Annotated in this window: 60 protein-coding genes and 3 tRNA genes (2 of these 63 running past the window's edge); 15 read left to right on the top strand and 48 right to left on the bottom strand. The window is 54.1% G+C overall.

The window, feature by feature from the left end; all coding sequences use genetic code 11:
- The 6 genes from recO to ruvC form a co-directional block, all read right to left on the bottom strand.
- Positions 1-596: the 5' portion of a DNA repair protein RecO gene (recO, locus tag HPY71_00870; GenBank protein NPV52059.1), read on the bottom strand. 172 nt of this gene lie to the left of the window's left edge; 596 of the gene's 768 nt are visible here — the first part of the coding sequence; the start codon lies at positions 594-596; its stop codon lies off the left edge, out of view.
- A gap of 22 nt (positions 597-618) precedes the next feature.
- Positions 619-774, bottom strand: a complete 156-nt coding sequence (locus tag HPY71_00865) for a hypothetical protein (protein NPV52058.1) — start codon at positions 772-774, stop codon at positions 619-621.
- Complete coding sequence (locus HPY71_00860) at positions 771-995, bottom strand: DUF2905 domain-containing protein (GenBank protein NPV52057.1); 225 nt, start codon at positions 993-995, stop codon at positions 771-773. The genes HPY71_00865 and HPY71_00860 overlap by 4 nt, the downstream gene beginning before the upstream one ends.
- 67 nt (positions 996-1,062) lie before the next feature.
- Complete coding sequence (gene ruvB, locus HPY71_00855) at positions 1,063-2,157, bottom strand: Holliday junction branch migration DNA helicase RuvB (GenBank protein NPV52056.1); 1,095 nt, start codon at positions 2,155-2,157, stop codon at positions 1,063-1,065.
- A 34-nt stretch (positions 2,158-2,191) separates the two neighbouring features.
- Positions 2,192-2,851 carry a Holliday junction branch migration protein RuvA gene (gene ruvA, locus HPY71_00850; GenBank protein NPV52055.1) on the bottom strand — a complete coding sequence of 220 codons (660 nt, stop codon included), beginning with the start codon at positions 2,849-2,851 and terminating at the stop codon, positions 2,192-2,194.
- Entirely contained in the window at positions 2,848-3,414 is a 567-nt protein-coding gene (gene ruvC / locus HPY71_00845) for a crossover junction endodeoxyribonuclease RuvC (protein ID NPV52054.1), read from the bottom strand. Before ruvC ends, ruvA begins: the two co-directional genes overlap by 4 nt.
- Before the next feature lie 254 nt (positions 3,415-3,668).
- Between ruvC and HPY71_00840 the strand changes: the two genes are divergently transcribed.
- The 5 genes from HPY71_00840 (at position 3,669) to groL (ending at position 8,324) form a co-directional block, all read left to right on the top strand.
- Positions 3,669-4,358, top strand: coding sequence for a PrsW family intramembrane metalloprotease (locus HPY71_00840; GenBank protein NPV52053.1), 690 nt, complete (start codon positions 3,669-3,671; stop codon positions 4,356-4,358).
- Positions 4,359-4,460: 102 nt separating this feature from the next.
- On the top strand, positions 4,461-5,222 hold the full coding sequence (locus tag HPY71_00835; protein ID NPV52052.1) for a YebC/PmpR family DNA-binding transcriptional regulator: 762 nt from the start codon (positions 4,461-4,463) through the stop codon (positions 5,220-5,222).
- 341 nt (positions 5,223-5,563) lie between these two features.
- Positions 5,564-6,169 carry a hypothetical protein gene (locus HPY71_00830; GenBank protein ID NPV52051.1) on the top strand — a complete coding sequence of 202 codons (606 nt, stop codon included), beginning with the start codon at positions 5,564-5,566 and terminating at the stop codon, positions 6,167-6,169.
- Positions 6,170-6,302: 133 nt separating this feature from the next.
- Positions 6,303-6,584 carry a co-chaperone GroES gene (gene groES / locus HPY71_00825; GenBank protein NPV52050.1) on the top strand — a complete coding sequence of 94 codons (282 nt, stop codon included), beginning with the start codon at positions 6,303-6,305 and terminating at the stop codon, positions 6,582-6,584.
- Between the two features lie 114 nt (positions 6,585-6,698).
- Entirely contained in the window at positions 6,699-8,324 is a 1,626-nt protein-coding gene (gene groL, locus HPY71_00820) for a chaperonin GroEL (protein NPV52049.1), read from the top strand.
- Positions 8,325-8,469: 145 nt separating this feature from the next.
- Here the strand turns inward: groL and yunB are convergent, their stop codons facing one another.
- On the bottom strand, positions 8,470-9,138 hold the full coding sequence (yunB, locus tag HPY71_00815) for a sporulation protein YunB (protein ID NPV52048.1): 669 nt from the start codon (positions 9,136-9,138) through the stop codon (positions 8,470-8,472).
- A 203-nt stretch (positions 9,139-9,341) separates the two neighbouring features.
- Positions 9,342-10,562, bottom strand: a complete 1,221-nt coding sequence (locus tag HPY71_00810) for a tyrosine--tRNA ligase (protein ID NPV52047.1) — start codon at positions 10,560-10,562, stop codon at positions 9,342-9,344.
- Positions 10,563-10,826: 264 nt separating this feature from the next.
- On the opposite strand from HPY71_00810, the gene HPY71_00805 reads away from it, so the two are divergent.
- The gene (locus HPY71_00805) at positions 10,827-13,142 is read left to right on the top strand and encodes a penicillin-binding protein 1A (protein NPV52046.1); all 2,316 of its coding nucleotides are present in this window, start codon (positions 10,827-10,829) and stop codon (positions 13,140-13,142) included.
- On the opposite strand, the gene HPY71_00800 is transcribed toward HPY71_00805, so the two are convergent.
- From HPY71_00800 to ytxC, 15 genes are all read right to left on the bottom strand, one after another.
- On the bottom strand, positions 13,052-15,601 hold the full coding sequence (locus HPY71_00800; protein ID NPV52045.1) for an endonuclease MutS2: 2,550 nt from the start codon (positions 15,599-15,601) through the stop codon (positions 13,052-13,054). The two genes, HPY71_00805 and HPY71_00800, sit on opposite strands and share 91 nt — an antisense overlap.
- A 79-nt stretch (positions 15,602-15,680) precedes the next feature.
- Positions 15,681-16,382 (bottom strand): DUF421 domain-containing protein, encoded by a 702-nt coding sequence (locus HPY71_00795; GenBank protein NPV52044.1) that lies wholly within the window; start codon positions 16,380-16,382, stop codon positions 15,681-15,683.
- A 104-nt stretch (positions 16,383-16,486) separates the two neighbouring features.
- Positions 16,487-18,199, bottom strand: coding sequence for a DNA polymerase/3'-5' exonuclease PolX (polX, locus tag HPY71_00790; GenBank protein NPV52043.1), 1,713 nt, complete (start codon positions 18,197-18,199; stop codon positions 16,487-16,489).
- Positions 18,200-18,296: 97 nt separating this feature from the next.
- Complete coding sequence (locus HPY71_00785; GenBank protein ID NPV52042.1) at positions 18,297-18,467, bottom strand: hypothetical protein; 171 nt, start codon at positions 18,465-18,467, stop codon at positions 18,297-18,299.
- Positions 18,468-18,515: 48 nt separating this feature from the next.
- Positions 18,516-19,085 carry a CvpA family protein gene (locus HPY71_00780; GenBank protein NPV52041.1) on the bottom strand — a complete coding sequence of 190 codons (570 nt, stop codon included), beginning with the start codon at positions 19,083-19,085 and terminating at the stop codon, positions 18,516-18,518.
- 5 nt (positions 19,086-19,090) lie between these two features.
- Positions 19,091-19,366: a cell division protein ZapA gene (gene zapA / locus HPY71_00775; protein ID NPV52040.1), complete on the bottom strand. Its 276-nt coding sequence runs from the start codon at positions 19,364-19,366 to the stop codon at positions 19,091-19,093.
- Positions 19,367-19,564: 198 nt separating this feature from the next.
- Positions 19,565-21,670, bottom strand: coding sequence for a phenylalanine--tRNA ligase subunit beta (locus HPY71_00770; GenBank protein ID NPV52039.1), 2,106 nt, complete (start codon positions 21,668-21,670; stop codon positions 19,565-19,567).
- A gap of 116 nt (positions 21,671-21,786) precedes the next feature.
- The gene (pheS, locus tag HPY71_00765; protein ID NPV52038.1) at positions 21,787-22,806 is read right to left on the bottom strand and encodes a phenylalanine--tRNA ligase subunit alpha; all 1,020 of its coding nucleotides are present in this window, start codon (positions 22,804-22,806) and stop codon (positions 21,787-21,789) included.
- 455 nt (positions 22,807-23,261) lie between these two features.
- Positions 23,262-23,354 (bottom strand): YqzL family protein, encoded by a 93-nt coding sequence (locus HPY71_00760; protein ID NPV52037.1) that lies wholly within the window; start codon positions 23,352-23,354, stop codon positions 23,262-23,264.
- Between the two features lie 53 nt (positions 23,355-23,407).
- A complete protein-coding gene (locus HPY71_00755) occupies positions 23,408-24,241 on the bottom strand; it encodes an RNA methyltransferase (protein NPV52036.1) in 834 nt (277 codons plus the stop codon).
- A gap of 8 nt (positions 24,242-24,249) precedes the next feature.
- On the bottom strand, positions 24,250-24,609 hold the full coding sequence (gene rplT / locus HPY71_00750) for a 50S ribosomal protein L20 (protein NPV52035.1): 360 nt from the start codon (positions 24,607-24,609) through the stop codon (positions 24,250-24,252).
- A gap of 133 nt (positions 24,610-24,742) precedes the next feature.
- A complete protein-coding gene (rpmI, locus tag HPY71_00745) occupies positions 24,743-24,940 on the bottom strand; it encodes a 50S ribosomal protein L35 (protein ID NPV52034.1) in 198 nt (65 codons plus the stop codon).
- 83 nt (positions 24,941-25,023) lie between these two features.
- Positions 25,024-25,518, bottom strand: coding sequence for a translation initiation factor IF-3 (locus HPY71_00740; GenBank protein ID NPV52033.1), 495 nt, complete (start codon positions 25,516-25,518; stop codon positions 25,024-25,026).
- Between the two features lie 352 nt (positions 25,519-25,870).
- A complete protein-coding gene (thrS, locus tag HPY71_00735) occupies positions 25,871-27,757 on the bottom strand; it encodes a threonine--tRNA ligase (GenBank protein NPV52032.1) in 1,887 nt (628 codons plus the stop codon).
- Positions 27,758-27,814: 57 nt separating this feature from the next.
- Positions 27,815-28,741: a putative sporulation protein YtxC gene (ytxC, locus tag HPY71_00730; protein ID NPV52031.1), complete on the bottom strand. Its 927-nt coding sequence runs from the start codon at positions 28,739-28,741 to the stop codon at positions 27,815-27,817.
- A gap of 170 nt (positions 28,742-28,911) precedes the next feature.
- On the opposite strand from ytxC, the gene miaB reads away from it, so the two are divergent.
- Both miaB and HPY71_00720 read left to right on the top strand, forming a co-directional pair.
- A complete protein-coding gene (miaB, locus tag HPY71_00725) occupies positions 28,912-30,255 on the top strand; it encodes a tRNA (N6-isopentenyl adenosine(37)-C2)-methylthiotransferase MiaB (GenBank protein ID NPV52030.1) in 1,344 nt (447 codons plus the stop codon).
- Positions 30,252-30,995 (top strand): YigZ family protein, encoded by a 744-nt coding sequence (locus tag HPY71_00720; GenBank protein NPV52029.1) that lies wholly within the window; start codon positions 30,252-30,254, stop codon positions 30,993-30,995. Before miaB ends, HPY71_00720 begins: the two co-directional genes overlap by 4 nt.
- Here HPY71_00720 and HPY71_00715 read toward each other — a convergent pair.
- From HPY71_00715 to HPY71_00675, 9 genes are all read right to left on the bottom strand, one after another.
- The gene (locus tag HPY71_00715) at positions 30,970-31,401 is read right to left on the bottom strand and encodes a hypothetical protein (protein NPV52028.1); all 432 of its coding nucleotides are present in this window, start codon (positions 31,399-31,401) and stop codon (positions 30,970-30,972) included. The two genes, HPY71_00720 and HPY71_00715, sit on opposite strands and share 26 nt — an antisense overlap.
- A 51-nt stretch (positions 31,402-31,452) precedes the next feature.
- Positions 31,453-31,529 (bottom strand) — tRNA-Val (locus HPY71_00710).
- A gap of 7 nt (positions 31,530-31,536) precedes the next feature.
- A tRNA-Cys gene (locus tag HPY71_00705) sits at positions 31,537-31,611 on the bottom strand.
- Between the two features lie 8 nt (positions 31,612-31,619).
- Positions 31,620-31,694, bottom strand: a tRNA-Gly gene (locus HPY71_00700).
- Between the two features lie 162 nt (positions 31,695-31,856).
- Positions 31,857-32,771 (bottom strand): dihydrodipicolinate synthase family protein, encoded by a 915-nt coding sequence (locus HPY71_00695; GenBank protein NPV52027.1) that lies wholly within the window; start codon positions 32,769-32,771, stop codon positions 31,857-31,859.
- 61 nt (positions 32,772-32,832) lie between these two features.
- A complete protein-coding gene (locus HPY71_00690) occupies positions 32,833-33,090 on the bottom strand; it encodes an NAD(P)/FAD-dependent oxidoreductase (protein NPV52026.1) in 258 nt (85 codons plus the stop codon).
- A gap of 73 nt (positions 33,091-33,163) precedes the next feature.
- Entirely contained in the window at positions 33,164-33,304 is a 141-nt protein-coding gene (locus HPY71_00685; protein ID NPV52025.1) for a hypothetical protein, read from the bottom strand.
- Between the two features lie 54 nt (positions 33,305-33,358).
- Complete coding sequence (locus HPY71_00680; protein ID NPV52024.1) at positions 33,359-33,694, bottom strand: rubredoxin; 336 nt, start codon at positions 33,692-33,694, stop codon at positions 33,359-33,361.
- Positions 33,695-33,800: 106 nt separating this feature from the next.
- The gene (locus HPY71_00675) at positions 33,801-34,718 is read right to left on the bottom strand and encodes a hypothetical protein (protein ID NPV52023.1); all 918 of its coding nucleotides are present in this window, start codon (positions 34,716-34,718) and stop codon (positions 33,801-33,803) included.
- Positions 34,719-35,279: 561 nt separating this feature from the next.
- On the opposite strand from HPY71_00675, the gene asnB reads away from it, so the two are divergent.
- On the top strand, positions 35,280-37,124 hold the full coding sequence (gene asnB, locus HPY71_00670; GenBank protein ID NPV52022.1) for an asparagine synthase (glutamine-hydrolyzing): 1,845 nt from the start codon (positions 35,280-35,282) through the stop codon (positions 37,122-37,124).
- Between the two features lie 43 nt (positions 37,125-37,167).
- On the opposite strand, the gene HPY71_00665 is transcribed toward asnB, so the two are convergent.
- The 13 genes from HPY71_00665 to HPY71_00605 all read right to left on the bottom strand — a co-directional run bounded on the left by HPY71_00665 (position 37,168) and on the right by HPY71_00605 (position 49,506).
- Positions 37,168-37,605: a HEPN domain-containing protein gene (locus HPY71_00665; GenBank protein NPV52021.1), complete on the bottom strand. Its 438-nt coding sequence runs from the start codon at positions 37,603-37,605 to the stop codon at positions 37,168-37,170.
- The gene (locus HPY71_00660; GenBank protein ID NPV52020.1) at positions 37,602-38,117 is read right to left on the bottom strand and encodes a nucleotidyltransferase domain-containing protein; all 516 of its coding nucleotides are present in this window, start codon (positions 38,115-38,117) and stop codon (positions 37,602-37,604) included. The genes HPY71_00665 and HPY71_00660 overlap by 4 nt, the downstream gene beginning before the upstream one ends.
- Before the next feature lie 491 nt (positions 38,118-38,608).
- Positions 38,609-39,259, bottom strand: a complete 651-nt coding sequence (dhaL, locus tag HPY71_00655; protein ID NPV52019.1) for a dihydroxyacetone kinase subunit L — start codon at positions 39,257-39,259, stop codon at positions 38,609-38,611.
- Between the two features lie 55 nt (positions 39,260-39,314).
- Entirely contained in the window at positions 39,315-40,319 is a 1,005-nt protein-coding gene (gene dhaK / locus HPY71_00650; protein ID NPV52018.1) for a dihydroxyacetone kinase subunit DhaK, read from the bottom strand.
- Between the two features lie 158 nt (positions 40,320-40,477).
- Positions 40,478-40,939 (bottom strand): ribose 5-phosphate isomerase B, encoded by a 462-nt coding sequence (gene rpiB / locus HPY71_00645; GenBank protein ID NPV52017.1) that lies wholly within the window; start codon positions 40,937-40,939, stop codon positions 40,478-40,480.
- Between the two features lie 235 nt (positions 40,940-41,174).
- The gene (locus HPY71_00640) at positions 41,175-41,945 is read right to left on the bottom strand and encodes a D-threitol dehydrogenase (GenBank protein NPV52016.1); all 771 of its coding nucleotides are present in this window, start codon (positions 41,943-41,945) and stop codon (positions 41,175-41,177) included.
- A gap of 182 nt (positions 41,946-42,127) precedes the next feature.
- Entirely contained in the window at positions 42,128-43,156 is a 1,029-nt protein-coding gene (locus tag HPY71_00635) for a substrate-binding domain-containing protein (protein ID NPV52015.1), read from the bottom strand.
- Positions 43,157-43,334: 178 nt separating this feature from the next.
- Positions 43,335-44,378, bottom strand: a complete 1,044-nt coding sequence (locus HPY71_00630) for an ABC transporter permease (GenBank protein NPV52014.1) — start codon at positions 44,376-44,378, stop codon at positions 43,335-43,337.
- Positions 44,379-44,415: 37 nt separating this feature from the next.
- Positions 44,416-45,900, bottom strand: a complete 1,485-nt coding sequence (locus tag HPY71_00625; GenBank protein ID NPV52013.1) for a sugar ABC transporter ATP-binding protein — start codon at positions 45,898-45,900, stop codon at positions 44,416-44,418.
- Positions 45,901-46,279: 379 nt separating this feature from the next.
- On the bottom strand, positions 46,280-46,837 hold the full coding sequence (locus HPY71_00620) for a response regulator (protein NPV52012.1): 558 nt from the start codon (positions 46,835-46,837) through the stop codon (positions 46,280-46,282).
- Between the two features lie 26 nt (positions 46,838-46,863).
- On the bottom strand, positions 46,864-48,906 hold the full coding sequence (locus tag HPY71_00615) for an ATP-binding cassette domain-containing protein (protein NPV52011.1): 2,043 nt from the start codon (positions 48,904-48,906) through the stop codon (positions 46,864-46,866).
- Complete coding sequence (gene arsC / locus HPY71_00610) at positions 48,869-49,345, bottom strand: arsenate reductase (thioredoxin) (GenBank protein NPV52010.1); 477 nt, start codon at positions 49,343-49,345, stop codon at positions 48,869-48,871. Before arsC ends, HPY71_00615 begins: the two co-directional genes overlap by 38 nt.
- Positions 49,342-49,506 carry a hypothetical protein gene (locus HPY71_00605; protein ID NPV52009.1) on the bottom strand — a complete coding sequence of 55 codons (165 nt, stop codon included), beginning with the start codon at positions 49,504-49,506 and terminating at the stop codon, positions 49,342-49,344. Before HPY71_00605 ends, arsC begins: the two co-directional genes overlap by 4 nt.
- A gap of 504 nt (positions 49,507-50,010) precedes the next feature.
- Here HPY71_00605 and HPY71_00600 point away from each other — a divergent pair.
- From HPY71_00600 to HPY71_00575, 6 genes are all read left to right on the top strand, one after another.
- Entirely contained in the window at positions 50,011-50,646 is a 636-nt protein-coding gene (locus HPY71_00600) for a hypothetical protein (GenBank protein ID NPV52008.1), read from the top strand.
- Between the two features lie 72 nt (positions 50,647-50,718).
- Positions 50,719-51,480: an AzlC family ABC transporter permease gene (locus HPY71_00595; protein NPV52007.1), complete on the top strand. Its 762-nt coding sequence runs from the start codon at positions 50,719-50,721 to the stop codon at positions 51,478-51,480.
- Positions 51,459-51,782 carry an AzlD domain-containing protein gene (locus HPY71_00590; protein NPV52006.1) on the top strand — a complete coding sequence of 108 codons (324 nt, stop codon included), beginning with the start codon at positions 51,459-51,461 and terminating at the stop codon, positions 51,780-51,782. Before HPY71_00595 ends, HPY71_00590 begins: the two co-directional genes overlap by 22 nt.
- 247 nt (positions 51,783-52,029) lie before the next feature.
- Positions 52,030-52,509, top strand: a complete 480-nt coding sequence (locus HPY71_00585) for an Rrf2 family transcriptional regulator (protein ID NPV52005.1) — start codon at positions 52,030-52,032, stop codon at positions 52,507-52,509.
- Positions 52,510-52,651: 142 nt separating this feature from the next.
- A complete protein-coding gene (locus HPY71_00580) occupies positions 52,652-53,407 on the top strand; it encodes an ATP-binding cassette domain-containing protein (GenBank protein NPV52004.1) in 756 nt (251 codons plus the stop codon).
- On the top strand, positions 53,385-54,350 hold the full coding sequence (locus HPY71_00575; GenBank protein NPV52003.1) for a SufD family Fe-S cluster assembly protein: 966 nt from the start codon (positions 53,385-53,387) through the stop codon (positions 54,348-54,350). The genes HPY71_00580 and HPY71_00575 overlap by 23 nt, the downstream gene beginning before the upstream one ends.
- 47 nt (positions 54,351-54,397) lie before the next feature.
- On the opposite strand, the gene HPY71_00570 is transcribed toward HPY71_00575, so the two are convergent.
- From HPY71_00570 to HPY71_00560, 3 genes are all read right to left on the bottom strand, one after another.
- Positions 54,398-55,573 (bottom strand): aminotransferase class I/II-fold pyridoxal phosphate-dependent enzyme, encoded by a 1,176-nt coding sequence (locus HPY71_00570; protein ID NPV52002.1) that lies wholly within the window; start codon positions 55,571-55,573, stop codon positions 54,398-54,400.
- A gap of 110 nt (positions 55,574-55,683) precedes the next feature.
- A complete protein-coding gene (locus tag HPY71_00565) occupies positions 55,684-56,169 on the bottom strand; it encodes an Lrp/AsnC family transcriptional regulator (GenBank protein ID NPV52001.1) in 486 nt (161 codons plus the stop codon).
- Positions 56,170-56,539: 370 nt separating this feature from the next.
- Positions 56,540-57,671: the 3' portion of a transposase family protein gene (locus HPY71_00560; GenBank protein ID NPV52000.1), read on the bottom strand. 104 nt of this gene lie beyond the right edge of the window; 1,132 of the gene's 1,236 nt are visible here — the last part of the coding sequence; its start codon lies off the right edge, out of view; it ends in the stop codon at positions 56,540-56,542.

The following is a 57,671-nucleotide window of genomic DNA, read 5'->3' as shown; positions in this document are numbered from 1 at the left end:
TTTAAGAGCTCCACCGCCCCCCTGGACACCCTGACTGCTCCGCCACCCGGCGCCCCGGCACATTCGAGGCACAGGGCACCGCCGGCCGCAGCCCCAAAAGCAAGCTCCGCCGCCTCCAGGACCCCACCGCACCTGGCGCACCGGTCCAGGACCGGTTTATACCCCAGGCAGGTCATGAGCCGCATCTCAAACGCGAAACGCAACATTTCAGGGTCCGGGAGCTCAGGGAGGACCCGAAAAGCCGTCAGGAGCAGGGGAAAAATGTCATCGTTCTTTTCTTCCTCCTCTGTGGAGATGTCAACGAGCTCCGCCATGTAACTGGCATACGCCATAAGCGCAAGGTCGGAGCGAAGCCGCGAGAAGGGTTCGATAATGGCCACCTGGCTGATATTGTCAAGGCCCCTGCCCTTGAATATGAGGAAATCAGCGTAAGTAAAAACGAGCGTGGACCCGACGAACCTGCTCCTGGGGCGCCTGGCGCCTTTCGCGACGCCCCTCACCTTTCCGCGCTCCCGGGTATAGATGGTCACAATCCTGTCGGCCTCGCCCAGATCCCTGTTTCTTAAGACGATCCCTTCCGTCTTGTATAAGGACATTCAGGTATTGCCCCTTAGACTATCATAATTTATCCTTCCCCGGGGTTGAGAGAATATTCGACCCCTTCTTCCCCCGCGCGCCCGTGTCGCGCACACGCACATATGCGCGCATTCCGCATATGTGCACATCGATGAGCGTCACCCGCGCACCAACCCGAGCAGCAGCGATGCGCATCACCTGCGCAGCAGCACCCCAAGGATGATGGATAATATGATGCTTACTAAAATACTGGTCATGAGGGGGAAGTAGAAAGTGAAATTACCCCTTCTAATATATATGTCACCCGGGAGGCGGCCGATCCCCGGCAGCTTGCCTGCAAGCAAGAAAAGCGCGCCCACCCCGGCGAGGATGATGCCCATGATTATAAGCATCCTCCCAAGTGGACCGAGTTCGCCCATGATACTCATCGCCTCCTGATCCTATCTGGCTGACCCTATCTGATATCTGGCTGGACTCCTGCCAATCCTATCTGGTATCCTGCCCGTCCTCCCCTGGCCCGGCTGCAGCCGCAGCCGCGCCCGCTCCAAGCTCACCCGGATATTCCAGGCCGAAATGATTATATGCGAGCCTGGTCGCAGCCCTGCCGCGGGGGGTCCTATCGATGTATCCCAACTGGAGGAGATAGGGCTCGTAGAGATCCTCGATAGTATCCCTTTCCTCTCCGATGGCGGCCGCTATGGTATCAATCCCGACGGGCCCTCCCCCAAACTTCTCTATCACAGTCAGGAGCAAGGTCCTGTCGATCTTGTCAAGGCCAAGCTCATCAATTTCGAACATATCCAGGGCGGCGCAGGCAACCTCGCGAGTTATGACGCCCCCGGCCTTGATCTGGGCATAGTCCCGTACCCGCTTGAGGAGGCGTATGGCCACCCTGGGCGTGCCCCTGGACCTTCGCGCAATCTCCTCCGACGCCTGCGGTTCCATCTCTATATTCAAAATATGCGCCGAGCGCTCGACGATCTTCCGGAGGTCCCTCGCCTTGTAGAATTCCAGCCTGTGTATAACCCCGAATCTGTCACGCAGCGGCGACGTGAGGAGCCCGGCCCGGGTCGTGGCTCCGACAAGCGTAAACCTGGGGAGGTCGATACGAATGGAGCGTGCGCTCGGTCCCTTGCCTATCATGATATCCAGCGAAAAATCCTCCATCGCGGGATAGAGAACCTCCTCAACAGTCCTGTTGAGGCGGTGTATCTCGTCAATGAAGAGCACATCTCCGGGGGCCAGGTTGGTCAGTATGGCCGCGATATCGCCTGGCCGCTCGATCGCCGGCCCTGATGTCGTCTTTATATCAACCCCAAGCTCGTTAGCGATGATATAAGCAAGCGTTGTCTTGCCAAGCCCGGGCGGCCCATAGAGAAGGACGTGGTCCAGCGCTTCCTTTCGCTCCCTCGCCGCCCGTATAAATATACTAAGATTTTCCCTCACTTTTTCCTGCCCTATATAGTCGGTGAGCCGCCTCGGGCGAAGGCCCACATCCAACGCAAGGTCGTCCTCCTGCGCCTCATTCGAGACGAGCCTGTCGCGTGGCTGGCTCCTGGAAACGATTCTGTCCTGCGACATAGAATAACCCTCCGGTTGATCCTCAAGTTTCGGCTTACTTCTTCCTGGCAATAGCCTTCAACGCCTCCTTTATCAAGACCTCGGCGCTCAAGGCCCCAGTGCCCGGCCCGCCGCCTGCCTCGACTGTCTCGATTGCCTCTCCACCGCCTGCGAGCCCCGATTTCGCCTCGGAAACAGCCCTGGCCGCCTCTGCGGAGGTATACCCAAGGCCCATCAGGGCGCGGATGGCATCCCCCTCCGGCCCGCTGTCACCCGCATCGAGAATGGCCGCCTCTCTATCAGCACCGGCTCCCCGGCTCAACTTATCCTTCAATTCAACGACGAGCCTGCGCGCAAGCTTATTCCCAACGCCGGAGATCCTGGTAAGAGCCTGGATATCCTCGCTCAAAACGGCAGCTCGAAACGCCGGGAAAGCCATCGCGGAAATGACGGCCAGCGCAACCTTGGGACCCACCCCGCTCACTGACAAGAGCCGCAGGAAGAATTCCCTCTCCTCGGGGCTGCGGAATCCGTAAAGGCTTATGTCATCCTCACGCACAAGCATGTGGGTGCACAGGGAGATATCCTCCCCTACCGCCGGGAGGGACTGGCGCACCCGAAGCGGCAGGTTGACATGAAAGCCTATGCCGCCAACATCTACAACAGCGAAGTCCGTCCCGGCATACGCCAGTTTCCCCTTGATGGACGCTATCATGTGCTTATCTCCTCGCTATGCTCGATCGGCCTGATCGTTGTGGCCCCACCACTCGACCTTGTCGTCCCGCTTGCCGTCCTGACTGTGGCCGCAAATCTCACCGAGTGGAGGTGGCATACGGCAATGGCCAGCGCGTCGGCCGCATCATCCGGCGACGGTATCTCAGTCAAACCCAGCAGGAGCTTGATCATCCGCTGCATCTGGGTCTTATCAGCCCGGCCGTAGCCCGCTATGGCCTGTTTTACCTGGAGGGGCGTATACTCAAAGAGCTCGACACGCGAGCGGGCGACCGCGAGCAAGATGACCCCCCTCGCCTGCCCAACGGCGAGGGCCGTCTTGGTGTTCCTGTTGAAGAAAAGCTCCTCCACGGCAACTGCATCAGGCCTGTACCGGTCGATGAGCGCCCGGACCCCAAGGTACACCTCCTCGAGCCGGGCCCCCGGCTTCTCCCGGGCCGGGGTCTTTATGTACCCATAATCAACAGCTATGAGCCTGTCTGCGCTATTGCGGACGACTCCATAGCCCGTCGTAGCGGTGCCAGGATCTATACCGATAACAAGCATTCCTGCATCATCTCCACATCCCCGTATCCACATCCCCGCAGGTATCCCCGCAGGTCCTTCACAGATCCCCGCGGCCCGGTCCGGCCAGTATCACATCCATGGGCTTACGGTCTTATTGTATCATTTACGGGCCGGAAATCAAATATCCTGGTGCTGTTTCGGGTATACTTCTGCTTGGCGGGCCATCATCTATGCCCCGGCATATGCGCCCGGCTATACGCCCGGCCGGCCCGGCGGAAAGGGGGTACAGAATCATGATTGAAACGAAGGTTGGTCTGATCCCGCTCCTAATCGTCTCATTCCTGCCCGGCCTTTTCTGGGTCGGCTTCTTTTACAGGAAAGATAGGTTCGAGCCCGAACCCAAGAATCTCGTAATACGGACGTTCCTCTACGGCGCCCTCGCCGTCTTCCCCGCGGCCATGATCGAAACACCATTCCGGCCCCTACTCCGTATCGGCCAGCTCAACCTCATCCTGCTCCTGCCGGTGACCATTCTCGTGGTCGGGCTTGTAGAGGAAGGGCTGAAGCTCCTCGCAACCTGGGTCTCGATCTACGACTCACCGGATTTCAATGAGGTCATGGATGGTATAATCTACTCTGTCTCCAGCGGGCTGGGGTTCGCCGCCCTGGAGAATCTCCTCTACGCCGGGGCGTTTGGCATGGCTGTCGGCCTCGTAAGAGCGGTCATAACCTGCCTTGCCCACGCGTCCTTTTCCGGCATAGCCGGTTATTATCTCGGGAGGGCCAGGTTCGATCCTGACAGGGCACAGCGTTTTATCCTGAAGGGCCTCGGCCTCGCTGTGGTTTTTCACGGCGTCTATGATTTCCTCATTCTAGGTGGCATCCTCCCCCCATCCTTCGCAGTGGTGATGGTAGCCGGCGTATATCTCTATCTCTCCAGGAAGCTTGCTCTGGCAGAGAATCTCTCGCCATTCAAGAAATAGGGATTCAAGAAATACGGCCATTTCATCCCCCTATTCCAAATAAGCAGGCCATATGATAAAATAAATTTGTGAGGCCAAAAAGAAAGGGGGAATGCGGCAAATATGTCTGGCCATTCCAAATGGGCGAACATCAAACATAAAAAAGCCAAGGCCGATGCGATGAGGGGAAGGGTTTTCACCCGAGTTGCGCGGGAAATCATTGTGGCAGCCCGGCAGGGTGGCGGGGACCCCGAGGCAAATTTCCGCCTGCGCATGGCTATTCAAAAAGCCCGGGATGTCAATATGCCCAACGAAAGCATAGTCCGGGCCATCAAGCGGGGCACTGGCGAGGGTGGCGAGGGCTCCAATTATGAAGAACTGACTTACGAGGGCTACGGCCCTGGCGGCGTTGCCGTGCTTCTCGATGTCATGACGGATAACAAGAACAGGACTGCCTCGGATATCCGGTATATTTTCTCAAAGCATGGTGGCAACCTGGGAGAGGCTGGGTGCGTTGCTTGGATGTTCGAAAAACGCGGACTTATAACCATGAATCGGAGCGATACTAGTCTCAGCGAGGATGACCTGATGAACTATGCCGTCGAGGCCGGCGCCGAGGATTTCAAGGCCGATGAGGAGACCGTGGAGATAATCACGAATTATGAGGATCTCGAGAGCGTCAGGGAATTCCTGGCCTCCAAGGGCCTCAAGCTGGCCACAGCCGAGGTGACGATGGTCCCCAAGACCACCATCCCCGTTTCAGGCAAGGAGGCCCGCCAGGTCCTCGAGCTTGTCGAGTCACTCGAGGATCATGATGACGTCCAGCAGGTTTACGCGAATTTTGATATTCCCGAGGAGCTCATGGAGCAGCTGGCTGAGGCCTGAAGCTTAGGCATGTAAGGCCTGCTGAGCCTGCCTGTGGGCGGCCTAGTGACCAGTTGGTGAGGTCTACCCGAATAGTAGCTATGCAGGTAGTAGATAGTAGATATGCGGGTAGATACCCGGGTAGACGCCCATGCCGCCTTCAGCGGCACCAGCAGGGAATGAAAATGGCCTTAGCTGGGGTAATGTCTATTTTCTAGGTAGGACATAGGACATGGTAGGAGATGCCATGTCCTATGTCTTTTTGGCATATTCCTCTGAATCCTGCGCAAGATAGATAAGGACGTGATACGCGGAATACACCCCGCGTGCGCCAACTCGAGTTTCAAGGCAGGAGCTCAGAAATGAGGTTGAAGATGTTGAAGATATTGTCCGGGGGGCGAGGCAGGCTCATTCTCTACGCGGGGCTGGTGCTCTTCGCCGCCAGCTTCATCTACGCATTTGCAAGGCCGGGTCACATCGGAAAAGGGCCTATTCCGGGACGCGAGCCGGTCTCCCTGTTCCGTTTGCCTGGAAAATATGGGGCTACGGTTTCCAGGATAGATTCCCGCACAAGAATCACGACAAAGGTCCTCTATGAATGCGGGCACGAGGAGATATCCGTCCGTGAGGCTCCGCCGGAGATGATCGGCCTGACAAGGGATGAGCTGGCGAAGGAGTGCAGTGACTGGGAAATCACCTCATTTGGCCCGGATAGCGTGGTCTTGTTCCAGCGGAGGCCGGGGATGGCGCCGCAGTGTCTGAGATCAATGTTTGTGGGCGTGAAGGATGGTTTTGTGACCGTCTTTTACGGCACACCCGAAAGGCCGTGCCGGGTGAAAAGCATCACCAGGATCCTCGCGCGGAGACTCCCGGCGAAGGAAGTGAAAGACCTCATGGCAGGCATCCCCGTTGACTCGGAAGCCGGGCTCCTCGGGATACTCGAAGGTCTGTCCGACCTCCAGAATTAAGACTTACCATCAGTATTAAAAATTTGGATCACCCTACTTGACAACTCAAAAAGCCTTCATGTAATATGTGATTAGATTGTTAGCACTCTCCTCTAGTGAGTGCTAAACCCGGGTGTAAAGGAGGTACGATCTAATGATAAAGCCGTTAGAGGACAGGGTCGTGGTAAAGGCAAGCATGCAAGAGGAAAGAACCAAGGGCGGTATCGTGTTGCCTGACACAGCCAAGGAGCGTCCCCAGGAGGGTGAGGTGATAGCCGTCGGGCCGGGTAAACTTCTTGAAAACGGCCAGAGGGCTCCTATGGATGTGAAACCTGGAGATAAGGTGATCTACGCCAAATACGGCGGCACCGAGGTCAAGATCGATGGGGAGGAGTACCTGATCCTCAGACAAAGCGACATCCTCGCCCTAAAGTAAAAAACTAGCTTTCGACCAAAGCAGGCTTTCAATTTGCTACAGGTTGGTCTACAGTAAATCCATAATCGATAACGGGCTTTAATCAATAACGTAGCGTGAGGAGGTACATAATCAATGGCTGCTAAACAGTTAGCCTTTTCGGAGGAAGCTCGCCGCTCCCTTGAAAGAGGCGTGAATATCGTTGCGTCAGCGGTTAAGGTTACCCTGGGCCCCAAAGGGCGCAACGTGGTCCTCGAGAGAAAGTTCGGTTCCCCTGTCATAACCAAGGATGGTGTGACGGTGGCGAAGGAAGTTGAGCTGGAAGACCCCTATGAGAATATGGGCGCCCAGCTCTGCAAGGAGGTTGCATCCAAGACAAACGATGTCGCTGGCGACGGCACAACAACGGCCACCGTCCTGGCCCAGGCGATCATGACCGAGGGGCTTAAGAACGTTGCCGCCGGGGCAAATCCGATGTTCGTCAAGAAAGGAATCGATAAGGCGGTCGCGGTGGCTGTCGATGAGATAAAGAAGCTCAGCATCCCGGTCGAGGGCAAAGAGGACATCGCCCATGTGGCGTCGATAGCTGGCAATGATCCCGAGATCGGCGATAAGATCGCTGAGGCTATGGACATGGTTGGCAAGGACGGTGTTATAACCGTTGAGGAGTCCAAGGGCATTGAAATCACCGTCGAAAAGGTCGAGGGCATGGAGTTCGACAAGGGTTATATATCTCCCTACTTCGTCACCAATGCCGAGGCCATGGAGGCCGTCCTGGAGGACCCCTACATCCTGATTCATGAGAAGAAGATCACCGCTGTGGCGGACCTGCTCCCGCTCCTTGAGAAAATCGCCAGGACCGGCAAGCCCCTCGTGATCATCTGCGAGGATATGGAGGGCGAGGCCCTGGCTACGCTCGTCGTTAACAAGATCCGCGGCGTCCTCAACTGCGCTGCAGTGAAGGCACCCGGCTTTGGCGACAGGAGAAAGGCCATGATGGAGGATATCGCCATACTCACCGGTGGCACCTTCATCTCGGAGGACCTCGGCGTCAAGCTCGAGAACGCCGACCTTGGAATGCTTGGACAGGCCAAGACGGTTAAGATCACCCGCGAAAAGACCACTATCGTTGAGGGCAAGGGTGACAAGGAAAAGATCAAGGGCCGTATCAACCAGATCAAGAAGCAGATTGAGGAGACCGACTCCGACTATGACCGCGAAAAGCTCCAGGAGCGCCTTGCCAAGCTTGCCGGCGGCGTAGCCATCATCAAGGTCGGCGCCTCGACCGAGACAGAGCTCAAGGAGAAGAAACACCGCATCGAAGATGCCCTGGCTGCAACGCGCGCGGCAGTTGAGGAGGGCATCGTCGCAGGCGGTGGCACCACCCTGATCAATATCCTGTCGGCCCTAGACAACATCAAGGTCGAGGGCGATGAGAGAGTCGGCGTGCATATCGTCCGCAAGGCTCTCGAAGAGCCTTTGAAACAGATTGCAAACAATGCAGGGCTCGAGGGCTCCGTGGTTGTCGAGCGCGTAAAGAATGAGGCCAGGAAGGGCTTCGGCCTCGATGCCGTAACCGAGGAATATGTCGATCTAGTCAAGGCCGGCATCGTCGACCCGGTCAAGGTCACAAGGAGCGCGCTGCAAAACGCCGCGAGCATAGCCTCAATGCTCCTGACGACAGAGGCCCTGATAGCCGACGTGCCCAAGAAGGAGCCTGCCACACCGCCATACCCGCCAGGTGGAGGCATGGATTATTAAAACGCTTGAGGCGGGCGGAAAAAGGCGCGGAGGGGACGACTCCGCGCCTTTTCTTTGCCCGGTCACGCATAATGCGATAACTACTCAATTGCTATCTGGAAAAACCAAGTGAACTCCTGCGTATTGACTTAGCTGCTGCTAGCTGCTATCTGCCTAGGACCGTGCCGTTATTGTTATTCTGTGAACCATCCAGGCCGAAGTAGACCTGGGGCACCTCGCCCATTATCATTACCTCTGTTATGGGGACCTGGCTCCTCACCTCTATATCGGAGCTTACGAGCGGGACCACGATCTTGATGCGGGCGATTACGTCAAGGTATATCCGGTGCCTGATCTGGTTGATCCCGGCCTGCTCAAACTTGCTGCTTATCTCCGTCCGCACCGTTCCCATCGGCACCACGCTGATGCGAATCCTGGGCCCCACGTTTGCCAATATCTGGCTGCCGAACGCCTGGCCGAGAGGAATCCAGACCTCCGTCTCCGTAATCTTCTTGAGCGTATCCTGCACTGCTATTGCTACATCCGATGTGAGACGGCTTATCTCTCCCGTATTGGGCTGCACCAGCACAACGCGGCCGCGGCTGTCTGGTCGCAGGGCATAGAGGTCCTCCCATTTGATGGTGCCTGCCACTTTCCGGCTGACGGCCTCGTTTATGGCCTCAGTGGCTATAACCCGGGCCTTGGCCTCGGCTATCTGCTGCAGGGTCGGCTTCAGGCGCCGGTCAATGACGACAAATATCAAAAACCCCAGTAAAAGCGCAAGGAAGGCTCCGGCAATCAGCCTTCGCCTCCTTATCCATGTTCTCCTTATCAATCTGAAGGTCCTCGTATAACCCCAGTAGGGTACCGGGGCCCGCCGCCTCCGTCGCCCAAACCACGCCACGCCAAACACCCCCGGCCACGAGACCGCTAGAGGCAAAGCCGGGAATTGACCCACGGATGGCGTCCGATTCCCGTGCATTAAATTCTATGCGAAAGGCCCGGGAATTTATACGCTTGCACGGTGCCCTTCCCGCCTTAGGCCAGGCGGATGACGGCAAACCTCCTCTTCCCGACCCTCACGAGCATGTCGTCCCTCAGCTCCACCGTCGCCGCCGGGTCCAGGATCCTCTCGCTCCCTATCCGCACCGCGCCCTGCTCAATGAGCCTCTTACCTTCGCTGCTGCTCTTCGCGAGCCCCGCCAGGGCCAGGAGCTTCGGCGCCCATATCCTGCCCTCCGAAAGCTCACCCCTGTCGATCGAGACCTCGGGCACGTCGTCAGGCACGTCGCCGCTCTTGAATATGAGGTCAAACTCCTCCTCAGCCTCCTGCGCCGCCCCGGGCCCGTGGTAGAGTGCTACGATCTCCCGCGCAAGCCTCCGCTTGGCATCCCTCGGGTGGAGCCTGCCGGCCTGGAGACCGTCCTCAATCCTCCGGACCTCATCCTCTGTGAGGTCCGTTGCGAGGTCATAATACATGATCATGAGCTCATCCGGTATGGACATCGTCTTCCCGTACATCTCGGCAGGCGGGTCGTTCACCCCGATATAGTTGCCCAGGCTCTTGCTCATCTTCTTTTCACCGTCGATGCCCGTCAATATGGGCATGAGCACCGCGACCTGAGAATCCTGCCCATACTCCCGCTGGAGCATCCTCCCCATCAGGATGTTGAACTTTTGATCCGTCCCGCCGAGCTCGACGTCGGAATGGAGGGCAACGGAATCGTAGCCCTGCATAAACGGGTAAAAAAATTCATGAATATATATGGGCCTTCCCTCATCAAACCTCTGGGCGAATTCCTCGCGCTCCAGCATCCTTGCCACAGTATATTTCGATGCTAGGACGATGACATCTTCGAACTTCAAAGGGGCAAGCCAGGAGCTGTTGAAGACCACCCTGGTCTTACCGGGGTCGAGGATCTTGAACGCCTGCTCCTGGTAGGTCCTGGCGTTGGCGAGGACCTCGGCCTCGGAGAGCTGTTTCCGGGTTTCCGATTTCCCTGTCGGGTCGCCGATCCTTCCGGTAAAATCCCCAACCACGAGCGTAACCTCGTGTCCCAGGTCCTGGAATTCCTTCAGCTTGCGCAATGCGACGGCGTGGCCGAGGTGGATGTCGGGCGCCGAGGGATCCAGCCCCAGCTTTATGCGAAGCGGCCGGTTCTCCTCTTGCGCCTTCTCGAATTTATCCAGCAGGTCCTCCTCCGAGACGATCTCCGCGGTCTTCCTCTTGATTATCTCCAGCTGTTTCTCGGGCTCCATAGATAACCCCATGCTCCTTCCGCTAACATATCCTTCGCTATCATATCCTTCGTGATCCTTCGCCCTACCCCGCAAAGCCCTCGCCTGTTTCATAATACCTTTCCATGGAAGTATCGTATCAGACACAGGGACAAGTGTCAACGTTTGAGGCTATATGATATAATAGGCCTTGGGTAGGCCCTCGAGAAGTGAGCTAATGCACGTTTATACATCGCGAGCCCATCAACTCGAAGTGAAGAGTCAAGACGAAAGGGGCATTGAACCATGAAAAGGATGCGGACCGGGAACCAGGGCCATGGTGGGGGCATCCTCGTAGGCCTGGCTATCCTCATTGTGCTCCTCATGTGCATCGCCGCCGGCGGGGTAATGGGGATCATGGCGGGCGCCCTGAAGAGCATGCCGAGCCCTGACGACATAGAATACAGACCGAGTCAGACGACAAAGGTCTTTGATATAAACGGCAAGCTCATAACCCAATTCTATGTGGAAAACAGGGTGTGGGCGCCTCTGTCCCAGATACCAAAGGACCTTCAACACGCAGTCATAGCCGTGGAGGATGCTCATTTTTACGAACATCATGGGATCGACGTGACGGCCATAGTCCGGGCGCTCCTCGCCGATCTGAGAAGCGGTCGAAAAGTCCAGGGAGGCAGCACCATAACCCAGCAGCTCGCCAAGAACGCCTTTCTCACGCATGAAAAGACTCTGACCCGGAAGATTCAGGAGGTATTATATGCAATACAGCTCGAGCGGCGCTACACCAAGGACCAGATCCTCGAGCTCTACCTGAATGAGATATACTTCGGACACGGGGCGTATGGAGTCCAAGCTGCCGCTCAGATATATTTCGGGAAGGATGTCAAAGACCTCACCCTCGCCGAATCGGCCATGCTCGCGGGCATACCCAGGGGGCCATCATATTATTCCCCATATGAAGACATGAAGGCCGCAAGGGATCGCAGGGCCACAGTGCTAGCGAGGATGGCGCTCCTCGGGTATATAACAAAGGATCAAGAGAAACATGCTAACGAGGCGCCCATATTCCTCGCGGGGCTCAAGCCCAAGAGGCACATCGGGCGGTATTTTGCGGATTACGTGCTCCAGCAGCTCCTCGCGCGCTACGGTCAGGATACGGTCTACAAGGGGGGGCTCAGGGTTTACACCACCCTCGATCTGAGGCTCCAACGTATCGCCGAGAAAGCGCTGGTCCAAAACCTGCCTAAAGGCAAGGTGGATTCCAAGGGTCTGACGCAACCCCAGGGGGCGCTTGTGGCCCTGGACCCGCAAACAGGTTACATAAAGGCGATGGCCGGCGGGCGCGGCGAGGATGAATTCAACCGTGCGGTTCAATCATACCGCCAACCAGGCTCGGCGTTCAAGCCATTCGTCTACACGGCTGCGATCGATAATGGCTACACGCCGGCTACCACCATCAACGATTCACCAACCGAATTCGTCATGACTGGAAATAAACGCTGGGTCCCGCGGAATTACGATAATAAATTTCATGGTCTGGTTACCATACGCCAGGCTCTGGAGGAGTCCATCAACGTGGCATCGGTTAAGCTCCTCGATGAGATCGGCATCGATACAGCAGTCCGGTACGCCAAGCTCATGGGGATAACCTCCCTCGTCGAGACGGGCCGCGTAAACGATCGCAACCTCTCGCTGGTCCTTGGTGGGCTCACGAGGGGCGTAACGCCGCTGGAGATGGCCGCCGCATATGCTGTGCTGGCCAACCAGGGGATAAAGGTTAGCCCCATGGCGATCATCCGTGTTGAGGACGCAAATGGCGCCGTGCTCGAGCGCAACATCCCCCAAAAGGAGATCGTCCTGGGCGAGACAACATGTTATGTAATGACAGATATGCTGAGGGGCGTCATCGAGCGAGGGACGGGAAAAGCGGCCAATGTTGGGGTGCCAGCCGCCGGCAAGACAGGCACGACAAGCGACAACACGAATGCGTGGTTCGTGGGCTTTACCCCTGATCTTGTGGCCTCGGTGTGGATCGGCAACGATGTGCAGGCCCGGCCCCTCGTATATGGCGGGGTCAGGATAGGCAGCGCAAAAGCCGCCCAAATATGGGGCGTCTTTGTCAGGGAGGCGCTCCAGAATGGCATAATCCAACCCCGCGAGTTCCCCGTCCCCAGCGGGGTTGTGCTCGGCGTGAAGATATGCAAGGAATCAGGTCTCCTGGCGACGCCCGCCTGCCCTGAGACCCGGACGGAGGTATTCGTCAAAGGCACGGAGCCAACCGACTATTGCAACCTCCACGGCAACTTCATACACGCCAGGGTCTGCCTGGATTCAGGGAAGCTCGCGACCCCGGATTGTCCGCCGGACAGGGTCGAGACGAGGACGTATCTCAAGGATTCCAAGCTCGAGGTCGCCCCTGATGGCACAGTATTATTTGGCAGCAGACTCCCGGAGGAATACTGCGATGTGCATAAACCATCTGCTGAGTCCTCAGCTCAGGCGCCATCCTCCGCTCAGGCGCCGTCCACGCAGAGCGATACTACGGTGACTCCGTCGCCGCCCTCCCCCGCCTCTCCAAATCTGAATCCGGCGACGCCGGAGTGATTCTTTAGATACTCGCGCACAGCCTGCCTGAGGGCGCCCGTGCCTTTCCCGTGTATTATCCGCGCCCTCGGAAGGCCCGCGAGGATCGCATCATCCAGGTACTTATCCACCCTTTCGAGGGCATCCTCGACCCTGAGCCCCCTGAGGTCAAGCTCTGTTGCTATCTCCCGCGCCTTCTCGCGCGAAATCTGATCAACCCCGGCCCGGACCTGGATCTGATCCTGAGCTTGAGCCTGAGCCTGGCTCTGTCTCTGGGCGTGAGGGCCGCGTGTGGCGGGTGTAAGCAATCCCGCGGGTGCCGTTGCCGCGTGCCCGGTATCGGCAACCTTCAGGAGCTCCCCCATGGGAAGCATGACCTTGACGACTCCTATCTGGACCTGCACCTCACCCCTGGCGTTGGGGCCAGCGACTATGCAGCCCTGTTGCTTGAATCTAGGCACAAACACCACGACCCCGGCCCTGGCGTCATCCGGATCATCCGGGGACAGTGGCAGGCCCATATCGCCTGCGCCATCGCCCTGGGCCGCGCCCTGCTGCCAATCTCCGTCTGCAGGCGCGAGATACGCCTCCTCGCCATCGAGCAGCTCACCGCTGGCATTTTCGAGGCCCTCGCGTATCTCCCTGATGGCATCCTCCAGCTCCGTCCTGGCCTTGCCAGCGAGGCTCGCCTTCCTTTCAAGCTCCCGCACCGCCCTTATCGTTTCTTCTGCCTGAAGCCTGGCCTTTCTCAGGATCTGCCTCGCCTCTTCTCTAGCCTTTTCGATGATCTCAGCACGCTTTTCCCTGACACGCCTGGCTTCCTCCTCATGCTCGCGCTTGAGCTGCTCCGCCCGCACCCTGAGCGCCTCAGCATCGCGGCGTTGAAGCTCCGAGCTTCGCATGTTCTCGGCTATGTCAGCTATCATATCTTCTACGCGAGTCGCGTCCGGGGCCATCATGGACCTGGCGCGCGCGATAACCTCATCAGGCAGGCCAAGCCGCGATGCGATCGCGAAGGCATTGCTCCGCCCCGGGAGACCTATCAAGAGCCGGTAGGTAGGGCGCAGGGTGATATCGTCGAACTCCACAGACGCGTTCCGGACGCCATCTCTGCGGTATGCGAATGTCTTCAATTCACTGTAGTGCGTCGTGGCGACCGTCCGGGCATTCCTGTCATGGAGGTACTCGAGGATCGCCATGGCCAGGGCTGCCCCCTCCTGGGGATCGGTCCCGGCGCCCAGTTCATCCAGCAGGACAAGGGAATTATCTCCGGCTTCGCGCAGGATGCGCACAATATGCGTCATGTGCGACGAAAAGGTGCTCAGGCTCTGTTCTATGCTCTGCTCATCCCCAATATCGGCGAAGACTTGACTGAATACGGCAAGCGTAGTTCCATAATCGGCGGGGACATGCAGGCCGGCCTGGGCCATCAACGTTAGGAGTCCTATCGTCTTCAGGGTCACAGTCTTGCCGCCGGTGTTGGGCCCGGTTATGACCATTGTGCTAAACTCACGCCCCAGGGATGGGTCTATGGGGACGACATCGCCCTTAAGCAGCGGGTGCCTCCCCTTCCGGATATTGATATGCCCCTCGCCATTGAGCTCTGGCTCGACGGCATCAAGCTCTTCGCTCATGCGCGCCTTTGCAAAGGCGAAATCGATCCGCCCGAGGGTTTCAAGCGTCTCATCCAACGCGCCAGCGGCGCTCGCCACCTTTGCGCTAAGCTTCCCAAGGATCCTGGCGATCTCCTCGCGTTCCTCCGCGCAGAGCTCGCGCAGCCTGTTGTTCATATCCACTACCGGCATCGGCTCGATGAACAGCGTCTGACCGCTCGCCGACTGATCATGCACTATGCCCGGCAGGTAGGACCTGAACTCCTGCTTCACAGGCACGACAAACCGGTCGTTGCGTATGGTGATGATAGCATCCTGGAGATATCGCTGGGTTTCTGAGGAGCGGATGAGTGAGTCCAGCCTATCCCTGATCCGCCCGTTCAAGGACCTTATCCCGGCCCTGATATGCTTCAGCCTCGGGCTCGCGGAGTCGTAGAGCTCGCCGTTTTCATCAATGCACTCGAAGACCGCGTCCTCCAAGTCCTTGGGCGGCTTGAGTCCGCCGGCAAGCCCCGCAATTACCTTAAAATCTTCTCGCAGCTCAAGCAGGAACCTCCTGAGCTTTCGAGCTGCAGCGAGGGTGTGAGCTATATCGAGAAGCACGCCCGGCTCGAGCGTCGACCCTATGCGTGCCCTGCGCACGGCCTCACGTACATCCCTCACGCCGCCGAGCGGGATCCCTGGGTGAAGGCGCAGAATCCCCCTGGCCTCGGTTGTCTCAGCCTGGAGGGCCCGGGCCTCCTCCAGGTCAGTAGCCGGAGCCAGCCGGTCAGCAAGCTCTGCCCCAAGACTACTGGTCGCAAGCCCTCGTAACAAAGTCTTGATTTTATCAAATTCAAGAACCCTCAGCGTTCTTGGATCGATCATGATAAAAAAATCTACCTCCCATTACTGCTACCATGATAACAGTAATAGGAGGTAGAGTCAATCTTATCAACCTAGCTTATCAACCAAGCTGCGTCTTATCGATGACCTTGGATTCCTTGAGCGAGACGTAAAGGTTTCCCTCTCCATCGAGGCTGGCGAGGAGGACCTCGTCGATCTTATCGACGCCGTGTTTATGGAGCCTGTCCTCCAGCCACTTCACGGAGAGGTTGAGCCTCTCCAGGTTCTTATACTGTATCTGGCCATCTGTCACGAGGGGGAAAGGCAACCCCTCATATGAAGTTGGAATGCCAAGGTCCTGCGGCGTGACCGGCCTCTTTTGAGATTTCGGGATCACGCTTAAATCCCCCGATGTCTCAAGAATCGCGTATTCCACATCAGCGATATTCGGTATATCCTTCTCCCGCAGCTGCGCGAGGAGGTCATCCAGGTTATACCTGGACTTGCGGAGATTGGATTCTATGATCCGCCCGTTTTCAACCAGGATGCTCGGACTCCCGGAGATCACGCGCCTGGCGGTATCGCTCTTCAGCGAGATAAACGCGGTCAATATCTCAGCGGCGGCGAGGACGGCTATTGGAACAATCCCATCCACCAGGGTGATCTTCTTCTCCTCGAGCGGCAGTGATGCCAGGTCGGCGATCATCACGGCAACAACAAGGTCAAACGGGGAAAGCTGGCCGACCTCCCGCTTACCCATAATCCTCGTAATAAATAAGACGAAGATGTACATTGCGATGGTCTTACCGATAACCTTGAACACGCATGGCACCGTCCTATACCATCAATATAATACGTGCTTTCTTTATGCGCCCTGACTCAGTGCTGCGGGCTACACGCGCTAGTATTGGTAAAAAGCCATGGTGTTTATTCGTCTAAAAATCTCAACAAGAGCCCGGCATCCCAGGCGTTTATGACATCCTCCTTGCTGAGCCACGCGCGCCTGGCAACCGAAACTCCATACCCCATGTAGCTCAGCTGCTCTCTCGAGTGCGCATCCGTGTTTATGGCGAGCTTCACACCCCGTTCCTTTGCCATCCTGGCATGAATGTCCGAGAGGTCGAGGCGGTCCGGGTATGAATTTATTTCCAGGGCAGTCCCGGTCTCCACCGCGGCATCGATCACGGCATCGATGTTTACGGCGTAGGGCTCGCGCCGGCCGAGAAGCCTGCCGGTCGGGTGCCCTATGATATCCACATGGGGATTTTTCATCGCCGCAATGATCCTTGCGGTCATCGTGTCCTCATCCTGCCGGAAGCCCGAGTGAACCGACGCCACCACGACATCCAGCTCGGCCAGGAGTTCATCGGGGTAATCGAGCGTGCCATCCCTCCGTATATCCGTCTCAATCCCGGCGAGAACCCTCACTCCAGGCGATGCCTCATTCAGTTCCCGGATAATCCCTATCTGGCGCCGGAGGGCCTCCTCCGACAACCCCCTGGCAACGCCGAGGGATTTCGAGTGATCGCAGATAGCGATGTAGTCATAGCCCCGGCGCCGGGCCGCCTCGACCATCTCCTCGATGCTCGTGACGCCATCGCTCCACGTGGAGTGTATATGGAGGTCGCCCCGGATATCTCCGGGCTCCAGCAGCGTCGGCAGCCTCCCCTCCCTCGCCGCTTCAACCTCACCTGCATCCTCACGCAGCTCGGGGGGTATGAAATCAAGGCCCAGGGACCAGTATATATCCTCCTCTCCGGTGACCGGGATCCTGATTCCATCCTCCCGGGATATGCCGTACTCGTTGATCTTCAGGCCCATCTCCCTCGCCATCCCGCGCAGTTTCACATTATGCGGTTTGGAACCCGTGGAATGATGCAGGGCCGACCAGAAAAAAGAAGGATCCACGACCCAGATATCTACCTTGATGCCGTCCCTGGCCATGACGACCATCCTGGTCCCGCCCCTGGACAGGACTTCGCGCGACCTGGGCAGCTTCTCGATGGCATCCATAACAGCGATGGCATCCCCGCTCGCCACGACGAGGTCGATGTCCCCTACGCTTTCCTTCCTGCGCCTCAAGCTCCCTGCGGCCCGGACCTCAAGCACCCAGGGCATGCGCCGTATGCTTTCAATGAAATCCTGAGCGATGGGCGCGGCCACGCCCAGCGGGATGCGGTTGAGGCGGCCCCTCAGCATCTGTATGCCACGCAGTATGTTTTGCTCCGTTTTCACGCCCATGCCGGGCAGCTCGCGAATCTTCCCGGCCCTCGCCGCGGCCTCGAGCTCCTCTATTCCGCCGACATGAAGGCGCTCATACAGGACGCGCGCGGTCTTCGGGCCCACGCCCGGTATATCCACGAGCTCAACCAGGACCCGCGGAACCTTCTCCTTCAGGTCTTCATAATACCGGAGCCCTCCCGTGGTTATGATCTCCTCGAGCTTCTTCCTCAGGGCTTCACCGATGCCCTCGATCTCCCCGAGCCTTCCCTCCGCATAGACGCTCGAGAGGGCCTCCGGGAGGCTCTCGATCTTCTCCGCAGCATGCCGGTACGCCCTGGCCTTAAAGGGGTTATCACCAGATAGCTCAAGCAGCTCAGAAATCTCCCAGAGGAGCGCCGCAATCTCCGCGTTGCTCACATCATTACGCACCATATCATGCACCACGCGACCAGCTCCCCGCCCCGCCCATGTTCATGCCTACGGCTCATGTTCATGCCCACGCTCACCGACTCCCTCACCGGCTCTTCTTCTTACCGGCAGCTGCCTGAGCCTTCTCCTTTTCCTTCTCGGCCCGCTCCGCCTCTGCAGTCGCCTTCAGGCGCTTATCCACTATGATATAGCCATAGATCGCAAATATCACCAGGGCACCAAGCACAACGCCAGTTATAATGTCTCCGAGACTCATACCCTTTCCCCCTTGCCGTCCTATTCGCTCATCATATCGCTTACAATATCACCTAACTCTAATCAACTGACTCCCAACTGCGGGCCCGGCCGGCACGAGCCTGATCCCATCGGGGGTGATTATAAGCCTTGGCGCCCCTGGCGGGAGGAGCTTCTCCACCTGCTCATAGAAGAGGGGTGCAGCCGCCAGTATCTGCCGGGCTACCACAGACTGCCCCACAACGTCGGTTACGCCCTTGAACGGGAGCGAGGTCAGGATGATCAGTATAATACACACGATGAGAAAACCCTTCAAGAGCCCAAAACCCGCCCCGCCCAGGCTATCAAGGATAGATACCGGCGACAGGCGGATGAACCTCGACCAAATGTGACCTATAATTGAAACCACCCCGATGACTATTGCACAAACTATAGCAAACCCCAGAACATTAGCGATAGTTCTGGGCATGCTCGCATAATACATTATCAGGTCGCCGACCTCCTCGAAGTTCTGGAACGCGAGGATGAGGGCGATGACCGTCCCCGCGAGCCCCAGGACCTGCCTCACAAAGCCCCGCTGCGCGCCGTTTATCGCGAAAAGGCCCAGGGTGGCGAGAATCACCAGGCTCACCCAATCCATGTGTTTCACCTCGCCTCCTCGATGAACTCCATCAGCTCCTCGTACTGGCTCTTGAGCCTCTCGAGCTCCTCCGCGATATTCAAAAACGCGAGAATCACAGCCTGGCTGCGCCCGAGCTTCGGGTTGAACTCCATGGCCGCCCGCACCCGGGCGTCGATATCCGCCGCCAGCCTCTTGATGTGCTCCGGGTCGGCATCCCCCCGGATAGTATACTCATCACCCAGGATCCTGACGGCCACGCGCACCTTCTTCTCAGCTCTATCGGTCTTGTCGATAGACAATCACCTCACCCCCTCGTAGCCGCAAGGGGCAGACCCCGCAACCAACAGGCCCCGGCATTCCCGGTGCTCCCGCCGCACTATCACATCTAACACCTGACTCTTCTGACACCCAACTCTAACATAGATTTAGCGAGAAAACCCCAAATTCCTGCCTCAAGGGATGAGGAAAACAAAATTGCCTCCCAGACCTACCATCCATCACTGTCTCACGCTCACGCCGAGCCCAGCAACTAGTTTATCCCTTACCTGCGACCAGATGGCGTTCACTTCCTCGTCTGTCAGGGTGCGATCCTGAGCCCGGTATGTTACGGAGAAAGCCAGGCTACGGTGTCCCTCAGGGATCTGGCTTCCTTCGTAGACGTCGAACAGCCTCACATCCTCCACGAGATCGCCCCCCACGCTTCTTATGGCCTCCTCGATGGCCTCGCAGGGCAGGTCCTTCACAGCGATGACCGCGATGTCCCTCACAACCGACGGGTGTCTCGGGAGCGGCCTGACATGCCCGGCAGGATCTGCCACGCGCACCAGCTCATCCAGGTCGAGCTCGAACAGGTAAGGCCTGCCCGGGAAACCCATGCCGGCCCTGACTTCGGGATGAAGCTCGCCAAAGACGCCAAGCTCGGTCCCTCCGGAACCTGTGCCGCCGAGGACCACCCTCGCACATCTCCCCGGGTGAAAGCTCGGGTGATCGCACCTCTCAAATGCGAAGCCTCTCACACCCATGCGTGACAGGAGCTCCTCTATCACACCCTTGATATCATAGAAATCGACCTCTCTTCGCGCGACACCCCACGAAGGAATGGAGAGCGACCCCATTGCCGCCCCTGCCAGGGTTTCCCTTTCCTTACAGCCCGAGGGCTCCCTACTGTCCTTGAGGAAGCGACGTCCGAGCTCGAAGACGGCGACATCTCTGTTTCCCCTCGAGATATTAAGCTCGAGAACCTCAAGCATGCTCCCGAGGAGGGTCGTCCTCATGATCGACTGCTCCTCGGTCAGTGGGTTCATAATCGCGATTGCATCCCTGCAGGGGCTATCCTGCGGCAGCCTGAGCACATCAAACATCTTCGGACTTGTGAAGCTGAAAGTTATCGCCTCAGAAAACCCGCATCCCCTGACGATATCGCGGACCAGGCCCATAAGCCGCCTGGCCCGGCCGGGCTCCCTCTCCGGCACAGCACCTGTGAGCATGCTTGCGTTGATCCGCTCATAACCATGGATGCGGGCGACCTCCTCAACGAAATCCGCCTCCCCCGATATATCGCGCCTGAAGGTCGGGACGGTCACCCTCAGATCATGCTCCCCAAGCCCTTCATGGTCCCCAAGCCTTTCAACGCTCATGGAGAGCCTCCCCAGAATCTCCGCTATCTCGTCCGCCGATATATCGATGCCGAGAAGACGGCCGATCCTCCCTGATCTCAGCGTGAATACCTTCGGCTCCTCAGGCGAAGGGTATATGTCCACGGCTCCCCGCGCCACCTTGCCGACGCCAAGCTCCTCCATAAGCTGGCATGCCCTGTCGGCTCCGAGCCTGGCATTGTTGGGGTCCAGCCCCTTCTCAAACCTCGTAGACGCCTCGGTGCGAAGCTTGAGCCTCCTTGATGTCCTCCAGATGCTCACCCTGTCAAAATTGGCCGATTCCAGGAGGATCGTGCGCGAGTCATCCCTCACCTCTGACTCCAGGCCACCCATCACCCCGGCGATCGCCACCGGCCTTGTGGCGTCCGCTATCACGAGCACATCGTGATCAAGGGGGCGTTCCTCGCCATCCAGGGTCACAATCCTCTCTCCCGGTCGTGCACGCCTGACGATTATCCTGTTTTCAGAAAGCAGGTCATAGTCGAATGCGTGGAGCGGCTGGTTTAATTCAAGCATTACGTAGTTGGTAATATCAACCACATTATTTATTGGTCGCACGCCGCAAGCCTGAAGCCGCCTCTGCATCCACAAGGGAGATGGGCCGACTTTTACATCATAGATGATCCTGGCGATATAGCGCGGGCACAGGCCGGCATCCTCAACAGCGACCGAGGTCATGTCCCCGGCCGTTCTCTCCCCTTCCCTCACCGTGACCTCGGGCAGGACCAGGGGCTTGCCGGTTACGGCTGACGCCTCCCGGGCGATCCCAACAATGGAAAGGCAATCAGGCCTGTTTGGCATGATGTCGAAGTCGAATACCAGCTCACCATCGTCCGATCGCTGAAACGCCTCGAGCTGCGTGCCCGCCATCGTGAGGCGTTTCGCAAGCTCCTCGTCTGTTATATCATAATCTACCAATTCCCTGAGCCATTTCGATGGAACAAGCATCTCGCCATCCCAACCTCCCACGGCTAAATCAGTATGCTAAAAACCTGCGAAAATCGGCAAATGACAAATGATAAGCTAATAAATCAAATGCTGAATCAGCAAATAATGAACGCCGCTCAGAACTGCCTCAACAATCTCACATCATTCTCGAAGAGCAGCCTCATATCATCTATACCGAACTTGAGCATGGCGATCCTATCGACGCCCATGCCAAATGCAAACCCGCTCACTTCTTCGGGGTCGTAACCCACATTGCGGAGCACATTGGGGTGCACCATCCCCGACCCCAGCACCTCGAGCCAGCCTGTGTTCTTGCAGACGCGGCACCCCCTGCCCCCACAGATCATGCACGAGATGTCCACCTCGGCGCTGGGCTCTGTAAACGGGAAGTAGCTCGGCCTGAAGCGAACATCGGTCTGAGGGCCGAAAAGCTCACGCGCGAATACCGCAAGCGTGCCCTTGAGGTCGGCGAAGGTCACATCCTCATCCACGGCCAGGCCTTCGAGCTGGTGAAACATCGGGGAGTGCGACGCGTCGCTGGCGTCTGACCTGTAGACCCTGCCAGGGACGACGATCCTGATAGGGGGTTTACGCTTTTCCATTGCCCGCACCTGCATGGGGGAGGTATGGGTCCTGAGCACCACATCTTCTGCGATATAGAACGTATCCTGGATATCGCGCGCGGGATGATACTTGGGCACATTCAAGGCTTCAAAATTATAGTAATCCAGCTCGATTTCAGGGCCCGTGACAACCTCAAAACCTAGTCGCGAAAAGATGCGCTCAAGCTCATTGTAGATTATGGTCACAGGGTGCATGCCTCCAATAGCTGGGCGTCTTCCTGGCATGGTTATATCAATTATCTCGCTCGCGAGCGCCCTCTCGCGCTCAATGGCTGCAAGCTCCCTCCTGCGGCTCTGGAGCCTTTCCTCAAAAGATGTGCGAGCGTCATTGATGAGCCTGCCGACCTCCGGCCTCTGATCCGGGGAAAGCTCACCCAGCCTCCTCAGGAGGAGCGTTATAAAACCCTTGCGGCCGAGATATTTCACCCTGAGACCCTCGAGATCGTTGAGGGTCCGGGCAGCATCGAGCTCCTGCAATGCTTGCGTAATAATTCGTTGAACCTCGTCGCGCATAGACTCGCCTCCTGTTCTTCCCCTTCTCCTATTCTCCTAGAAATCCTTCCCCTTTTTCTAAACTCCTACACCAAGTCCACCAGGAAAACCCTACACCAAAAATTACAGCCCCCGTCACAAGGACGGGGGCTGTAAACCCCGTATTACCACCCTGACCGGTGATGCTCTAATGTATGTACGTACCCCGTGTAACGGCCGGTGCCCGGCGCGGCCTACTTGCCCGCGGCTTTCAGCCTGCAGCTCGGGGGCGAACTTCAGCGGACCAGGCCCTAGGGACACTTGCAGTCTCCGGTGCCCCCTCCCTTGCGGGCCGCCGTCCACCTACTCTTCCCCGTCATCGCCTTTCTTCAATTTGTTACGAAATATATCACGCCTTGAATCACTTAAACCGTGTTAACCGTGTTCCTGTGTGTCTTATTGCAGCAAGGCCCCTCCTCCAGCCGCCCCCATCGTTTCTACTGCGTCCTGAGCCGTCGATAGATGAGGTATGCAGTGATGGAACCCGTTGCCTCAAAGATCCTCCAAAAGAAATCGGCGGTCAGCAGCATCCAGGAACCACACCCTTTCGAGGCTTCTGGGGAAATCTTTACGTTGAATTATATCACACGTTCATCCTCTGCCGCAAGGCTTCATAGATTAAAAGCGATGCAGCAACCGCCACGTTCAAGGATTCTGCCCGCCCAGGCATGGGAATAGCCACGGCTTCCTCCACAGAATTCAAGATATCGCCCCGGAGTCCCGAACCTTCGTTGCCCACGAGGATCGCGACGGGTACGCGAAAATCATGGTTGAAATACATAGTTTTGGCCCCAGCGTCGCCCGCGACGGTGCTTATACCGGCGGACCTGAGCGTCTGTAGCAACTCCAGCAGGCTGGCAACGCGCACGGTGGGGATATTGAAAATCGCCCCCATGGTCGCGCGCAGCGTCTTCGGATTGTATTCATCGGCAGTCGACCCGGTAAGAATAACCCCGCTCGCCCCGGCGGCGGAGGCCGTGCGTATAATGGTTCCAACATTTCCTGGATCCTGGAGGTTATGAAGCACTACAATGAGGGGGCTGGGTTGGGTCACCACCTCATCCAGCCGCGGCTCGAGCTTCTCCGCAACCGCGCATATACCCTGCGTCGTGGCGACATCGGCGACCGCATCGAGGACATGGCGGGATACTGTGAAACAATCAACAGGCCGCTCCCTCAACCGTTCGGCGAGGAGGCGGCCCCGGTCGCTCTCAAGGAGGTCGGGCGCGAAGAAGGCTGCGTGAAGCCTGGCACCGCTCGCCAGGGCCTCTTCGATGAAGCGAACCCCTTCAATCGCAAACCTTCCCTCCCTGTCGCGGTATTTCTTCTGGTAAAGCTTTCGAATATATTGTACCCGCGGGTTTCGAACGCTCGTTATCTGAGGTAGATGGCTACCAGCACAGCCACCAGGTACCATGCCTGATCCTACTCCCCGGAACTGCCTTTTGCAACCTGAACAAGCTCACTGAAGGCAGCCATGTCATTGATAGCAAGCTCGGCAAGCATCTTCCGGTTTACCTCAACGCCAGCCTTCTTCAGCCCATCGATCAGCCTGCTATACGAAATGCCGTTCACCCTGGCCGCAGCGTTAATCCGCGCGATCCAGAGCCTCCGGAAATCGCGTTTCCTATTTCTCCGGTCCCTGTATGCATATTGCAGGGATTTCATGACCGCCTCATTGGCGCGCCTGAAAATCTTGCTCTTCGCACCCGTGAAGCCCTTGGCAAGCTTCAATATCTTCTTATGTCTCCTACGGGTTACAAACCCGCCCTTCGCCCTTGGCATTACACTTTCCCTCCATTACACTACACCCGGCATTTGGAGCACGCATACTGGACATGCACGCTGGGCATGCATGCCGGGACGGATATGTGATGTGTGGATCCAATATCGTTAGAGACCGCGCTAGAGGCTGCAGTCACAGGTAGGGCACCAATTTCTTTACCTTCTTTGCGTCCCCAGGGCTCATGACCGCCTGCTTTCGCAGGTTCCTCTTGGTCTTGGGCGACTTTTTCTCCAGGATATGGCTCTTAAAAGCCTTGAACCTTATAATCTTCCCACTACCGCTGACCTTGAAGCGTTTGGCGGCTCCACGGTGAGTCTTAAGCTTAGGCAAAGTACTTCCCCCTTGAAAAATCTAGAATGAATCATGGATGAATCACGGCATGAACAATGGCCTGATTCGTGACCCCTAGAATATTAAGCCTGTCTCGGCGAGAGAATCATGATCATGCTCTTGCCCTCGACCCTCGGCGCTCTCTCTATAATAGCAACATCCTTTAACTCCTCTGCAAGATCCTCTAGCAAAGCCTTCCCTATATCGGCGTGAACGATCTCCCGGCCACGAAACTTGATCGTGGCTTTAACCTTGTCGCCATCCTTGAGAAACCTCTGGGCGTTCCTGACCTTGACCTCGAAATCATGCCCCTCGATCTTTGGGGTCATCCTTATCTCCTTGATATCGATTATGCGCTGTTTCTTCCTGGCTTCCCTCTCACGCTTCGCCTGTTCGTACCTATACTTTCCATAATCCATGACCCTGCATACAGGCGGTTTTGCCGTAGGCGCAACCTCCACCAGGTCGAGCCCTTTCTCCTCGGCCAGACGAAGCGCTTCCCTGAAGGGCATGACCCCTAGTTGCTCGCCCTGGTCCCCTATGACCCGGATTTCCCTGGCGCGGATTTCCTCGTTCACTCTCAAGTCTTTGCTGATGGCGCGTCACCCCCTGATTTTTAAAAACAATGAGAACCCAAATCCGTAAAAAATGGGCAGGTAGATTCCACCCGCCCCGCAAAAGCTAGCAAACCTCAACCAAATATAACCCGAGATGAGCTCGGGATTGGCTCTTGATACACAACATAATACCCTGCTGGCAGCAAACCTGGCCCCTGGGATCATAGTACGGCACCTGGGAGCGCCGCAGGGTGAGAAGCGGATGGCTTCTTCTTTTAGACATCCTTTTTGTCTTTTTGAGACTCTTCCAGGCAGCCCTGCCTGAGCAGTCCTGTGGTAGCAGTGTTTAGTATAGCATAAGTCTCACCCGAGGTCAATCAGAATTTCCAGATTTGGACGCCACCTCGGATAGGATGCGCTCCCTGATCCCATCGAGCTTCATCCGGCCGAGGTCACCTCCCCTGCGGCTCCGAACCGAGACGAGGTTATTCTCGATTTCCCTATCTCCTATCACGATCATATACGGAATCCGCTGGAGTTCCGCATCGCGCACCTTATAGCCGATCTTCTCATTCCTCGAGTCGACCTCGACCCTGAGGCCGGCTACCATTAAATCCCTCTGTATCTCCCGGGCTCTATCGATGTGCCTCTCCGCTATGGGCATTACCCTCACCTGGACCGGCGCGAGCCATACTGGGAAGGCTCCCGCATAATGCTCGATAAGCCCGGCGAAGAAGCGCTCCATGGAGCCCAGAACGGTCCTGTGAATCATAACAGGCCGGTGGGGCGCGTTATCCTCGCCCGTGTATTCAAGATCAAAACGCTCCGGCAGGTTGAAGTCTACCTGGATCGTCGGGCCCTGCCACGCGCGGCCAATGGCATCCTTGATTTTAACGTCAATCGCCGGCCCGTAGAACTTGGCCTCACCTTCCATGCGCGTGTACGGGAGGTCAACCCTCTCCAGGGCCCGCACCAGCGCGCTCTCTGCGAGATCCCATATTTCATCCGAGCCTGCGTACTTCTCCTTGTTCTGCGGGTCGCGCACTGATAACTCGATAAGGTATTCCGAATAGCCGAATGATTTCATCATGAACTGCATCAAGTCTATGACTCCGACAATCTCATCCTCCAGCTGGTCCGGTCGCACAAAGAGATGTGCGTCATCCTGGGTGAAGCCCCTCACCCTCTGCAACCCATGAAGCACGCCGCTCCTCTCATACCGGTAGACCGTGCCGAGCTCGGCCCAGCGTATCGGGAGCTCCCTGTAGGACCTGGTGCGCGACTTGTACATCAGGATGTGGAATGGGCAGTTCATCGGCTTTAGCAGGTACTCCACCCCATCTATATCTATGGGGGAGTACATATTCTCGCGGTACCATCCCCAGTGCCCCGAGATTTCCCACAGATCCCGCCTTGCGATGTGCGGGGAGTAGACTATATCATACCCGCGCTTTATATGCTCGGAGCGCCAGAAATCCTCTATGATCCTCCTGACGCTTGCACCCTTGGGGTGCCAGTAAACCAGTCCGGCTCCAGCCTCCTCGTGAAGGCTGAAGAGATCCAGCTCCTTTCCGAGCTTCCGGTGATCGCGCCGGGCTGCCTCCTCAAGGGTCTTCAAGTAGGCCTCGAGCTCGGACTCCCTGGGGAAGGCCGTGCCGTATATCCGCTGGAGCATCTCCCGCTTCTCATCCCCGCGCCAGTAGGCCCCCGCCACATTCAGGAGCTTGAAGGCCTTGACTTTCCCTGTCGATGGGAGGTGAGGACCGCGGCAAAGGTCGACAAACTCGCCCTGCCAGTAGAGGCTCACCGCATCATCAGGGATATCCTCCAGGAGCTCGAGCTTGTACTCCTCGCCCAGCTTCTGGAAGAGCCTTACAGCATCCTCCTTTGATACCTCCTCCCGGACAATCGGGAGGTCCTCGCCGATGATCTTTCTCATCTCCTTCTCGATTCTATCCAGATCATCTGGCGTGAAAGGGGTTGCCCGCTCAAAATCGTAATAAAACCCGTTTTCGATAGCGGGACCTATCGCGAGCTTTACATCGGGGAAAAGACGCTTTACCGCCTGGGCAAGGATGTGAGAGGTAGAATGCCTGTAGACCTCGAGATCAACCCCACTCGCATCAACATCGTTCAAGGCGGAAGGCTCGTTTAGGGAAGGCTCGCTTAGAGCATGGGAACTCGACATAAAAAGCACTCTCTCCTTTCCCGACCTCATACAAACAAAATGCAAACGCATACAAAAACTCGTCCCTGACATCCCAGGGACGAGGGACTCGCCTCAGTCTACCAACTATACTTTATTGTAAACTTGATCCTAGACGTTGTCAAGCCTGCCCCTGGAATTGGTGGCCGAGGATGAGCATAGCGGGCAGCCCGGGCACATCGAGACCTTATCCTCGAACACCCCCACGATGGTTTCAACCACCGCCCTGGTTTCATCGAAATGCAGGATGACCCTGGCCGGCGCGACGGTTATAAGGGCGCTTATGAGCAGGTCCTCGTAGTCTACATCGTCTGAACCAAGATCTGCGATGAAGCCTTCGAGATAGTCATTCTCTATAACCCTGTATCTCGAATCCAGCAGCCGGAAAGCGCCATTTGGCCGGATTATCACGTGCACTTCGTCAATCTTCGGCTCCTGGATATCGACGAAATACTTAAGGAGCCGGATGAACTCCCTGTATTCTCGCTCGACCATGAAGTTATCCACGGCTCTATCAACCGCGCTCCGCAGTCCGGCGTAATACTCCTTAAGCCTGAACCGCATAAAGCCCTCGAGCACGAGCTCGTTATTGGCATTAAGGTAATCAAGCAGCTTTGCCGCAATCTCGCTGACCTGCTCCTTCGCCGATCCATCTTCCTGTTCTTGTTCCTGCTCCTGCATCATCTGCACAGTATCATCGGCTATCTGAGCAAGCTCCGAATCATTGAAGCTCTTGTAGCGTTCCCTCAATATAGCAAGCGTGAACGCTTTTTGCATATCATGTACGATCGCCCTGGCAAGAACCTGGGCTATCCATCTCCTGACCATGAGGTTCAGGTCTCGATTACCGGGCGCGACCGTTTCGGGCACGTCGAAAGCAAGGAATCTCAGCCTTCCCTTTGCCTTCTCGGTTAGAGCGATATTTATGCCATCTCTGGCGAAGAGTGGTAGTTCCTGTTCAAAACACTGGCGAAGCCTGTCGATGTGATTCTGAGTCCCGATAGAAACGACCTCCATGAAGATCACGCCCTTTCTCACGACTATTATATGTGACGGGGAATTTTTGTATACAGCTCAGGGAACCCATTATTCCCATATTATGGATTAATTGTATAATTCCATCCATTACGCTATATGTGGTATACTATTGATATGATACGATCGAGGGCTGAAATATCGAGGATTTATTCAAGGATTGGGGGATGAAGATGCAGGATCACCGGCGTAAGTACCTTCTCCAGACCTTTGGCTGCCAGATGAACGTCCACGATTCCGAGACCATCGCAGGCATCCTCGAGAAGGAGGGCTATATACCGACCGAGGACCCTGAGGAGGCCGATCTCATACTTTTTAATACATGCTGCGTCAGAGAAAACCCCGAGCGCAAGGTTTATGGGAGGGCCGGCGACCTCAAGCGCCTCAAGGAGAAGAACCCAGGCCTGGTCATAGGGATCTGCGGCTGCATGGTCCAGCAGGAGGGCGAGCTGGAGAAGATCAGGGAGCAGCTCCCCCATGTGGACCTGGTCTTTGGCACCCATAACATTCACCGCCTCCCGGAGCTCCTTCACCGGGTCGAGGCTGGCCTCAGGCAGGCGTATGAGGTCTGGGATGTGGAAAGAGCGGAAAAGGAGGACCTGGTCGAGGGGCTCCCCGTCAAGCGCGAGGGCGACCTCAAGGCATGGGTCACTATCATGTACGGCTGCGACAATTTCTGCTCCTATTGTATAGTGCCCTACGTCAGAGGCCGCGAGAGGAGCAGGCCCCTTGAAGATATCATCGCGGAGGTGACGGAGCTCGGGAGGGAAGGCTACAAGGAGGTAACTCTGCTTGGCCAGAATGTCAACGCCTACGGCAAGGGCCTGCCGGAAAGGATCGACTTCGCCGACCTGCTGGCGGCGCTGGATGGCGTCCCAGGTATAGAGCGGATTCGTTACACAACATCACACCCGCGCGATTTTTCATTAAAGCTCATTCAGTCGATCGCGGCATCCCGCAAGGTCTGCGAGCATTTCCACCTGCCCCTCCAGGCCGGCAGCGATAAGATACTGCGCAGGATGAATAGGGGCTACACCGCGCAGAGGTATCTGGACCTCGTCGCCGAGATAAGGAAGCATGTGCCGGACTCGAGCATCACCACCGACTTGATAGTTGGGTTCCCCGGCGAGGCGGAGGAGGATTTCCAGGATACGCTTGACATGGTCCGCAAGGTCGAATTTGATTCGGCCTTCACATTCATCTACTCGCCGCGGCGCGGCACGGCTGCCGCGAATATGCCCGACCAGGTGTCCGAGGACGAAAAGCGTGATCGCATCTACCGCCTCATCGCGGTCCAAAACGAGATAAGCCTGAGAAAGAACGAGGCGCTCCGGGGCAAGACCGTCGAGGTGCTCGTCGAGGGCGAGAGCGAGACCAGCTCGGCGCTCCTGCAGGGCCGCACCCGGACAAATAAGCTCGTTCTCTTCCCAGGCGACAAGGACGTCCTTTATGGCAGGCTCGTGAGCGTGAAGATAACCGAGCCACAGACGTGGCTTCTCAGGGGAGAGCTGGTATGAGACAGGGATACCCGCCGCAGGGGAAATCGCAGAGACAATCGCGGGGACAATCGTATACAACGGTCCTTGGAGCCGCCACAGCCGAGATCGTCGTTAGGAAATCGAGATTCATAGCCACAATCGCCCATGTCGAATCCGAGGCCGAGGCCATGCGCTTTATCGGCCGTGTCAAGGAGGATCACAGGGATGCGACCCACAATGTGTATGCCTTCAGGATCGGCCACGCAGGGGAAATCGAGAGACAGAGCGACGACGGCGAGCCCGGAGGCACGGCCGGCAAGCCCGTTCTTGAGGCCCTGAGGCGGGAGCGGGATGGCCTGACCAATATTGCGGCTGTAGTGACCCGCTACTTCGGCGGCATCCTCCTCGGCGCAAATGGACTCGTCCGTGCATACAGCCAGGCCGCGAAGGCCGGGCTCGACAGGGCGCAGGTCGTGACCTATGTCCCGGCGTGCGTGGTGCTCCTGTTGGTTGATTACCAGACATCTGGAAAGCTCGAGAGCTTCCTGCGCTCCGGGGGCTATCCTGTCATCGGCGCATCCTATGGCAAGGGCGTGGCCCTCGAGGTCGCCATCTCGCGAGATGACCTCCACAACCTCGCAGGCAGGGTCGCGGATATCTCAGCAGGCAGGGGAACCGTCAGCGTCACCCGCGAGACGTTCTGGCCCATGGCTCCCGACGGGCGACTCTGCTCGATTCCCGGACGCTCACTTCTCAGGCCCCAGGATGATCCGGGCTAGAGGCTCGAGGGCATCCTCGATGTACCTGCCCAGCCCGACCCTGGGCATAGCGATAACATAATACAGGCGTATCACCGTTTAAGATGCCATCCAGGACCTCCTCGAGGTTCCGGGCCTCCCTGACCTGACCCACAACCACGACCTCGTCCGCAAGCCGCCGCATGGCGGCGCTTATTGGCTTGCTTGCGGTGGCCGCTCTGCGGGGCAGAGTTTCGCCGACAGGCGCGGGGGCGAGGCCGGGGGCACTGGCGGGAGCGCCACCGGAGGAGCCAGGAGAACTGGCGTGGCTATAGCAGGCAACACCTCCGCCAAGAGGAGGCAACAAAAAAGGGGCCATGTCCGGCCCTGAAGCGCGAATTTGAATACCTGCCGTCAGGAGGAAGCCGCTGGTACTGTTGCAAGTCATCCTAGCACCTGCGGTTTTACCCTATATATACAGGATATACAGGCATAAAAATGGTGGGCGGCACTGGAATCGAACCAGTGACCTCAGCGATGTCAACGCTGCACTCTAACCAACTGAGCTAGCCGCCCACGACCCTGGAGGCGACACCCGGATTCGAACCGGGGAATAGCGGTTTTGCAGACCGCTGCCTTACCACTTGGCTATGTCGCCAAAAATTATGGAGCGGAAGACGGGATTTGAACCCGCGACCCTCGCCTTGGCAAGGCGATGCTCTACCCCTGAGCCACTTCCGCCCGTTTTCTCGAATATCAAATCATCCACGAAATGTCCCTTCGGACACTGTTATTATAGCAAGAAGGGCAAACTCGTGTCAAGAGCGAATTGCGCGACCTTGTAACGCTAAGTTTTTTACAGGCAGCGTGAGCTCGCATAGCTCACGGCCCACACATCACGCCCTATAACTGCTGGCTTTCGAGTATTCCCTCACGCTCAAGGACGTCCCGCACCCCCCTGAGCCCGGCATCATCCAGTGCGACAAAGGGCCTCGCGGGATTGGCCGTCTTGCATATGCCCGCCGCTCTCAGAGCCTCCTTCATGCCCGCGGCCCACGTCTCTGCATTTGCGCCATAGATATCAAAGATTCTCAGTAGCTTTACCTGCAGCCTTCGAGCCTCGCTGATATCGCCGGACTTCCCCGCAATAAAGAGCTCATGGCAGAGGCGTGGCACCAGGCTCGAAACCCCCGGGGCAATCCCGTCGGCGCCAACCAAGAGCGATGCATCGAACACCCACTCGTTACCCTGGAAAACCGAGAAGTCCTCCCTCCCCTCCATGGCGGCCACGAGACGCCGGAAAAACGTGAAGTCACCGCAGCTATCCTTGATTCCGAGGACGCGCGGGTCTTCACTGAGCTCAACGATGGTATCGATCGTCATAAAGGTGTGGGTGCGGCCCGGCAGGTAGTAAAGCAGCGCAGGCAGGTCAACGCTATCCAGGACCCTCCTGTGAAAATCGACTACCTCCTCCTGCCTCCCGATCCCGAAATAGCAGGGTGCCGAAATCACAATTCCATCAGCGCCCAAAGCCCTGGCGCGCTTGGCGTTCCTGATAATCCTCTCCGTCGAGGTATCGGCGACGCCAACCATCACCGGCACCCTACCCCGCGCCTGATCTACAACGATTTCGACCAAACGCCCTTTTTCTTCCTCAGCAAGCAGTATGCCCTCTCCCATGCTGCCCAGCGGGAAGATCACCGAGACCCCGCCACCGATCACATGCTCGACCAGGCTCCTGACATCCCACTCATCAACCCTCTCCTCCTCATCCAGCGGGGTAACAAGGGGACAGATGACGCCTTCAAGTTTCCCCATTCGCTGATACTCCTTTTCCTTTTTTGTCTTTCCTTTTACCCCCGTCAACCTTGATTTCCTACTATCCGGAATTCTTTACCGATGATTTAAAAATTCGACGCTCCCGGTAGCATTCCTTCAGGAGGATAGAGCTTTTATCCTGCAGGGGGCCGGACACCAATCCCTCCCAGCTACTTTCGTCAATAAACTGCGGTCGCAGATACGGGAGCCGCGGTTCGCCTGAGATGATAGTTATATCGCCCTCCGAGTCCTCGTCGCGCAGCACTTTCGCAGCATTGACACCAGCAACACCGCCACCCACTATAATATATCTCATCATTGAATCTCTCCCTCCCACATATGTGAAAGGCCCGCGCAGGGGCGGGCCTAGAAGCTCATAGCTGCGGCACGAGTTATTGGAGCCCAACCGCGTCTCTTACGGCGCCTAGCGCGGCATCATAATCAGGCTGGTTGGTCATTTCCTTGACGTACTCCACATAGCGAACTACATCATTTCGATCTACGACGAAGACAGCCCTTTGCAGGAGCCTCAATTCCTTGATAAGACCCCCCCAGCCAAGGCCAAAGGAGGATACTTTCCCCGAGGTTTAACCCCACTTACCCTTTTGAATGTGAGTCTGGATCTCGGCCTTGATCATCTGCTGGATGGTTTTCGCGTTTTCACGGGCTTCCGTAAAGATTTTGACACAGCCTGGGTCGAGGTTATCCACGATTCCCTGCTCCCCGACGGTCTTGACCTCCTCGAGCAGAGTAAAGAGCTTTTGATGGAGGTAGTTTGAGAGGCGCGACCTTTCTATCAACCCGGCTTTCTCATCATCCACCTTCTCGAACTTCTCTGCGGGCGCCCCACATTTGGGACACCTTTCAGGCGGGTTATCCCCGTCAAAAACGAAACCACATACGGTGCAGCGCCACTTTGCCATGTTCTTCTCCCTCCAATATGCTTTTTGTGTATCTGGCGCCTTTATCAGCTAGGTACCGGTCAGGTATCATCCTAATTATCCCTGCGCCCGACATACAGAGCATCCCTCAAGACCGCTCAATGGCATTTACTTCAGCCTTTGACAGCTTCAATTTCTCCAGGATTTCATTGAAAACATATTGATGCTGAACCTCATCCAGCCTGAGTTTCTCAAAAAGCGCCTTGAACTCGGGATCTTCTAGCGATGCAATATTACCACCATATTGGGCGATGACTTTTTCTTCCTCCTGGAGATTCTCGCTCAGGGCCTTCTCCAGCACTTCGACCTCTCCCAGGGGCGTGTGTTCTACCTTCGGCACTCCTCCGTGTTCCACCAGGCTCTCAGCGAGCCAGCCGAGATGCTTCATCTCGTCAATTGCGGATTCCCATATCTCATGCCCGGCTTCGCAGTCACCCGAAGCATAGGATTGCATCAGGTATTTAAGTATCACGGTATATTCATGCCTGACACCCTGGTCGAGCCTTCCGAGAAGGTCAGCCGGCCCATCATCACCGGTGCCTCCGGCCGGCGCCGCCTCCACGACTATCGCTGCACTCGAAGCTCCCGGCCCCTCGAGCAATTCCTTGATCTTCTTGAAGGTTTCCCGGTGTCTCGTTTCGTCGGAGATTATCTTCCGAATCAGGAGCTTGATCCCTTCATCATCGATTTCGGATAAATGCTTCTGATATTGAGCTATCGCCGCCTCTTCTGCCTTTATGTCCACATCAATCAAATCCAGCAGGACGCCTCCGACCTCGATCCTGCTCCTCTCGGAGGAAGGCTTGCCACCAAGCTCCACGATCTTCTCCGATAGCCAGTCAAAATGCCACATCTCGTCTCTAGCTATACCCTCGAGTTTTGCCCTCAAGCCCTCATCTTGAAAAGCCCAGGCATGGCGAAGATACTGCACAATAGCAGCATGTTCGTCCCTGGCATCGTCAGCGAGCAGCCTCGCCGCTTTTTCCTTTCTAGTCCCATCTAGCACTCTATACACCCCTCCATGAAACAGGATTCATCCCAAGGAATCCTCACGGGCCTGTCTATCTGCATACATTACAGAAAGGAAAGATGGGAATTCCTCTGCGGCATCGGTACGAAAGCATCTTCCCTGAATAACCATCTTTTTCTATTTTATCACTTGTGTCACAAATGCACAAGCTTCCATCCAAAATTATCTCAGCGCGCATAAGGTCTGGGATAAGAAAGTATCCAATGTCAGCTTCATCCATCCCACACGATGTCTGCCACCAGCATTGTCCATCGGGAACAGTGCTTGCCATCAGCATCGTCCGTCGGGAACGATGCCTGCCACCAGCATCGTTGCCCATCACAAGGGTTATGACCTGAGCCACGGAAGCGCCTGGACTGGCAACATTACCAGCGTATTGCATATCCTAAGATTAGAAGTCCAAGAAGGTGCAATGAGGCATCTTCTAATTGTGGCAACGGCGCCTACCTCTGAGAGAAGTGGGGGCCGTTTTTATTGTGTTCTATTATCACGGTCATTATGGTTTGTTATGTTCTGGAGCTGGAGGGATGAACTGAAATGTGCGGGATCGCAGGTTGGGTAGACTGGGAAAGGGATCTCTCCCAACAACATTCCATCCTCGAGGCGATGAGCAGGACGTTATCCTCCCGGGGACCGGACGCTGCCGGGGCCTGGATATCACCGCGCGCAGCCCTGGCCCACCGCCGCCTGATCGTGGTTGACCCGGAGGGCGGGTACCAACCAATGATCCGCCAGAATGGGAATAAAACCTACATCATAACCTATAATGGCGAGCTCTACAACACCTCTGAGCTGCGGCGGGAGCTAGAGGCGCGCGGGCATTCCTTTCGGAGTCGCTCTGATACCGAAGCGCTCCTAGTTGCATTCATGGAATGGGGGACGAAATGCCTGGAACGCCTCAACGGTATATTCGCCTTCGCCATCTGGGATGAGGCCGGCCAGAAGCTGTTCATCGTCCGGGACCGCCTTGGGGTCAAACCCCTATTCTACGCCCGACGCGGCAGCGCCTTTTTATTCGGCTCTGAGCTAAAAGCCTTGCTCACCCATCCCCTGGTCCAGCCGGAGGTTGACGCAGAGGGGCTGGCCGAGGTGTTGGCCATGGGTCCCGCCCGCACCCCAGGTCACGGGGTTTTCCGGGACGTCCACGAGGTGAAGCCCGGCCACTATATCCTATATGACCAGAACGGGATTCACGATTACCGCTACTGGGTCCTGGAAAGCAGGCCCCACACGGATGACCTGGATACTACTGCCGCCAGGGTGCGTGAGCTCTTACAGGACGCGGTCGAACGGCAGCTCGTAGCCGACGTCCCCATCTGCACGCTGCTTTCAGGCGGCCTGGACTCGAGCGCTGTGACGGCCTTCACCGCCGGCGCATTCCGGCGGGCCGGACTCGGTCCGCCACACACCTACTCGGTGGATTATGCCGGCAATGATCTCTATTTTCAGCCCAGCGAATTCCAGCCCAACTCCGACTCCCCGTGGGTGCGGCGCGTCTCGAGCTTCCTTGGCACGAGCCACCGCACCGTCACAATCGACACGCCCGAGTTGGTAGAGGGCCTGGAGGCGGCCGTCCGGGCGCGAGACCTGCCCGGTATGGCGGATGTAGACGCGTCTCTCTATTTATTCTCCCGCGAGGTAAAAAGGGAGGCTACCGTCGCCCTATCAGGCGAATGCGCTGACGAGATATTCGGAGGCTACCCCTGGTTTCACAACCCGGAGGCCCTGGCCGCCGGCACATTCCCATGGGCTCGAGCGGCAAGGGAGCGAACACGCCTGCTCTCGCCCGACTTGATCGAGCTGATCAAGCCCGAGGAATACATGGCTCAGCGCTACAGGGAGGCCATAGCAGAAGTGCCCCGCCTCCCAGGTGAAGAGCCTATGGAAGCGCGCATGCGCGAAATGGTATACCTGAATATCACGCGATTCATGCCCACTCTCCTCGACCGCAAGGATCGCATGAGCATGGCTGCCGGCCTCGAGGTCCGTGTCCCTTATTGCGACCACCGCCTGGTTGAGTACGCCTGGAATATCCCCTGGGCAATGAAGAGTTGCGATCATCAGGGGAAAGGAATCCTGAGGCGGGCGCTCTCGGGCGTGCTGCCCCATGACGTACTGGGGCGGCGCAAGAGCCCGTATCCTAAGACGCACAATCCCGCTTACCTTGCGGCCGTTCGCGACCGGCTCCTGGATATCTTTAATGACCCCGCCTCGCCCCTGCTCCAGTTGGTCAATGTGGACGCCGTCCGCGCCATCGCCCGGTCGGGCGGGCCCGGATTCGGTCCTACGTGGTTTGGTCAGCTTATGGGGGGCGCCCAGCTCTTCGCCTACCTAATCCAGGTGGATATCTGGTTGAGGGAATACAGGGTGTTGGTTCGTTGAGTTAGAGTTAAAATTAGAGTTAGAGTTAGAGTTAGAGTTAGAGTTAGGCCGGTGGGCTAGAGTCCACCGGCTTTCCCAGCAATACCTGCCGCACAACCTGTAACACAAAGCTTGCATCCTTGATTGCCTGCTCGGCATCAGTCAGATCATATTCCTCCGTCGGAATGAAATCCTCCGCCCCGTAGAAGCTCAGTTCACGTTCTTTTCGGAGCCTCTTGGAGATGCTCTTGATCTCCGGTAGGTTGGCAACAATTTGAACTGGTAGTAAGTCTCTGTTGCTTTCCAATGTCCTACCAACATCATGTATCTTCGGCACCTCAACGCCGATAGCCCTCAACACTGCTTTTAGAGATAGCTCTACCACGCTTTGCGCGTCCCTCACCACATCAGAATAGGCCCCGCGGTCTCTAAAAAAATATAGACCCTCCATTCTAACCCCGGCCTTTTCAAGATAAGCCGAAGTGAGCTCGTCAATTCTCATAACTTTATCCCCCCTAGGAACCTCCTAGTTTGCCATTCCCAGGTATTGTTGCGCCTGACTCGATGTGCTCCTACATCTCGTAGGAGAGCCCACATCGACGCAATAATACGCGCTACTATCCCCTTAGGATCACTTACAACGACATGGTGAGAGACGAGGTCAAAGTAGATAGGTTGTACCCTGAGAGCTTCCGCCTCCCGTAAAATATACGGCGATAACTCGCAAAGGATATCTTCCTCATCATAGAGACGCTGGGCTAGATGCTCGTGTTTCAGCTCGATCTCATCGATAAACTCCACCAAACGCTCCCGGCGCCGCGGCGCCTCCTGAAGGATGATCAAGAGATCAAGGTCAGAATTTTTGCGGTTTTCCCTACGTGCGTATGAACCAAAAATCGCCAGGCCAGAGAGATTATCCCTGTAATGCTGCAAGATTTCCGTTAGCACCGCAACGATATAGCTCCGGTGTAAAGGCGAAAACGTCTTCAACTGGGCCACGGCGTCCGTAACCATCCCGCTCCTCCTTCCAAGAGACGGATCATCAGAACGGATCATCGGGAGGGCTAATCGGTGTTACACTTATTATATCGCGCAGCGTGGGTGGTTACAACCTTTTTAACTCTGCTAGACAGAAGTACGTCAAAGTCATGCCGAGAATCCTGAGAAGGATGAAACTATGATCCACCCCACCCGAGCCAATATGAGACAGCCCCACGCGTTTTAACCGATGCCTTCGCCTAAGAGGAGATTCATCGGGCCGCCCTGGCATTAGACTTGGCGAGCTAACTTCGGCCTACTTAGAGTTAGGCCGGTGGACTCTAGCCCACCGGCCTAACTCTAACCCACTCAACGAACCAGCACCCTGTATTCCCTTAACCAGATATCCACCTGGATTAGGTAGGCGAAGAGCTGGGCGCCCCCCATAAGCTGACCAAACCTCTCATTCTTGAAGTGCGGCAGAGCAGCAACATCATCTCTCGCCCTGGAAGTATCGAATAATGCTCTTAATCAGCAAATCCCGCCGCAGCCTTTATAATGATATACGCGGACGTCGCCCCCGGATCCTGGTGGCCTATCGTCCTCTCCCCCAGCCTGCTCGCCCGCCCCACCCTGGCTATCATGCCTACGGTTGATTTCATGCCCAGCTCCGCAGCCTTAGTAGCCTCTCTCAAGGCCTCAACAAGCGATAATCCACGCGCCCTCGCTTCCTTTATAGCCTCAACCGCCGGATGCACCGTATCGAGAAGAGTCTTATCCCCCACCTTCGCCTTGCCCCGCGCTACTATGGCCTCCTCACCCGCAATGAACATATCAACTATGTCATCCAGCCCTATCTCTTGCTTGCCGGCCGCCCTCTCCCCAGCCTTCAAGAACGCGCTCCCGAAAAGCGGGCCCATGGCCCCTCCCACTGTAGAGATGAGCGCCATGCCCACCGCCTTCAGGATGGCCCCCACATCCTTCCCCTCAAGGGACGGGAGCTTATCCCTCACGGCCCGGAAGCTCTTGGACATGCTCACCCCGTGATCCCCGTCACCCAGGGCGGCATCGAGCTCACAGAGATATGCCTTATTCTCCTCAACCGCATCGCATATCCTGTAAATTGCGGCTAGCACATCTTTACTCGTAATCTTCGCGACCTCACCCGTGTTGCCCATGCACATCTCTCCCATTTGCGCCTCCATGCTCATTTTTCTCCCGATCCCCTGAACCTTATCTCCCGGCCTGAGTGAAATACGGGGTATATGCCTCAGCATCAAGCAGCTCCTTCAGTTCATCATCGAGCCTGCACAGGGTGATGGAGAATCCCGCCATCTCGAGGGCGGTGAAAAACTCCCCTACAAGCGCCCTGTATATCCTTATCCCCTTATCCGTTACGTTCTTGAAGAGCCGCCTATTTGCTATGTAGAGCTCGAGCTGGGGCGTTGCTCCAAGGCCGTTGATCAACGTTACAACCTCGTCGCCAGCCTCAAATGGAAGATCGGGAATGACCTCGGCACAAAGCATATCCACTATCTCATCCACGGGTCTTAGCTCCTCCCTCTTAAGCCCCGGCTCCCCGTGGTGGCCGACCCCAACCTCCATCTCATCATCTGCAAGCGTAAAGGTTGGCCTCCCTGCGGCGGGCACAGTGCACGGGGATATCGCAACCCCCATCGTCCGGGTGTTCTGGTTGACCTTATCCGCTATCCTCTTAACCTCAGATAAGCCCTCCCCGCGCTCAGCCATCGCCCCGGTCATCTTCCAGATCAGAAACTCCCCTACTACGCCCCTCCTCTTTGATTTATCATCCTTGAATCCCGAGCCCACATCGTCTGTTGCTATGGATTGCTCAACCTCTATTCCCTCGCCCCTCGCAAGCTCCGCGGCCATGTCAAAATTCATGACATCCCCTGCGTAGTTGCCGAGCAGGAGGAGCACCCCCTTGCCACCGTCGGTGGCCTTGATGGCCTCATATACCGCACCAGGGGGTGGCGAGGTGAATATCTCCCCGACTGCGACGGCGTCCAGCATGCCCTTGCCTATATACCCGATAAACGAGGGTTTATGGCCCGAGCCCCCGCCCGTGACTATCCCAACCTTCCCCTTGACCGGCGCATCGGCCCTCACAAGGGTCCTCGCCTCATCAAGCTTCCTTATGCGATCCCCGTGCGCATAAAGAAACCCCTCGACCATTTCGTCAACAACCACATCAGGGTTATTTATGAACTTCTTCAAGATCTACCACCCCAGTTCTAAATCTCTACTGAATTGGCCTTGGAGATATGTCTTCCAAATAACCTATGCTACACTAACCTGCGCTACGCTCTCCTTGAAAGTGCCTAAAACGAGCTTAGATAAGCTCGCAGGGATATTACGGCCGGAATTTGCTATGCTCAGCCCACATCCCTCCGCAAGTACCTGGCCTCCACCTGCATTATCTTGTCGACCTTTCTCTTGGAATTGCCCCCGGCAAACTCGGATTCAAGCCATATGGACACCAGCTTCTTTGCAAGCTCAGGCCCAATAACTCGCGCTCCAAGGGTCATGATCTGGGCGTCGTTGCTCTTCCTGGCGCGCTCCGCTGAATAAACGTCATGACAGACCGCCGCCCGGATCCCCGCAACCTTGTTTGCCGTGATGGCCATGCCTATCCCGGTACCGCATATCAGTATGCCGCGGTCATGTTTGCCAGAGGCCACGCCCTCCGCCACAGCATAGCCTATATCCGGGTAATCGACGGGATCCTCGGTATAGCAGCCATAATCCTCGACCTCATATCCCGACTCCACCAGATAACCCTTTATTATCTCCTTGAGTTTAAACCCCGCATCATCGCAACCAATGGCTATACCCAAAGGAAACACCTCTCATTCATTTACAGGTGTCCATCATAAAATTCTCATGACCCTATACACACAGTTCCTCTCCATTAACAGAGTAGACACCCATGCCTCGTTTACGGCGCCGTAGAGAATGAAAATGACCTTTGCAAGATTATTTTCAGGGTAGTCTCCCATGCCGGCTTTCGGCCGGCACCATCGAAGCATCGAAAATGGGGCCGAAGACTATTTTCGTAGTAGGGAATCATTTCTACTGAATAGTATATCCACCGTCTATTACAAGGTTTGCCCCAGTTATCATATCAGCAGCATCACTCGCCAAAAAAAGCACTCCTGCAGCTATTTCCTCTGGATAACCAAATCTACCCACTGGAATCTTTTTCTTCATAGCCTCTCCGACCTCGCCAGCCCAGGCCTTTTTCCCAAGCTCTGTCAGAACAACGGTAGGGGAAACAGCATTTACTTTAATATTGAATTCAGCCCACTCTAATGCTAAGACTTTTGTCATTCCAATGATAGCGGCCTTGCTTGAACAATAAGCAACATGTTTATCAAGCGCAATAATGCCAGCTTGAGATGCAATATTTATGATCTTGCCACGTTTCTGTCTTATCATCTCTCTCCCTACAGCCTGAGAGATCATAAAAGGCGCCTTTAAATTAATTGCCATTGTCTTATCCCAATAATCTTCGGAGATGCTTTCTGCATCATCTAGAAAAACCACGCCTGCGCAGTTCACAAGGATATCAATTCGTCCAAATGCCTTAATGCTATCTTCCACCATTTTGTGAATATGAGCCGTATTACTCACATCGACAACTAGTGGAAGGGTTTTTACACCAAGACTAGAAAGTGAAGATGCCACATCCTTTACTTCCTCCAATATATCAACAAGAATAAGATTAGCTTGCTTCTCAGCAAAAAGAGTGGCAATGGCTTTACCAATACCCCGAGCAGCGCCTGTTATCAAAGCTACATTATTTTTTAATCCAAAGTTCTTATCAAACCCTTTAAATTCCATAACTAAAGTCTCCTTCGCTGATTTGTTTACTCGAGACCTCTTCAGCTTGAACGGTAGGCCTCCCCGCTAAGAGAATGGCCTGGATATTCTCGATAATAGATGCCACTTACCCACACATTTTAGAGAAATGCCCGAAGGGGGAGAAGTAACATAACTTCGGGCATTTCTCATACACCTTTTTATTACTTCTTGGTATCAGCCCGTCTTTGCGCTAGCAGTTTGTCCACATTATCCTTAGTAACAGGAACCCATGGCACATTATAGACTTTTTTCATTGACTTGCCCCAATCCATATACTTCCAGCATTCAGCCTGAGGTTTATAACTCTCTCCAATTAATGCTCTGAGAGCAAGATCTAGTGCACCTTGAGCCTGTCCTGTTGCATCCTGTAAAGTGCAGCTCGCCATTTCGCCGTTCTTTATAGCAATTAATGCATCAGTAACACCATCGATACCTGCAGTGGGTACTGTCTTTGGATCAATGCCCGCAGCTTTAAGTGCCTGTATTGCCCCTAGAGCCATCTCATCGTTTTGTCCTATGACGCCATTTATTTTCCCTGGATAAGCACTAAGCCAGTTTTCCATAAGACTCAAAGCCTCTGCTCTGGACCAGTTTGCTGTCTTCATTTCAAGAACTTTCACATCCGGATATTTCTGAATTACTTGCAGATTGCCTTTCCTTCGCTCGATCTGTGCGGATTGTCCAATTGGACCTTCAATAATTACAACATTACCTTTATAGCCTATTGCTTTACATACCGCTTCGGCCTCTATTGCGCCGGCTTGGACATCATCGGAACCAATATAGGAAGTCAAAAGATCGCTGTTTACTCTTGTATTTGAACCAATGACAGGTATGTGAGCTTTAGCAGCAACTGCAACAGCCGCTGCACCGGCTTGAATATCTATCGGTACAAAAATGATTGCATCAAATCCTTGAGTTACCATCGTCTCAAACTGGCTCTGCTGTACAGAAGCATCGTACTTTCCGTCAAAAACGGTTATCTTTACAAGCCCACTCTTTACTGCTGGATGTTTTTCAAGGGCAAGTGTCCACAGGCGCATGTACTCAGCTTTTAAACCATATACAGCAGCACCGATCTTATATACTTTCTTAGCCTCTCCCTGAGCTGGAATACCAATTCCTAATACGCTAATCACGAGTGTAAGCGTAAGAAGAAACACTACTGCAAGCTTTCCAGGCATCTTCATTTCCTTCTTCCACCTTTCTTGGTTACATTTGTAATGTCTCTCTGATGGCTACCGTCTTAAACTGTCTACACATACGCCTTAACCATTGTTTCTCTACTAGCACTTTGCCCATTGTTAATATATTTCTTGAACACCCCCCTTAATAATTGAATTTCCGCTATCTCGGATTCTATCTTTTTTATTCCTTCATTCTTGCTTTTTGTAAAGAATCCAGTAATACAGCGACAACAATTATAGCTCCTTTAATTAACTGCTGAAAATATGATGACACACCAAGTAGGTCCAGCCCATTATTAATAACACCCATAATTAACGCTCCGAAAAACGTTCCAACTAAAGTACCTTGCCCCCCACTTAAGCTTGTACCACCAATTACTACTGCTGCAATAGCATCCAACTCATAAGAAACCCCGGCTTGCGGTAACCCAGCCGTTGTCCTTGCCGTAAGGATGAGACCTCCTAAAGCAGATAAAAGTCCACTAATTGCATAGACCAATAAAATGACTTGTCTCGTATTAATACCTGAAAGTTTAGCACTTTTCTCATTACCCCCCACAGCATAAACATAGCGACCAAACCGCGTTTTATAAAGTACTACCCATGCAATACACGTTACAAGAATAAAGATAATAACTGGCACTGGAATAGAAAATATCTGACCCTGCCCTATAACAAGGAAGTCTTTATGGATATTGGGGATAGGCATACCGTCAGTGTAAATATATGTTAAGCCGCGTGCCATACTAAGCATACCAAGCGTCATGACAAAGGGAGGAATTTTCCATTTCGCAATACAGGCCCCGTTGACTAAACCTAAGGTAATGCCTACAAGCAAGCTAATAAAAAATGAAAATTGTGCTGGATAAATATGATTACCTAAAGCAGTAAAGGCAGAACTTGAAAATGAAGCTCCAACGATACCAGCAAACGCCAATATCGATCCAACAGAAAGATCTATTCCCCCAGTTAAAATGACAAAGGTCATTCCAATAGATAGTAGGCCATTTATTGATGTTTGCCTAAGGACGTTCATTATGTTTTTTTCTGTAAAAAAATAGGGGCTTATCGCAGAAAGCATAAGGCACAATACTATAAATACTATAATTATTCCATAATTTGCCATAAATATTCTAAAACTATCGCCTATATCCTTATTAACAACTGACGCTAATATCGTACGACCTTTCTTTAGTTCGCCTTTATGATAAGTAGAGATGTTCATAAGCACACTCCTTTTAATGTTACTGGGTACTATATGCTTATAAGGCTAAACGTAATAAATCCTCTTGGGTTGCATCTTTTTTGCTCAGCTCACCAACTATTGTCCCCTGTCTAAAAATTACAATCCGGTCACTTACACCAAGTATCTCTGGGATTTCAGAAGACACCATAACTACTGCATTCCCCTCTTTTACATACTCCACAATAAACTTATAGATTTCCCTCTTTGCCCCTACATCAATGCCCCTTGTCGGTTCATCAAGTAACAGAATTTTGGGGCCCGTTAAAATACATCTAGCTATTGCCACTTTCTGCTGGTTTCCTCCACTTAAGTATTTCACTATCTGTTCTAAGCCCGGAGTCTTTATGTCAAATTTTTCAATAATGTCCATTACACGCATTTTTTCTTTTTTATCATTAATAAACATACCTGTTATAAATCGTTCCAATGCAGAAAGTGACAAGTTTTCTTTTACGGAGCGTGTCAAAACTAGACCCTCTTCTTTCCTGTCTTCCGGTACAAATGCTATTCCAAGCTTTAGTGCGTCTCGAGGTGATGATATTTTAACCTTTCTGTCCTCGATAGCTACTTCTCCCTTGTCGGGTTTTTCGAGACCAACAAGAGTACGAAGAAATTCAGTTCTTCCTGAACCTTTTCGACCAAACACTCCGAGTACTTCACCCTTCTTTAGGTTAAAGCTAATATCATGAAATTGACCATGTTTGGAGAATCCATTAACGGACAGGAGTGTTGTCCCCTGAGGAGAGCTATCTTTTATAAACTGATCTTGAATCTTGCGCCCAAGCATGAGAGTAATTAATTCTTCTGGCGTGATGTTTTCAATTGATTTTGTAGCAATGTATTTACCATCCCGGAGTATAGTTACCTCATCTGAAATTGCGAAAATCTCTTTTAATTTATGGGATACGTAGATTATTCCTTTACCTTTATCCTTCATCCGTCTAATTACTTTGAATAAATTATCAACTTCCTTTTCCCCAATAGCCGATGTTGGTTCATCCATAATAATTACATCAGAATCTCGGGAAATCGCCTTAGCAATTTCCACTAATTGTATTTCAGCTAGACTTAGGAATCTCATTTTTCTTGTTGGGTCAATACGTACATCCAAGTCAGCTAAAAGCTCTGCAGCCATTTTGTTTAAAAGAGGGTAATCAATAAGCTTACCTGAAGTAATGGGCTCTCGTCCTAAAAAAATATTTTCTGCCACTGTCATATCATAGATTGGTGCTAGTTCTTGCTCAATAATAGAAATACCTAGATCTAGAGCTTGTTTTGGATGAGAAAAGTCAACCTCCTTCCCCTTATAAAACAAATGTCCCGAATCTTTTCGATACAGCCCAATTAAAATATTCATTAAAGTTGATTTTCCGGCACCATTTTCTCCACAAAGGGCATGAATAGTACCTTTGCGTAATGTTAAGGATACACCATCTAAAGCCTTTACACCAGGAAAGGATTTGAAAATATTAACAGCTTTAAGTAAAATATCATCATTCATAATAATTGACTCCTTTTCCCTACGCTCGTGTATCGATAGACCAGATGTAGATAACTCTGGACAACATTTTAAAATACCCCCAAACTCAATTCCGGAAAGGGCACTAACCTCACTATTTTTATGCTTAATAACGATTGAAAGTTAGCCAGCAACCTTTTCTATAGTGAGCGACACAGAGCTATTAAGAGAAACAGCGCAAAAATAAAAGGATGCCTTCGCACAGGCATCCATCACCTGACAAAAATAAATATCTTCAATAACTAATTTAAAACCTCACAATGCATCCACTCTATATATTCTACAGCCTATATATTCTACAGCGAAAACCAAATTCCTTCTTTCTCCTGAAATTTTTTCTCAACATAATTTCAGGAAAAATCTAGTAATCATTCCCCTCCAATATCTTCTTTGCAACAATCGCCAATTTCTCATTTGTATTTTGGCTCTGTCTTTCAAGGTACTTCATAGCTTCATTTTCCCTCAAGCCTCTTTTGTCCATGAGCACACCCTTAGCTCTTTCAATGAGCTTCCGTTCTTCTAAACTTCGCTTAAATCTAAGCGTTTCTTCGAACCTACCGAAAGCTACATCTATAGCGGGAGCTAGGTCCGTTTTGTCGACTGGCTTTACCAAATACCCATAAACCCCTGCCTCCGTTGCTCTGCTTATCAAATCGGCCTGAGAATATCCACTAATAATAATTACGGGAATAGGATTATGCTCGTTGATTAATTTCGCTGCTTCTATGCCGTCTAATTTAGGCATATTAATATCCATCAGCACAAGCTCTGGTTGAAGCCGCTTAGACATCTCAACAGCCTCCAAACCGTCAAATGCTTGCCCTATCACTTCATGACCGAGGCGTTTAAGAGCAGACTTCAACCCCATGGCGACCAACGACTCGTCCTCTGCAACTAAAACCTTTAACCGTCTGAACATCTATAATTCACCTGCCCATTCATCTATTAATCTTTGGGCAAACATATTCTAGCCAAAGTACCAAAATTTGGCGAAACCCTTGTAAGAACAACCTCCCCTTCAAGGTCCTTGTTTACCAGTGTTTGTACAATGGAGAGCCCCAAGTTGCCATGTATCGCACAGTCAAAACCATCCGGGAGACCTACACCATTATCCCGGATTTCAATTATGAACTTATTATTCATAACAAACGTACTCACGATGATCTCACCCCCCCTTCCGTCCGGGAAAGCATGCTTCAAGCAATTAGATACAAGTTCATTGACCACCAACGAAAGGGAGGCCGCTTTTCTATATGAAAGCATTGAACCCTCCCCGGATACGATCAAATTAACTTTACCGCTTTCCAAAAATGGATGTTTAAGGGACGAAATCACCGTCTCCAGGATTTTCTTTACATTGATGACGCCTATCCCTTTTTCATCTTTGGAAAGCAAATCATGTACCAAGGCGATTGCCTTTATACGAGATATAGTATCGTTGATTGCAGATTCAATAGACTTACATTCCATAAAATCGAGCTGGAGGGAGAGTAGGCTAATTATCGACTGAAGATTGTTCTTTATTCTATGGTGTGCTTCCTGTAAAAGGGCTGATCGTCCCAGTAAACGAGTATTTTCAATGGCAAGAGCTGCCTGGTTAGCGAAGGTCGATATGACCTCAATTTCCCTGGGAGTAAATTGGTGTAGAGAAGTATAGAAAACCTCTATGACACCAGCGATTCTGGATCTTATCTTTATGGGCACACATAAAAAGGCACCGATGGAACTTTCGGGTTCTTCGATGAAATATCTAGCCGCATCATCTTTACCACCCAGGTTGGTAATGTAAAAAGGAGTTCCGTTTTCAATCACGGTCTTTATCAAACTTTCCTTGAGTTGAACCTCAATAGATTTACCTTCATCATATTTACGCCTATTGACTATACTCCCCGTTTCCTCATCTATAATCTGAATCACGCATGAATCTGAATTCATTATGGACATCGCTCTTTTTGAGATAAAATTTAGAACATCCTGAAGTTCATATTCCGACGCAAGAAGCTCTGTGGTACGAAAGAAAGTGTCGACCACCCCTCCCATCTTTTCGGGCAACATTTGCTGCATATAATCATCATCGAGAACAACACTCCGATTTTTGTCGAGCATGACTCGGAATATTCTCTCGGGATGTCTCTGGGCCTCGGCTGCTGACAATGTCCCGCGCAGCATTCCATTCTTTAAAACACTAACCCTATTAGCTACCTGAAGCACTTCTTCCAATCTCTGCGATAAATAGATAACACCTAATCCTTTGTTAGCGCATCCTCGTATCAATTGAAAAAGCTTAGCCTTTTGAGTTTCATCCAATCCATTACATGGTTCATCCATGACTAAGATAGATGGGTCGGAGGCTAATGCTTTCGCAATCGCGATGAGTTGTCTGTCTCCCAATTTGAGCTCTTTGACTAGCTTAGCAGGATTAATGTCTATCTCTAAATTATCAAGAAGTTTTCGACAGTCGGTTCTAAGCTTTTTCGCTGAAATAATTCTGGTGGGCAAAGTAATCGGCAACAAACCCAAATATATATTCTCTTCTACCGAGAGAAACGGGTGAAGTGGGGGTTCCTCGTATACAGTGCTTATCCCGTACCTCCTTGCATCTTTCAGTGACCTGATTTCAATCTTTCTACCCTTTATGCATAGGCTTCCTGCCGAATATGGATGTAAACCTGATAATACTCTTGCAAAAGTGGACTTTCCACTACCACTTTCGCCTATAATCGCATGGATTTCATTCGGGTGAAGGTCGAAGTCTATATCACTTAGCCCCTGACCATTTGCCGGACCTTCTGCTGCCAAGCCCCTGATCTCGAGTAAAGGTTGCATTGTTCCCCCCACCAGAAACCTAAAGCTATCAGATATCAGAAGCTCTGCTTCGAAATCCCTGTCGTTGATGCGATACCTTAGGCCAATCCGGATTGAGCCTGCTGTTCCACCAGCAGTACTTTTATTATACCATATGCCCCTCCCCCGAACAACAGGAATCACTGAGACCCAGCAATTCCTCGACTCGCCTTCTTATATCATCCCTTACCCGGCGAAATTGGGCCATGATTTCCTCCTCCCGGCCCTTTGCCTTGGCGGGGTCCGGTAGGGGCCAGTGGATGCGTCTCACCGCGGGAGGTGTCATAGGGCACCTCTCCTCTGCGCCACCACAAAGGGTCACAACCAGGTCCATCTTTTTGAGAAGCTCAGGTTCGATGGGGTCCGAGGTCTGCATCGAGATGTCAATCCCTACCTCACGCATAACCTCAATAGCCCTGCGATTGAGGCCGGCAGGCTCGATCCCTGTGCTATAAACCTCCCAGTTATCCCCGAACAATACCCTGGCAAACCCCTCAGCCATCTGGCTTCGACATGAGTTGCCGGTACAAAGAAACATTACCCTTTTCTTCTTCCCACAGTTTTCTTCTTTTCGCAGGTTCATATCTCCCAGCTCCCCCAATATATTCTCACCGGATCCGACGTATCTTCACCGACTCCACCGAAATCCCTTGAAATTTGTAGAACTCCATGCCCCGGGTCCCCAGACTGATACCCTGGTGACCCGACCCCCATCAGCCTCGATCCTGGAACGTTCCTCTTCATCTAAGGGGGCACGTAAAAAAATCCAGGGGGAGGCTGGTCTCTCTGTTTACCCTCAAGATTTCCTCTTCACTGGGACGCGTGATATTGATCCATATCCCTTTATCAGACAACAATGTGGTCTCTTCCGTTTTGCCTTCGAGAGTGGTCTTATAAGCCTTTATAATTGGACACCCTCCCTGTGATAGGAAGTAGGCATGAAATCGGGTCTGAGAGACATATTTACTATATCTCGCGGACCTTTTCCCAGTCAATAGAGTATCATATTTGTTTATCGCTTTTTCTAATATAGAGTTTCATCCATATTATTGCCAGCAGTCGAGTGGGGTTTACCCCAACAGTTTTGCTACCAGCCTACATTTGGGATGTACCGATCTCAGCGATCCTCAGGCCCTTAAGGATTAGTTCAAAATTGGTCTAAAGATTGGTTGCGTTATACCGAAATATATAAGTACGAGGCCAAGTAAAGCATAAAGAACACTGCGGACGGGGAGGTCAGGCGCGAAAATGAATCGAATTGTGGCTTTAATGGCGGGAGTGGTATGTTTACTAACCTTAATGCTGAGCGTTGCGAGTACGTGTCTTGCAATTCAGGGGTCCGATGACGCAGCTGGTACAGCAACTCATACATATGACGCTGTTTTCACCTCAAACATAATAACCGCTTTCCCGAACCTTAATCTTTCGGCCGAGGCTATTCAGAAACTTCGATCCACAGGCGCTGGCTGGGGCGAGATCACAATCGCCGCAAGCCTTGCGTCCGCTTCTGGCAAAACGCTGGATGAGGTTATGGCCATGGCTGACTCGGGGCTCGGCTGGGGTGAGATAGCGAAGATCCTTGGCGTGGAACCAAAGTCCCTCGGCCATGCGGTAAGTGAGGTCATTGGAAGTCCAAAAAAGGAATGGCAGAAAGGTCCCAAAAAGGATGAGAATATAGATGAGAATATAGATGAAGACAACAACAATGAGGCACAGGAGCAAGAGAATGTTAAGAATGACGAGGACGACAACGATAATGACCGCAACGATAATGATAATAAGGGTGGTCAGAAGCTAGAAGAGAAGCATGAGAGTCGCAAAGATAGCGGCAAGGATGCAGGCGCCGCCGGTCACGGCAAGAGCGGGAAAGGCCAGCATGATTAAGAAGGAGAAGCGCAATAAGAGAGATAAAAATCTCTTCCCTGGCCGGCCCGGATGCGGTAAAATTAAGTTGATATGAAGCTTGATACGAAGCCGTCAACGCTATCATCCACATCTACATCTGCAGTTCTAACTACCCTAACCAAGGCCGTCGCTGGTGGGTTCCTTTCAGGGGTCAAGATTGCCATCCCCATTATGCTGGGTTATGTTCCGATAGGATTCGCATATGGCGTACTGGCCCGTCAGGCAGGGTTATCTGTGATTCAGGCAACAGCCATGTCTCTCGCAGTATATGCGGGATCATCGCAGTTCATTGCCGTCGCAATGCTCACCTCTGGCGCCGGCGCGACCGCGATCGTCTCAACGACTTTTCTGGTGAATCTGCGGCACCTGCTTTTCAGCGCCTCCATGGTGCCCTATTTTCGTCGTTTTTCCATACCCGCCCTGGCGATTCTCTCATTTGGAATCACCGATGAGACTTATGCAGCGGGAATCGGCCAGTATTCACGCGAGAAGCCCCGGTTTTCTACGGTCCTGGGCTTGCACCTAGCATCTTACCTCTCGTGGGTGGTTGCCTCGCTAGTCGGGGCATCCGTTTCTTCCCTGGTCGGGAGTGCATCAGACCTGGGTCTTGATTTTGCACTCCCGGCGATGTTTATTGCTCTTCTCATTTCACAGCTAAAGAATAAGACTACTATCCTCGTAGCGGTGCTATCGGGGTTTATCTCGTTAGGCGTATCAATGCTTGGGTGGAACACCTTAAACGTAATCGTAGCCACAGTGATTAGCGCCACCCTGGGGGTGTTTTGGAACCTATGGACAAAACGACATTCCTAGTGGTACTTGCGGGGATGTTTGCAGCCACATATGTTCCCCGCGCTTTACCGCTGGTGGCCCTAAGCAGGGTGAAGATGCCTCAATGGGTTGTGGAGTGGCTGGAGTTTGTCCCCAGTGCTGTGCTTGCCGCGTTGCTAGCGCCAGGCCTCCTCATGCCCCACCGGCACATTGATCTAAGTCTACATAATGATTACCTCATAGCCGCTATCCCCACTATGCTGGTTGCCATAAGGACCAGGAGCCTCGCGCTGTCTGTTGCAGTTGGGGTGGGAATCATGGTCCTCTTGCAAAGGCTCTATTAATTTTTACGTTGACAGGGCCTGGCCGGAGTGATAAATTGATAGTGGTAGATATCTGAGTAAAATAGTCATATTTATCGGAACGGATTTAGTTTTATCCGAACGGATTCGGCGCTTGTTTTCAGCTATTTTAGTTATTTAGCTACTCCAGGATTTCCGGCGCCTGATACTGGCCATCCTGGCCAGGTACCGACCGATTGTAGGATTGTAGTCGGGCCCGTTGCCAGGCAGGGGTTTGGAGCGATACGATATGAGAATATCAACTCGAGGACAGTATGGCCTGCGCGCCATGTGCCGGCTTGTAGTATTGCAGCGAGCCGGGGACGGTGCGCCCGTATCCCTCCGCGATATAGCGGAGAAGGAGAATATATCTTCCCAATATCTCGAGCAGCTCTTCAGGGGTTTGCGTGGCGCCGGGCTCGTCGAGAGCGTGCGCGGGGCTAAGGGCGGCTACACGCTTGCGAGGCCACCAGAGGATATTTCCGTGGCCGACATTCTGAGGGCCGTTGAAGGCCCTATAGCCCCCGTGGAATGCGTTGGGAGTGATTGCGTGGATGAGTGCTGTGAGCGCAAGGATTATTGCATGACCAGGGAAGCGTGGGTTCGACTCCGCGACAGCATGGTCGAGACGCTCGATTCAATCAACCTCGCTGACCTGTGCAAGCCTGCCGAGTTAAGTGGCAGGCCCGGCGAATTAGGCGGAAAGGGCGAATCGGGCGCGAGGGAATGACAATGGAAATGACAATGTGCGTGGCAATAGAATGCGAATGAGAAGGCACGTGGTAGGTTGAGTAGATTGAGGTTAAGGTTGAGGCCGAGGCTAAGGGACGCGGGATCAAGGCTAAGGGATGCGGGATAGGGAGGGAGACCAGTTGCTGAAGCTGGAGAATATCACCGTCGCCACGAACAATGGAGAGGGAGAGGAACTCGAGATACTGGACAATGTCAATATAAGCTTCGAGACGGGCAAGATGTATGCGATAACCGGCCCCAACGGCGGGGGCAAGTCATCCCTGGCAAAGGTGATTATGGGCATCTACCAGCCAACCAGCGGCCGGCTGTATTTGGATGGCAGGGATATCACCGGCGCCAATATCACCGAACGCGCTTTGATGGGGATCGGTTACGCGTTTCAGAATCCCCCCAGGTTCAAGGGGCTCAAGGTGAAGGACCTTCTCGCCATCGCAGCATCAAACCGTGATCAAAGAAACATCGAAGGGCTGCTGAGGGTCGTGGGGCTCTGCCCGCGGGATTATATCGAGAGGGAGGCTGATGCCCGGCTATCGGGCGGGGAATTCAAACGCCTCGAGATAGCTATGCTCCTGGCTCGAAACCCGCGTTTTGTGATCTACGATGAGCCCGAGGCCGGCGTGGACCTGTGGACATTCGAACAGCTCCTCAGGGTCATTGCAGGGCGGCACAGGGCCAACGCATCATCAACCACGGTGGTCATAACACACAATGAGAAGTTCCTGAGGGCGGCCGACGAGATATTGCTTATGGCCGAAGGCGAGGTCAAGGAGCGGGGGAGCGTCGAGGCTATCTGGCCGATGATCGAGGATGATATCGCCTGTCGCTGGAGAACCACGTGCGGAGGGGAGCTGGATGAAGCTGAGTGCTATAGATAATATCAGAGAAGATAATGTCAGAGAGCTTGATACTATTGACGAGAAATTGCTTGAAACCATCGCGGACCTGCACGGGATCCCGCAGGGCGCATACAACATCCGCAAGAATGGCGATCTCCTGTCGCGCATGTCATCCGCCAATATCGAGATCGCTTCCAAGCAAGACAAGCCGGGCATAGATGTGATCGTGAAGCCCGGGACGAAGAACGAATCCGTCCACATCCCCGTTCTTGTGACCGCTTCGGGGATGCGCGATCTCGTCTATAACACATTCGATATCGGGGAGGGTGCCGATATCCTAATCGTAGCGGGTTGCGGCATACACAACCCGGGCGCAAGCGTCGCCCAGCACGACGGGATCCATGAATTCATCGTCAGGAAAGGCGCGCACATCCGCTACGTTGAAAAACACTACGGCCAGGGGGAGGGAACGGGAGGCCGTATCCTTAATCCCAAGACCATCATAACCCTGGAGGAAGGGGCCAGCGCCGAGATCGAGCTGGTCCAGATCCGGGGCATAGATAGCACAAACCGGGCGACTGAGGGCAGGGTCGGCCCCGGCGGGAAGCTCATAATAAGCGAGAGGCTCCTCACGCATGGCGCGCAGCGTGCAGATTCCATCATCACCGTCGAGCTGGCCGGGGATGATGCGAGCGCGGAGGTGCTGGCCCGGTCGGTGGCGCAGGATCGCTCGAAGCAGGTGTTCAAGGCCTCACTCATCGGGAAGGCGCGATCCCGGGGGCACGTGGCATGCGACTCCATCATCATGGATTCCGCGGAAATAGGCTCCCTGCCGGAGCTCCATGCCCTCCACCCCGAGGCAGAGCTCACCCATGAGGCGGCCATAGGCAAGATCGCCGGTGATCAGCTTATTAAACTCATGACAATGGGCTTGACCGAGAAGGAAGCCGTCGATACCATTCTCACGGGCTTTCTGAGCTAACAAACTAACACTTACCGAGCCAACATCCTCGGGCCCGAGGATGTTGGCTAGATCCTCCTGTGCCGCTCCACGAATCGAGCCATTCTTTCGAGGGCTATTAGTATATTATCCACGGAAGCCGCGTACGAGCAGCGGACATAGCCCTCCCCGCTCTGGCCGAAGGCGTTGCCCGGAACGACCGCTACCTTTTCCTCCTGAAGCAGCCGCTCAGCGAACTCCTCAGACGACATGCCCGTGACCGCTATCGAGGGAAAGGCATAGAATGCCCCTTTGGGCTCGAAGCAGGCCAGGCCTATCTCATTCAGCCCTCGCACAATCAGCCTCCTGCGCTCATCGTAGCGATTCTTCATGCGTTCCTTTTCATGGTCACCATGAAGGAGGGCCTCACGGGCGGCTTTTTGGGCAGTTATCGGCGCGCAGAGCGCAACGTACTGGTGTATTTTCACCATAGCCGCTATGATATCGCTGGGCCCGGCTGCGTAGCCGATGCGCCACCCAGTCATCGCATGCGCCTTGGAAAAGCCGTTCAAGACTATGGTTCTTTCCTGCATATCCGGGAAAGAGGCTATGCTTACATGCCTCCCTGAATATGTCAGCTCACCGTATATTTCATCGGATATGACGAGGAGGTCGTGCTTAGCTGCTATGCTGGCTATGCCCTCGAGGTTCTCATAACTCAGCGTAGCCCCCGTCGGGTTATTTGGATAGCACAGGAGAATAGCCTTGGTGCGCTCGGTTATGTGCGGTTCGAGATCGCGCGCTGTCAGCTGAAAACCATTCTGAACTGTGGTGGAGACGACGACCGGCACTCCCCCCGCCAGGACGGTGCATGGTTTATATGAGACATAACAGGGCTCCGGGATTATGACTTCATCGCCGGGCTCCAGAATGGCCCTCAGGGCGAGATCAACAGCCTCGCTGACACCGACGGTGACGAGTATCTCCCTTCGCGGGTCATACACGTTGCCGATGAAGTGCTCCAGGTAATCGGAGATCGCTTCGCGTAGCTCGAGGATGCCGTAGTTGGAGGTATACGACGTATAGCCCTGCTCGAGGGAATACATAGCCATGTCGCGTATATGCTGAGGCGTAACGAAATCGGGCTCGCCTACGCCCAGTGAAACTACACCCTTCATTTCGGCTACGAGATCGAAGAACCTCCTGATCCCCGAGGGTGGGAGCGACCTGACTACAGGCGAAATACGTTCCCTGGCGGGACGCATCTGAGTCACAAAATCGGGATCGCTTCCACTATCATTATCAAATGCATTATCATCAAATGGCTTGGCAGGCCCAACAGCAGACTTGAGGGTAGATTTAAGGGCGGCTACGTTCATGGTGATACCTCCAGGCGGTGATTTTGCTCGGGCTCCCCGATTATTACCCCGTTCTGCTTATATTTCTTCAGCACAAAGTGCGTTGCAGTACTCTGGACATGCTCAATGGTGGCGAGTTTTTCGGCCACAAAAAATGCAACCTCGCGCATGCTCTTACCCTCTATGACGACAGAGAGGTCATAGTCCCCTGATATCAAGAAAACGGACCTGACCTCCGGGAAGAGGTATATGCGTCTGGCCACATCGTCAAAGCCGACCTCGCGCTGGGGAGTAACCTTTACCTCTATGAGGGCGGTAACGATCTCCTCGCCTGATTTCTCCCAGTCGATCACGGCGTGGTACTTTATGATCACCCCTGAGTCCTCGAGCTCCTTGAGCGTAGCCTTGACCTCTTCCTCCGTAACACCTAACATCGTGGCAAGCTGTGCTGGGGTGTAGCGGTCGCTATCCTGCAAAATTTCGAGAAGTCGCTTTCGAAGCATTAGACTATCCTCCTACCCTCCCTGGCGACGCGGCCTTATTTACCATTTACCATACCTTAAGCGATTTTTATACCTATATTCTCACTTTCAGAGATATATGTCAAGTGAGGCCAGAGCCAGGGTGGGGGAGAAATCCCCGTTGCCTCACGTAAAAATATGCTTGAAAGGGGTATCGTTGCCTCACGGGAAAATGTGCTTATAGGTACCCCTGACTTCCGTACGAGGGAGGGCGAATAAGAGAAGGGTACCGCGGGGTACAACCAGAGCCGGTACCCCGCGAAGGCCTTTTCATGCTTAGTTCGCCACATTATCATGCATTCCTCCTCCATCATAAAATCCTGATGACCGTGTATCACTTCACTAGAGGCAGCTACAGGTATCGTGCCAGGGTTATTCCACTTGTACCATGCTCAGATCTTGCGTGACTCTGTTCTTTCGCGTTGCCCTCTAAGTTACGCATGCTCGATCGTAGTAATAGCCTTGTCAATGCTAGTATCTTACGTCGAAGGCTGGCAGGATTGAGGGCCTGATATTCACTTGCTAGATGCTCTTTGGCTTCCTGTGAGATGCATGGAGAAGCCATGACCCGCTGGTAAGGAGTCTTAGGAATGTCGTAATGCTTGGTGACCTTACTTCCCCTACGCTCCTTTCCGGTAAGCGTCATCACCGGCTGAAAGTAGTTGGTGTATAGGCGCATGACTTCGTATATCTCGTTTAAGAGACATACCTGGGCATCAGTATCATAACGCAAATACCCAACTGTCTTACGCACGGTAGTCCAGTTTTTCTGCTCCACATAGCAACTGTCGTTTTTCTTGTAGGCCCTTGACCTAGTGAATGTTATGCCGTTCTGGGTGCAAAACCTGACCATGTGGGCATTGATAAACTCAGAGCCGTTATCTGAGTCTATCCCCCTGATGGGGAAGGGAAACTTGGCGATGATGTGATTGAGAGCCATGAAGACCCACCTTTGCACCTTGTTCTTCACCGCGCGAGTTTCCGTCCATCTCGTTGCTACGTCTACCACATCAAGGGTCTGTGCATACTCCCCACAGGCATTCCCACCGTCATGGGCGACCAGATCTATCTCAACAAAACCAGTTTCAGCGCCATTCCATTCTGCAAAGGTCCTAACAGGGATATTATGCTTAAGTAATGTGCCAGGCTTTGTTCCAGATCGACCCTTAGTAGCCATCTGCCGCCGTTCTGGAGCCAGTCTCCTGTCGATGGTAGCTGGGCTCATGGATAGTAGCTTTTTTCTTGTATCATCACCAATTTGCAATTCACCGTAACGTTCGAGTATCGGGACTATCTCAGGCATAAACGGTGCCAAGCGCTTTCCTGAGATGCAGTTTAAGATAAGCCAGACCTTTCTTAAGGCCTGTATAACCAGTGGGCCATATAGCAGCCCGCGTTTCCTGTGAGGCTGCCGCAGTCGGCCAGGTTTGGGCGGTCTCTTAAGGACTCTAGCTGCGTGGGAGCGCGAGTATCCTGTAAGCTCT

The organism is Bacillota bacterium (assembly GCA_013178125.1).
GTDB lineage: Bacteria > Bacillota > SHA-98 > Ch115 > JABLXJ01 > JABLXL01.
The sequence above is the reverse complement of the archived record's forward strand: the minus strand, read 5'-3'. Positions and strand labels throughout refer to the sequence as shown.

What these genes read in the sequence shown, in the direction of transcription:
- HPY71_00585 (NPV52005.1), top strand. Translation starts at nt 52,030, where the DNA reads ATGAGAATATCAACTCGAGGACAGTATGGCCTGCGCGCCATGTGCCGG.
- HPY71_00755 (NPV52036.1), bottom strand. Translation starts at nt 24,241, where the DNA reads ATGGTACCTGGTGGCTGTGCTGGTAGCCATCTACCTCAGATAACGAGC.
- HPY71_00575 (NPV52003.1), top strand. Translation starts at nt 53,385, where the DNA reads ATGAAGCTGAGTGCTATAGATAATATCAGAGAAGATAATGTCAGAGAG.
- dhaL (NPV52019.1), bottom strand. Translation starts at nt 39,259, where the DNA reads ATGGGCAACACGGGTGAGGTCGCGAAGATTACGAGTAAAGATGTGCTA.
- HPY71_00640 (NPV52016.1), bottom strand. Translation starts at nt 41,945, where the DNA reads ATGGAATTTAAAGGGTTTGATAAGAACTTTGGATTAAAAAATAATGTA.
- HPY71_00625 (NPV52013.1), bottom strand. Translation starts at nt 45,900, where the DNA reads ATGAATGATGATATTTTACTTAAAGCTGTTAATATTTTCAAATCCTTT.
- HPY71_00665 (NPV52021.1), bottom strand. Translation starts at nt 37,605, where the DNA reads ATGAGAATTGACGAGCTCACTTCGGCTTATCTTGAAAAGGCCGGGGTT.
- HPY71_00830 (NPV52051.1), top strand. Translation starts at nt 5,564, where the DNA reads ATGAGGTTGAAGATGTTGAAGATATTGTCCGGGGGGCGAGGCAGGCTC.
- HPY71_00770 (NPV52039.1), bottom strand. Translation starts at nt 21,670, where the DNA reads ATGCTTGTTCCATCGAAATGGCTCAGGGAATTGGTAGATTATGATATA.
- HPY71_00620 (NPV52012.1), bottom strand. Translation starts at nt 46,837, where the DNA reads ATGTTCAGACGGTTAAAGGTTTTAGTTGCAGAGGACGAGTCGTTGGTC.
- HPY71_00590 (NPV52006.1), top strand. Translation starts at nt 51,459, where the DNA reads ATGGACAAAACGACATTCCTAGTGGTACTTGCGGGGATGTTTGCAGCC.
- HPY71_00680 (NPV52024.1), bottom strand. Translation starts at nt 33,694, where the DNA reads ATGGCAAAGTGGCGCTGCACCGTATGTGGTTTCGTTTTTGACGGGGAT.
- HPY71_00635 (NPV52015.1), bottom strand. Translation starts at nt 43,156, where the DNA reads ATGAAGATGCCTGGAAAGCTTGCAGTAGTGTTTCTTCTTACGCTTACA.
- HPY71_00835 (NPV52052.1), top strand. Translation starts at nt 4,461, where the DNA reads ATGTCTGGCCATTCCAAATGGGCGAACATCAAACATAAAAAAGCCAAG.
- ruvA (NPV52055.1), bottom strand. Translation starts at nt 2,851, where the DNA reads ATGATAGCGTCCATCAAGGGGAAACTGGCGTATGCCGGGACGGACTTC.
- arsC (NPV52010.1), bottom strand. Translation starts at nt 49,345, where the DNA reads ATGAACCTGCGAAAAGAAGAAAACTGTGGGAAGAAGAAAAGGGTAATG.
- HPY71_00605 (NPV52009.1), bottom strand. Translation starts at nt 49,506, where the DNA reads ATGAAGAGGAACGTTCCAGGATCGAGGCTGATGGGGGTCGGGTCACCA.
- thrS (NPV52032.1), bottom strand. Translation starts at nt 27,757, where the DNA reads ATGTCAGGGACGAGTTTTTGTATGCGTTTGCATTTTGTTTGTATGAGG.
- HPY71_00570 (NPV52002.1), bottom strand. Translation starts at nt 55,573, where the DNA reads ATGCGTCCCGCCAGGGAACGTATTTCGCCTGTAGTCAGGTCGCTCCCA.
- miaB (NPV52030.1), top strand. Translation starts at nt 28,912, where the DNA reads ATGCAGGATCACCGGCGTAAGTACCTTCTCCAGACCTTTGGCTGCCAG.
- HPY71_00695 (NPV52027.1), bottom strand. Translation starts at nt 32,771, where the DNA reads ATGGGGAAACTTGAAGGCGTCATCTGTCCCCTTGTTACCCCGCTGGAT.
- ruvB (NPV52056.1), bottom strand. Translation starts at nt 2,157, where the DNA reads ATGTCGCAGGACAGAATCGTTTCCAGGAGCCAGCCACGCGACAGGCTC.
- HPY71_00600 (NPV52008.1), top strand. Translation starts at nt 50,011, where the DNA reads ATGAATCGAATTGTGGCTTTAATGGCGGGAGTGGTATGTTTACTAACC.
- HPY71_00810 (NPV52047.1), bottom strand. Translation starts at nt 10,562, where the DNA reads ATGGAGCCCGAGAAACAGCTGGAGATAATCAAGAGGAAGACCGCGGAG.
- HPY71_00690 (NPV52026.1), bottom strand. Translation starts at nt 33,090, where the DNA reads ATGATGAGATATATTATAGTGGGTGGCGGTGTTGCTGGTGTCAATGCT.
- HPY71_00595 (NPV52007.1), top strand. Translation starts at nt 50,719, where the DNA reads ATGAAGCTTGATACGAAGCCGTCAACGCTATCATCCACATCTACATCT.
- groES (NPV52050.1), top strand. Translation starts at nt 6,303, where the DNA reads ATGATAAAGCCGTTAGAGGACAGGGTCGTGGTAAAGGCAAGCATGCAA.
- ruvC (NPV52054.1), bottom strand. Translation starts at nt 3,414, where the DNA reads ATGCTTGTTATCGGTATAGATCCTGGCACCGCTACGACGGGCTATGGA.
- HPY71_00760 (NPV52037.1), bottom strand. Translation starts at nt 23,354, where the DNA reads ATGCTGCTGACCGCCGATTTCTTTTGGAGGATCTTTGAGGCAACGGGT.
- HPY71_00860 (NPV52057.1), bottom strand. Translation starts at nt 995, where the DNA reads ATGGGCGAACTCGGTCCACTTGGGAGGATGCTTATAATCATGGGCATC.
- HPY71_00715 (NPV52028.1), bottom strand. Translation starts at nt 31,401, where the DNA reads ATGACTTGCAACAGTACCAGCGGCTTCCTCCTGACGGCAGGTATTCAA.
- HPY71_00565 (NPV52001.1), bottom strand. Translation starts at nt 56,169, where the DNA reads ATGCTTCGAAAGCGACTTCTCGAAATTTTGCAGGATAGCGACCGCTAC.
- rplT (NPV52035.1), bottom strand. Translation starts at nt 24,609, where the DNA reads ATGCCAAGGGCGAAGGGCGGGTTTGTAACCCGTAGGAGACATAAGAAG.
- HPY71_00720 (NPV52029.1), top strand. Translation starts at nt 30,252, where the DNA reads ATGAGACAGGGATACCCGCCGCAGGGGAAATCGCAGAGACAATCGCGG.
- pheS (NPV52038.1), bottom strand. Translation starts at nt 22,806, where the DNA reads ATGCGCGACGAGGTTCAACGAATTATTACGCAAGCATTGCAGGAGCTC.
- HPY71_00840 (NPV52053.1), top strand. Translation starts at nt 3,669, where the DNA reads ATGATTGAAACGAAGGTTGGTCTGATCCCGCTCCTAATCGTCTCATTC.
- HPY71_00785 (NPV52042.1), bottom strand. Translation starts at nt 18,467, where the DNA reads ATGAGTCTCGGAGACATTATAACTGGCGTTGTGCTTGGTGCCCTGGTG.
- HPY71_00660 (NPV52020.1), bottom strand. Translation starts at nt 38,117, where the DNA reads ATGGTTACGGACGCCGTGGCCCAGTTGAAGACGTTTTCGCCTTTACAC.
- HPY71_00780 (NPV52041.1), bottom strand. Translation starts at nt 19,085, where the DNA reads ATGGATTGGGTGAGCCTGGTGATTCTCGCCACCCTGGGCCTTTTCGCG.
- groL (NPV52049.1), top strand. Translation starts at nt 6,699, where the DNA reads ATGGCTGCTAAACAGTTAGCCTTTTCGGAGGAAGCTCGCCGCTCCCTT.
- HPY71_00805 (NPV52046.1), top strand. Translation starts at nt 10,827, where the DNA reads ATGAAAAGGATGCGGACCGGGAACCAGGGCCATGGTGGGGGCATCCTC.
- asnB (NPV52022.1), top strand. Translation starts at nt 35,280, where the DNA reads ATGTGCGGGATCGCAGGTTGGGTAGACTGGGAAAGGGATCTCTCCCAA.
- HPY71_00800 (NPV52045.1), bottom strand. Translation starts at nt 15,601, where the DNA reads ATGATCGATCCAAGAACGCTGAGGGTTCTTGAATTTGATAAAATCAAG.
- HPY71_00630 (NPV52014.1), bottom strand. Translation starts at nt 44,378, where the DNA reads ATGAACATCTCTACTTATCATAAAGGCGAACTAAAGAAAGGTCGTACG.